Annotated in this window: 56 protein-coding genes and 1 rRNA gene (1 of these 57 running past the window's edge); 21 read left to right on the plus strand and 36 right to left on the minus strand. The window is 46.3% G+C overall.

From position 1 onward, the window contains the following. A 16S ribosomal RNA gene (locus G6R11_RS00005) occupies positions 1 to 143 on the minus strand; the annotation flags it as partial. A 630-nt stretch (positions 144 to 773) separates the two neighbouring features. Here G6R11_RS00005 and G6R11_RS00010 point away from each other — a divergent pair. Further along, a complete protein-coding gene (locus G6R11_RS00010) occupies positions 774 to 1310 on the plus strand; it encodes a gamma carbonic anhydrase family protein (RefSeq protein WP_163130086.1) in 537 nt (178 codons plus the stop codon). Here the strand turns inward: G6R11_RS00010 and G6R11_RS00015 are convergent. Further along, positions 1307 to 1567: a DUF1488 domain-containing protein gene (locus tag G6R11_RS00015; RefSeq protein ID WP_163130088.1), complete on the minus strand. Its 261-nt coding sequence runs from the start codon at positions 1565 to 1567 to the stop codon at positions 1307 to 1309. The two genes, G6R11_RS00010 and G6R11_RS00015, sit on opposite strands and share 4 nt — an antisense overlap. A gap of 93 nt (positions 1568 to 1660) precedes the next feature. On the opposite strand from G6R11_RS00015, the gene G6R11_RS00020 reads away from it, so the two are divergent. Next, positions 1661 to 2107 (plus strand): GNAT family N-acetyltransferase, encoded by a 447-nt coding sequence (locus G6R11_RS00020; protein ID WP_163130090.1) that lies wholly within the window; start codon positions 1661 to 1663, stop codon positions 2105 to 2107. On the opposite strand, the gene aroE is transcribed toward G6R11_RS00020, so the two are convergent. From aroE to znuC, 6 genes are all read right to left on the minus strand, one after another. Beyond that, on the minus strand, positions 2097 to 2915 hold the full coding sequence (gene aroE / locus G6R11_RS00025) for a shikimate dehydrogenase (RefSeq protein WP_163130091.1): 819 nt from the start codon (positions 2913 to 2915) through the stop codon (positions 2097 to 2099). The two genes, G6R11_RS00020 and aroE, sit on opposite strands and share 11 nt — an antisense overlap. A 101-nt stretch (positions 2916 to 3016) precedes the next feature. Beyond that, complete coding sequence (gene maoP, locus G6R11_RS00030; RefSeq protein WP_163130092.1) at positions 3017 to 3397, minus strand: DUF413 domain-containing protein; 381 nt, start codon at positions 3395 to 3397, stop codon at positions 3017 to 3019. A gap of 117 nt (positions 3398 to 3514) precedes the next feature. Continuing rightward, positions 3515 to 4453 (minus strand): oxygen-dependent coproporphyrinogen oxidase, encoded by a 939-nt coding sequence (hemF, locus tag G6R11_RS00035; protein WP_163130094.1) that lies wholly within the window; start codon positions 4451 to 4453, stop codon positions 3515 to 3517. 18 nt (positions 4454 to 4471) lie between these two features. Then, positions 4472 to 5047: a Sua5/YciO/YrdC/YwlC family protein gene (locus tag G6R11_RS00040; protein WP_163130096.1), complete on the minus strand. Its 576-nt coding sequence runs from the start codon at positions 5045 to 5047 to the stop codon at positions 4472 to 4474. Further along, complete coding sequence (gene znuB, locus G6R11_RS00045) at positions 5047 to 5835, minus strand: zinc ABC transporter permease subunit ZnuB (RefSeq protein WP_163130098.1); 789 nt, start codon at positions 5833 to 5835, stop codon at positions 5047 to 5049. Before znuB ends, G6R11_RS00040 begins: the two co-directional genes overlap by 1 nt. A 3-nt stretch (positions 5836 to 5838) precedes the next feature. Next, positions 5839 to 6588 carry a zinc ABC transporter ATP-binding protein ZnuC gene (gene znuC, locus G6R11_RS00050; RefSeq protein ID WP_163130100.1) on the minus strand — a complete coding sequence of 250 codons (750 nt, stop codon included), beginning with the start codon at positions 6586 to 6588 and terminating at the stop codon, positions 5839 to 5841. A gap of 117 nt (positions 6589 to 6705) precedes the next feature. Here znuC and znuA point away from each other — a divergent pair, with 117 nt between their 5' ends. Continuing rightward, complete coding sequence (gene znuA / locus G6R11_RS00055; protein WP_255494523.1) at positions 6706 to 7581, plus strand: zinc ABC transporter substrate-binding protein ZnuA; 876 nt, start codon at positions 6706 to 6708, stop codon at positions 7579 to 7581. Between the two features lie 29 nt (positions 7582 to 7610). Here the strand turns inward: znuA and hemN are convergent, their stop codons facing one another. The 5 genes from hemN to G6R11_RS00080 all read right to left on the minus strand — a co-directional run bounded on the left by hemN (position 7611) and on the right by G6R11_RS00080 (position 11346). Further along, entirely contained in the window at positions 7611 to 8984 is a 1374-nt protein-coding gene (gene hemN, locus G6R11_RS00060; RefSeq protein ID WP_163130104.1) for an oxygen-independent coproporphyrinogen III oxidase, read from the minus strand. Between the two features lie 12 nt (positions 8985 to 8996). Next, a complete protein-coding gene (locus G6R11_RS00065; RefSeq protein WP_163130106.1) occupies positions 8997 to 9443 on the minus strand; it encodes a DUF2489 domain-containing protein in 447 nt (148 codons plus the stop codon). A gap of 5 nt (positions 9444 to 9448) precedes the next feature. Beyond that, entirely contained in the window at positions 9449 to 9982 is a 534-nt protein-coding gene (yihI, locus tag G6R11_RS00070; protein WP_163130108.1) for a Der GTPase-activating protein YihI, read from the minus strand. Beyond that, positions 9975 to 10619 carry a class I SAM-dependent methyltransferase gene (locus G6R11_RS00075; RefSeq protein WP_163130110.1) on the minus strand — a complete coding sequence of 215 codons (645 nt, stop codon included), beginning with the start codon at positions 10617 to 10619 and terminating at the stop codon, positions 9975 to 9977. The genes yihI and G6R11_RS00075 overlap by 8 nt, the downstream gene beginning before the upstream one ends. A gap of 109 nt (positions 10620 to 10728) precedes the next feature. Beyond that, positions 10729 to 11346, minus strand: a complete 618-nt coding sequence (locus tag G6R11_RS00080; RefSeq protein WP_163130112.1) for a cytochrome c — start codon at positions 11344 to 11346, stop codon at positions 10729 to 10731. A gap of 137 nt (positions 11347 to 11483) precedes the next feature. Here G6R11_RS00080 and yihA point away from each other — a divergent pair, with 137 nt between their 5' ends. Further along, complete coding sequence (gene yihA, locus G6R11_RS00085) at positions 11484 to 12119, plus strand: ribosome biogenesis GTP-binding protein YihA/YsxC (protein ID WP_370525636.1); 636 nt, start codon at positions 11484 to 11486, stop codon at positions 12117 to 12119. A 256-nt stretch (positions 12120 to 12375) separates the two neighbouring features. Continuing rightward, positions 12376 to 13446 carry a glycoside hydrolase family 43 protein gene (locus G6R11_RS00090; protein ID WP_205472503.1) on the plus strand — a complete coding sequence of 357 codons (1071 nt, stop codon included), beginning with the start codon at positions 12376 to 12378 and terminating at the stop codon, positions 13444 to 13446. 756 nt (positions 13447 to 14202) lie between these two features. On the opposite strand, the gene polA is transcribed toward G6R11_RS00090, so the two are convergent. The 4 genes from polA to recQ all read right to left on the minus strand — a co-directional run bounded on the left by polA (position 14203) and on the right by recQ (position 20882). Further along, complete coding sequence (gene polA, locus G6R11_RS00095) at positions 14203 to 16962, minus strand: DNA polymerase I (protein WP_163130116.1); 2760 nt, start codon at positions 16960 to 16962, stop codon at positions 14203 to 14205. A gap of 387 nt (positions 16963 to 17349) precedes the next feature. Then, positions 17350 to 17658, minus strand: a complete 309-nt coding sequence (locus G6R11_RS00100) for a DUF3630 family protein (RefSeq protein WP_163130118.1) — start codon at positions 17656 to 17658, stop codon at positions 17350 to 17352. Beyond that, on the minus strand, positions 17646 to 19067 hold the full coding sequence (locus G6R11_RS00105; RefSeq protein WP_163130120.1) for a YdiU family protein: 1422 nt from the start codon (positions 19065 to 19067) through the stop codon (positions 17646 to 17648). The genes G6R11_RS00100 and G6R11_RS00105 overlap by 13 nt, the downstream gene beginning before the upstream one ends. A gap of 27 nt (positions 19068 to 19094) precedes the next feature. After that, positions 19095 to 20882: a DNA helicase RecQ gene (gene recQ, locus G6R11_RS00110; RefSeq protein WP_163130122.1), complete on the minus strand. Its 1788-nt coding sequence runs from the start codon at positions 20880 to 20882 to the stop codon at positions 19095 to 19097. Positions 20883 to 21022: 140 nt separating this feature from the next. On the opposite strand from recQ, the gene G6R11_RS00115 reads away from it, so the two are divergent. The 3 genes from G6R11_RS00115 (at position 21023) to rarD (ending at position 23195) form a co-directional block, all read left to right on the plus strand. Then, on the plus strand, positions 21023 to 21487 hold the full coding sequence (locus tag G6R11_RS00115; RefSeq protein WP_163130124.1) for a thioesterase family protein: 465 nt from the start codon (positions 21023 to 21025) through the stop codon (positions 21485 to 21487). 122 nt (positions 21488 to 21609) lie between these two features. After that, on the plus strand, positions 21610 to 22206 hold the full coding sequence (locus G6R11_RS00120; RefSeq protein ID WP_163130126.1) for a hypothetical protein: 597 nt from the start codon (positions 21610 to 21612) through the stop codon (positions 22204 to 22206). A gap of 89 nt (positions 22207 to 22295) precedes the next feature. Further along, positions 22296 to 23195 (plus strand): EamA family transporter RarD, encoded by a 900-nt coding sequence (gene rarD, locus G6R11_RS00125; protein WP_163130128.1) that lies wholly within the window; start codon positions 22296 to 22298, stop codon positions 23193 to 23195. Between the two features lie 35 nt (positions 23196 to 23230). Here the strand turns inward: rarD and uvrD are convergent, their stop codons facing one another. Genes uvrD through G6R11_RS00160 form a run of 7 tightly spaced genes read right to left on the minus strand, consistent with a single transcriptional unit; the run spans position 23231 to position 30005 of the window. Next, positions 23231 to 25405: a DNA helicase II gene (gene uvrD / locus G6R11_RS00130; protein WP_163130130.1), complete on the minus strand. Its 2175-nt coding sequence runs from the start codon at positions 25403 to 25405 to the stop codon at positions 23231 to 23233. A 33-nt stretch (positions 25406 to 25438) separates the two neighbouring features. After that, the gene (locus G6R11_RS00135) at positions 25439 to 26146 is read right to left on the minus strand and encodes an HAD-IA family hydrolase (RefSeq protein ID WP_163130132.1); all 708 of its coding nucleotides are present in this window, start codon (positions 26144 to 26146) and stop codon (positions 25439 to 25441) included. A 12-nt stretch (positions 26147 to 26158) separates the two neighbouring features. After that, a complete protein-coding gene (gene xerC, locus G6R11_RS00140; protein ID WP_163130134.1) occupies positions 26159 to 27055 on the minus strand; it encodes a tyrosine recombinase XerC in 897 nt (298 codons plus the stop codon). A 6-nt stretch (positions 27056 to 27061) separates the two neighbouring features. Then, complete coding sequence (locus G6R11_RS00145) at positions 27062 to 27763, minus strand: DUF484 family protein (RefSeq protein ID WP_163130136.1); 702 nt, start codon at positions 27761 to 27763, stop codon at positions 27062 to 27064. Next, positions 27760 to 28590 carry a diaminopimelate epimerase gene (dapF, locus tag G6R11_RS00150; RefSeq protein WP_163130138.1) on the minus strand — a complete coding sequence of 277 codons (831 nt, stop codon included), beginning with the start codon at positions 28588 to 28590 and terminating at the stop codon, positions 27760 to 27762. The genes G6R11_RS00145 and dapF overlap by 4 nt, the downstream gene beginning before the upstream one ends. A 4-nt stretch (positions 28591 to 28594) precedes the next feature. Beyond that, positions 28595 to 29848: a diaminopimelate decarboxylase gene (gene lysA, locus G6R11_RS00155; protein ID WP_163130140.1), complete on the minus strand. Its 1254-nt coding sequence runs from the start codon at positions 29846 to 29848 to the stop codon at positions 28595 to 28597. A gap of 28 nt (positions 29849 to 29876) precedes the next feature. Then, positions 29877 to 30005 carry a lipoprotein gene (locus G6R11_RS00160; protein WP_163130142.1) on the minus strand — a complete coding sequence of 43 codons (129 nt, stop codon included), beginning with the start codon at positions 30003 to 30005 and terminating at the stop codon, positions 29877 to 29879. Between the two features lie 74 nt (positions 30006 to 30079). Between G6R11_RS00160 and cyaY the strand changes: the two genes are divergently transcribed. Continuing rightward, on the plus strand, positions 30080 to 30403 hold the full coding sequence (gene cyaY, locus G6R11_RS00165) for an iron donor protein CyaY (RefSeq protein ID WP_370525637.1): 324 nt from the start codon (positions 30080 to 30082) through the stop codon (positions 30401 to 30403). 284 nt (positions 30404 to 30687) lie between these two features. Here cyaY and G6R11_RS00170 read toward each other — a convergent pair whose 3' ends face one another. Then, on the minus strand, positions 30688 to 33162 hold the full coding sequence (locus G6R11_RS00170; RefSeq protein WP_163130146.1) for a class I adenylate cyclase: 2475 nt from the start codon (positions 33160 to 33162) through the stop codon (positions 30688 to 30690). A 253-nt stretch (positions 33163 to 33415) separates the two neighbouring features. On the opposite strand from G6R11_RS00170, the gene hemC reads away from it, so the two are divergent. The 4 genes from hemC to G6R11_RS00190 are packed head-to-tail and all read left to right on the plus strand — an operon-like array spanning position 33416 to position 37450. Continuing rightward, on the plus strand, positions 33416 to 34342 hold the full coding sequence (gene hemC, locus G6R11_RS00175) for a hydroxymethylbilane synthase (protein ID WP_163130148.1): 927 nt from the start codon (positions 33416 to 33418) through the stop codon (positions 34340 to 34342). Between the two features lie 9 nt (positions 34343 to 34351). Beyond that, complete coding sequence (locus tag G6R11_RS00180) at positions 34352 to 35119, plus strand: uroporphyrinogen-III synthase (protein ID WP_163130150.1); 768 nt, start codon at positions 34352 to 34354, stop codon at positions 35117 to 35119. Next, complete coding sequence (locus G6R11_RS00185) at positions 35106 to 36281, plus strand: uroporphyrinogen-III C-methyltransferase (RefSeq protein WP_163130152.1); 1176 nt, start codon at positions 35106 to 35108, stop codon at positions 36279 to 36281. Before G6R11_RS00180 ends, G6R11_RS00185 begins: the two co-directional genes overlap by 14 nt. Continuing rightward, the gene (locus G6R11_RS00190; protein ID WP_163130154.1) at positions 36281 to 37450 is read left to right on the plus strand and encodes a heme biosynthesis HemY N-terminal domain-containing protein; all 1170 of its coding nucleotides are present in this window, start codon (positions 36281 to 36283) and stop codon (positions 37448 to 37450) included. The genes G6R11_RS00185 and G6R11_RS00190 overlap by 1 nt, the downstream gene beginning before the upstream one ends. Positions 37451 to 37508: 58 nt before the next feature. Here G6R11_RS00190 and fre read toward each other — a convergent pair whose 3' ends face one another. The 6 genes from fre to trxA all read right to left on the minus strand — a co-directional run bounded on the left by fre (position 37509) and on the right by trxA (position 42714). Then, positions 37509 to 38204, minus strand: coding sequence for an NAD(P)H-flavin reductase (gene fre / locus G6R11_RS00195; protein ID WP_163130156.1), 696 nt, complete (start codon positions 38202 to 38204; stop codon positions 37509 to 37511). 4 nt (positions 38205 to 38208) lie between these two features. Then, complete coding sequence (locus tag G6R11_RS00200; RefSeq protein ID WP_163130158.1) at positions 38209 to 38481, minus strand: 2Fe-2S iron-sulfur cluster binding domain-containing protein; 273 nt, start codon at positions 38479 to 38481, stop codon at positions 38209 to 38211. Continuing rightward, the gene (ubiD, locus tag G6R11_RS00205; protein ID WP_163130160.1) at positions 38481 to 39947 is read right to left on the minus strand and encodes a 4-hydroxy-3-polyprenylbenzoate decarboxylase; all 1467 of its coding nucleotides are present in this window, start codon (positions 39945 to 39947) and stop codon (positions 38481 to 38483) included. Before ubiD ends, G6R11_RS00200 begins: the two co-directional genes overlap by 1 nt. A 30-nt stretch (positions 39948 to 39977) precedes the next feature. Beyond that, a complete protein-coding gene (locus tag G6R11_RS00210) occupies positions 39978 to 40772 on the minus strand; it encodes a hypothetical protein (RefSeq protein ID WP_163130162.1) in 795 nt (264 codons plus the stop codon). Between the two features lie 147 nt (positions 40773 to 40919). Beyond that, complete coding sequence (gene rho / locus G6R11_RS00215) at positions 40920 to 42185, minus strand: transcription termination factor Rho (RefSeq protein ID WP_163130164.1); 1266 nt, start codon at positions 42183 to 42185, stop codon at positions 40920 to 40922. A gap of 202 nt (positions 42186 to 42387) precedes the next feature. Continuing rightward, the gene (trxA, locus tag G6R11_RS00220) at positions 42388 to 42714 is read right to left on the minus strand and encodes a thioredoxin TrxA (protein ID WP_163130166.1); all 327 of its coding nucleotides are present in this window, start codon (positions 42712 to 42714) and stop codon (positions 42388 to 42390) included. A gap of 333 nt (positions 42715 to 43047) precedes the next feature. Here trxA and rhlB point away from each other — a divergent pair, with 333 nt between their 5' ends. Both rhlB and gppA read left to right on the plus strand, forming a co-directional pair. Continuing rightward, positions 43048 to 44337, plus strand: a complete 1290-nt coding sequence (rhlB, locus tag G6R11_RS00225; RefSeq protein ID WP_163130168.1) for an ATP-dependent RNA helicase RhlB — start codon at positions 43048 to 43050, stop codon at positions 44335 to 44337. A gap of 21 nt (positions 44338 to 44358) precedes the next feature. Continuing rightward, on the plus strand, positions 44359 to 45846 hold the full coding sequence (gene gppA, locus G6R11_RS00230) for a guanosine-5'-triphosphate,3'-diphosphate diphosphatase (RefSeq protein WP_163130169.1): 1488 nt from the start codon (positions 44359 to 44361) through the stop codon (positions 45844 to 45846). Positions 45847 to 45943: 97 nt separating this feature from the next. Here the strand turns inward: gppA and G6R11_RS00235 are convergent, their stop codons facing one another. Next, entirely contained in the window at positions 45944 to 46738 is a 795-nt protein-coding gene (locus G6R11_RS00235; protein WP_163130171.1) for a hypothetical protein, read from the minus strand. Positions 46739 to 47045: 307 nt separating this feature from the next. Here G6R11_RS00235 and purE point away from each other — a divergent pair, with 307 nt between their 5' ends. The 4 genes from purE (at position 47046) to G6R11_RS00255 (ending at position 50792) form a co-directional block, all read left to right on the plus strand. Continuing rightward, positions 47046 to 47543 (plus strand): 5-(carboxyamino)imidazole ribonucleotide mutase, encoded by a 498-nt coding sequence (gene purE, locus G6R11_RS00240; RefSeq protein WP_163130173.1) that lies wholly within the window; start codon positions 47046 to 47048, stop codon positions 47541 to 47543. Between the two features lie 11 nt (positions 47544 to 47554). Continuing rightward, entirely contained in the window at positions 47555 to 48631 is a 1077-nt protein-coding gene (gene purK, locus G6R11_RS00245) for a 5-(carboxyamino)imidazole ribonucleotide synthase (RefSeq protein ID WP_240352365.1), read from the plus strand. Between the two features lie 135 nt (positions 48632 to 48766). Further along, positions 48767 to 49840 (plus strand): GGDEF domain-containing protein, encoded by a 1074-nt coding sequence (locus G6R11_RS00250; protein WP_163130177.1) that lies wholly within the window; start codon positions 48767 to 48769, stop codon positions 49838 to 49840. Between the two features lie 52 nt (positions 49841 to 49892). Continuing rightward, positions 49893 to 50792, plus strand: a complete 900-nt coding sequence (locus tag G6R11_RS00255; RefSeq protein WP_163130179.1) for a DMT family transporter — start codon at positions 49893 to 49895, stop codon at positions 50790 to 50792. Here G6R11_RS00255 and G6R11_RS00260 read toward each other — a convergent pair. Both G6R11_RS00260 and hemB read right to left on the minus strand, forming a co-directional pair. After that, positions 50778 to 52085 carry a hypothetical protein gene (locus G6R11_RS00260; RefSeq protein ID WP_163130181.1) on the minus strand — a complete coding sequence of 436 codons (1308 nt, stop codon included), beginning with the start codon at positions 52083 to 52085 and terminating at the stop codon, positions 50778 to 50780. The two genes, G6R11_RS00255 and G6R11_RS00260, sit on opposite strands and share 15 nt — an antisense overlap. A gap of 49 nt (positions 52086 to 52134) precedes the next feature. Beyond that, positions 52135 to 53127 (minus strand): porphobilinogen synthase, encoded by a 993-nt coding sequence (gene hemB / locus G6R11_RS00265; protein ID WP_163131848.1) that lies wholly within the window; start codon positions 53125 to 53127, stop codon positions 52135 to 52137. A gap of 324 nt (positions 53128 to 53451) precedes the next feature. Between hemB and G6R11_RS00270 the strand changes: the two genes are divergently transcribed. Continuing rightward, on the plus strand, positions 53452 to 54453 hold the full coding sequence (locus tag G6R11_RS00270) for a substrate-binding domain-containing protein (RefSeq protein ID WP_163130182.1): 1002 nt from the start codon (positions 53452 to 53454) through the stop codon (positions 54451 to 54453). Positions 54454 to 54459: 6 nt separating this feature from the next. Here G6R11_RS00270 and G6R11_RS00275 read toward each other — a convergent pair whose 3' ends face one another. Both G6R11_RS00275 and G6R11_RS00280 read right to left on the minus strand, forming a co-directional pair. After that, positions 54460 to 55737: an FAD-binding oxidoreductase gene (locus G6R11_RS00275; RefSeq protein ID WP_163130184.1), complete on the minus strand. Its 1278-nt coding sequence runs from the start codon at positions 55735 to 55737 to the stop codon at positions 54460 to 54462. A gap of 19 nt (positions 55738 to 55756) precedes the next feature. Then, complete coding sequence (locus tag G6R11_RS00280) at positions 55757 to 56494, minus strand: gamma-glutamyl-gamma-aminobutyrate hydrolase family protein (protein ID WP_163130187.1); 738 nt, start codon at positions 56492 to 56494, stop codon at positions 55757 to 55759. A gap of 335 nt (positions 56495 to 56829) precedes the next feature. Between G6R11_RS00280 and G6R11_RS00285 the strand changes: the two genes are divergently transcribed. After that, positions 56830 to 57671, plus strand: the 5' portion of a protein-coding gene (locus tag G6R11_RS00285) for a DUF2914 domain-containing protein (RefSeq protein ID WP_163130188.1). Its footprint extends 181 nt past the window's final position; 842 of the gene's 1023 nt are visible here — the first part of the coding sequence; its start codon is at positions 56830 to 56832; its stop codon lies off the right edge, out of view.

A 57671-nucleotide genomic window follows, 5' to 3' on the forward strand; every position in this document is an offset into this window, starting at 1 on the left:
ACGTAAAGGCATATTCCCAAGCATTACTCACCCGTCCGCCGCTCGTCAGCAAAGTAGCAAGCTACTTTCTGTTACCGCTCGACTTGCATGTGTTAAGCCTGCCGCCAGCGTTCAATCTGAGCCATGATCAAACTCTTCAATCAAAAGTTTTTTCGCTCAAAGTTAAAAACTGAAATTATTACTGTTGTTACAGTGCAAGACTCCAGTTCACTTAAGCTTAATTTTTTCGCTTAAGGCCCTGTGAGTGCTCACACAGATTGCTTGATAAATTGTTAAAGAGCGTTGCTTCTTGCCGAAGCGAGGTGCGCATTCTACGCTTTCCTCTGTGGCTGTCAACCGCTTTTTAAAAGATTTTAAAAAGAAGTTTTTGAGCCGCTAATAAAGCCCTAGGCCTTACCAACCCTGACTTAGCCTTGCTGCGCTTTAGTGCGCTGCGTGCCGTGTCAGTGGAGGTGCATTATAGGGATCAGAATGTGTAGCGCAAGCTTTTATTACAGAAAAATTAAAATATCTGCCTTTATGGTTATTAATCGCTCCAAACGCTCATTAATCACACTTTACTCCAATAAACTGCGCTATTCTCGGGAAGATAAAGCCTTAAAACGGCCATTTCAATTTCCAACATTTCGAGTCTAGCGCTAACCAAATGGCAAGTAATCTTACAATTAGCTAATTAGTCGTATTGCACTAAGTAAAGCTTAACCAACTATTTGTATTAGTGGTGGGATGTCGTAAGCTGGCTTTATCTATAAGAACCTACAACGGAGTAGACAATGAGCGTAAAGTCATTTTCTGGTTTTAGCCCTATTTTAGGTAAAGAGGTATGGGTAGACCCAAGCGCAGTATTGTACGGTGAGATCAAACTTGGCGATGACGTGAGCATTTGGCCTTTGGTTGCTGCTCGAGGCGATGTTAACCACATTCAAATTGGTGCGCGCTCAAACGTACAAGATGGCAGTGTGCTACACGTAACCCGCAAAACCGAGAATCCGCCCCATGGCTACCCTCTAATAATCGGCGAAGACGTTACGGTTGGTCACAAAGCAATGTTGCATGGTTGCACTATTGGCAACAGAGTGTTGGTAGGCATGGGCGCAATAGTATTAGACGGCGTAGTGGTTGAAGATGATGTGATGATTGGAGCGGGCAGTTTAGTGCCTCCACATAAACGCTTGGAGTCTGGCTATTTGTATTTGGGGAGCCCAGTCAAACAAGCGCGCCCTTTAAACGACAAAGAAAAAGCATTCTTGAGTGAGTCGGCAGATAACTATGTGCGCTTAAAACAAAAGTACTTGGACGAGAACGTTTAAACGATTATCTCGCCGTTAGTGTCAAAGTCCTCTTGTTGTAGCTTCTGCTCAAGCAGCTCTTCAATGTCGAACTGCACACTGTGGTAAGCCTCGAGCATTTTGTCATCGTTAGTTAAAGGTAAACCGACGAGATGTTCGAGAGTAGACTTACGCACAGCGCACTGCACTCGCGCTCCCATGACCTGGGCACTAAACGCAACACACTGATTGACCGCTTGCCACTGCTGATCATCGCTAATAATAATGGCTTGATTCATGATTTACTGACTCCAGCTACGGACTAGTTGTTTTTTCTGCACGCTGTTCTTAAAGTGTTGCCATGGAACCGACAAACTGCAAGTGAAAATTAGATGATAACTTGGCAATGCTTACCCTTTAGTCAACTCAATACCCTTCAGCTCTACCAAATAATGGCATTACGCGAAGCGGTATTTGTGGTCGAGCAAGACTGCCCCTATCAAGATGCCGATGGGCAAGATCTTAATGCCGAACATCTATTTGCCTACCAAAACAATGAGTTGGTTGCTTACGCTCGCTTGTATACTAGCAAACCACTTAGCGCTCACATTGGTAGAGTAGTGACTAAAGCCAGCGTCCGAGGGCATGGCCTAGGCCAAGCTCTAATGCAACAGGCCATTGAACACTGCCAACAACAGTGGCCAAACGCCACTATCCATATTTCTGCACAGCGTTACTTAGAGCGTTTCTACCAATCGCTAGGCTTTAGCATTTGCAGTGAGCCTTACTTAGAAGACAACATTCCACATATTGCCATGCAGATTAAGGCTAACGACTAAGATTACGGCGAAGCTCTCGTAATACTTGGCGAGAGCCTGGGCGAATACCGCGCCATACCGCAAAACTTTCTGCGGCTTGGCCCACCAACATGCCTAAACCATCAACAACCTTGGCAGCGCCTTGCTCACTCGCCCAAGCATTAAAAGCAGTGACATCAGCTGAATAGGTCATATCGTAGCAGCAGGTATTGGCTTGAATCAGCTCTGCTTTTAATGGCGGAAGCTGCCCTTTTAGCCCAGCAGAGGTTGAGTTAATGACAATATCAAACAGACCAGACAAGTCTTCAAAACTACTACTGGATATCTTACCAAACTCACTAAAACGCTCGGCAAGCGCTTCGGCTTTAGCAACGGTGCGATTAACAATTACCAGCTCACTCACTTGCTCATCAAGCAAGGGGCGAATTACTCCGCGCGCTGCACCGCCAGCACCTAACAACAATACGCGCAAGTCTTTTAGCTCGCCAAAGTTAGCAATTAAATCTGCCACCAAACCTGCGCCATCGGTATTGTCGCCAAGAATCAGCCCGTCATCGGTAAGCTTTAAAGTATTCACTGCGCCAGCTAATAAGGCACGTTCGGTATGTTGCTGAGCGGCTTTAAATGCTTGTTCTTTAAAAGGCGCGGTAACATTGCAGCCTTTACCACCTTGTTGCCAAAAATTTGCCAGCGCTTCCACAAAACCATCATCTGCCGGCTCTTTGGCCGTATAGCTGAGCTCTTGCTGGGTTTGCCGAGCAAACAAAGTGTGAATGAAAGGAGACTTTGATTGACTAATTGGGTTGCCAAAAACTGCGTATAAATCCATTAGGTGCGCTACCGAAATAAATAATAACGCACCTTAACAAGGCTTTAGTGAAAAGCCAAAGTGCTAGAGGCAAAAATTAACCAATAGATGTTCCCGCTAGCTTAATCTTCGTCGTCTAGCTCTGGACTGTCGACATCATCCACATCGTCGTCATCACTATTAGCGGCGGTTTCGTTAGCGCTAGACTTAGGCGGATTACTCACCAAACCATGAAAAGCTCTGCGACCGGTGAGCTTTTTGTACTTAAGCCAGACCTTTTGCTCAGCCGTCTCCGGCTCGGCATCACCACGGCATACCGATACAAAGAGCGACTCGATGTCATCCACTGGCTCGCGGCTTGATTCGTCGAGTTCTTTAAACGCGCTACCGCAACGCTCAAGCAACTCGGCTTCTTTAATGGTAAAGGCGCCGCTGCGAGAAAAGCCTCGGCGAAAGTGTTTATCATCTGCAAATCGGCGTTTGGCCGAAAACGATCCATTCATAGCTCGGACTCAACTAAAAAGAAATCATCAAATGTAGGGGTGAAAAACCCAACAGTTAAAATAATTAATCCATAGTCGACATTCTTGCAAGAAAATAAGTCGCTTTTTTTACAGTGGCTACTGGCCGATTTGCAGCCAGTCTTGCGGTACTAAATAACGTTGATATAAACGCTCTTCTAAACTACCGGCTTCTGGTTGCCAGTTGTAGCGCCATTTAACCAACGGCGGCAAAGACATAAGGATTGACTCGGTACGTCCGCCCGACTGCAAACCAAACAAGGTGCCACGGTCGAAAACCAAATTAAATTCAACATAACGGCCACGTCGATACAGCTGAAAATCTTTTTGTTGCTCGGTGAAGGGGCTTTTTTTGCGGCGTTCCACAATGGGTAAATAAGCGTTTAAAAAGCCTTCTCCCACAGCTTGTGTAAAAGCGAAGCTTTGCTCAAAACCAGGCTGATTAAGATCGTCAAAGAACAAACCGCCAACACCACGTGTTTCGTTGCGATGTTTTAAGAAGAAATAACGGTCGCACCAAGCTTTGTATTTTGGATAGACATCCTCACCAAAGGGGGCGCATAAATCAGCCGCGGTTTGGTGCCAGGCAATGCAATCTTCATCAAAGCCGTAGTATGGGGTTAAGTCAAAGCCGCCACCAAACCACCAAATGGCCTCCTCGCCTTCTTTTTCGGCCACAAAAAAACGTACATTGGCGTGAGACGTAGGCACCATCGGGTTATTGGGGTGAATAACTAAAGATACACCCATTGCTTCAAAACGACGGCCTGCTAATTCTGGTCGCTGAGCGGTTGCCGAAGCTGGCATTTGTTCACCACAAACATGGGAGAAGTTAACCCCCGCTTGCTCAAACACCTGGCCATTAGTTAATACTCTAGTGCGTCCTTCTCCGGTTAAGCCTTTGTGCTCTGCCGGGTCTCGCTGCCAGTCATCATGCAAGAACCTTGCGCCACCATCTTGTTGCTCCAGCTGCTGGCAAATGCTTTGTTGCAGCTGCAGAAAAAACTGACGTACCGCTTCAATATTAATCTCTTGCATGAGCTTCCTCTTATCGAACTAGGCGCGAATCACTTCGCCGGTGAAAATGTCTTTAATCTGGCTGGTTTGCTTAGCGGCCCCTAAGGGGCCATCTAATACCCAATCAACGCCTTGCAATTGCATGGTTTGTTCGGCAGTTTCAGCTGGCGTTTCACCACTGTAATTGGCAGAAGTGGAGACTATCGGTTTTCCCCACTCGGCACATAGCTTGGTCACTAAAGGGTGCTGGGTTAAACGCACCGCCACTGAATCAAACTTGCCACTGATCCAGCTTGGCGTTGCAGCGGATACCGGCACCAGCCAAGTAGTTGGGCGCTCTGGAATACTAACCAATAGCTGCTGTTGCTCTACAGATAAGGCAGCGTAATCAATATAAGGCAATAGTTGCTCGAGCGTAGCAGCCAGCAAGATAAGTCCTTTCTCAACCGGACGGCGTTTAATCCTTAAGATTTGTTCTACCGCGGCTTGTTGGTCGGGATCACAGCCTAAGCCAAATACCGCTTCGGTTGGATAGGCCAATACTAAGCCTTGCTTGAGCGCAGCAGCGGCTTGATGAATAGATTGAGTAAGCGAAGCGTTTGAAGAGGTCGTCATTATTTCTGCACTTTAACTAAACTATGGATTAACACAAACTGCAGCGCGGCACACACCACCACCGATGGTCCTGCAGGGGTATCTTTATACCAAGATAAACACAAACCTAATACTACCGCTATTGCACCCAATAAAATGGCAAAGATAGCCATTTGTTCTGGTGAGCGGCTCAAGCGCCGAGCCGTAGCAGCTGGAATGAGTAACAAGGAGCTAATAATTAAGGCGCCAACTATCTTCATCGCAATAGCAATCACCACAGCTAGCAGCAGCAACAGTAATGCCCGCATCATGCCAACGTTGACACCTTCCACCTCGGCGATTTGTTCGTTAACGGTGGCCGACAATAACTTATTCCACTGGCTGAATAGCAGCGCAAGTACTACTGCGCCGCCGCCCCATATCCACAGCAAGTCTTGCTGAGTAACGGCCAGTAAGTCGCCAAACAAATAAGCCATTAGATCAATTCGTACATTGTCCATTAGTGCCACCACCACTAAGCCTAAAGACAAGGCTGAGTGGGCCATAATACCCAGCAAAGTATCGCTGGCGAGTTGTTTATAGCGCTCCAGTGACAATAAAATAATGGCTAACATTACGCCGCTAAATACCACGGCAATTACCGGATTTATTTGCAGCCATAGGCCTAAGGCCACACCTAACAAAGAGGCGTGCGCTAAGGTGTCGCCAAAATAGGCTAAACGACGCCACACCATAAACGAGCCCAAGGGCCCAGCCAATACCGCAATGCCTAAACCTGCCAATAAGGCATTTACTAAAAAGTCATCCATGCTTTAGTGTTTCTCTTCTAGGCTTGGCGGGTGGTTGTGGTCATGCTCATCGCAAACATGATGGTGGGTATAAACGGCTAACTGCTGGCGTTCGTTTTGCGCAAACAGGCGGGCAAACTCTGGGTGCTGCGCCACGCTCTCGGGTTCTCCGTGACAACAAACATGGTGATTTAAGCAAATTACGTGGTCTGTCCCGGCCATCACTAAATGCAAATCATGAGAAACCAGCAGCACACCACAGCCAATTTGCTGGGCGATATCGGCGATGAGCTGGTAAAGCTCAATTTGCCCAGAGATGTCAACTCCTTGCACCGGCTCATCAAGTACTAACAATTGTGGCTCACCTAATAATGCCCTGGCTAATAATACGCGCTGCATTTCACCGCCCGATAAGCGCACTATTTGTCGCGACAATAAGCTATCGATACTAAGCTGACGAATCACTTCTTTTAAACCCCGCTTAGTAGAATGGCGAGCCAACTTAAGAAAGCGCTCTACGGTAAGTGGAAGAGATTCATCTAAACTGATTTTTTGAGGCACATAACCAATGCGCAACTTAGAGGCGCGGGTAATGTCGCCAGAGTCGGCAGAAACTAAGCCTAAAATCACTTTAATCAGGGTGCTTTTACCAGCACCATTAGGGCCAATTAATGTAGTAATTTGACCACGATTAAGCTCCAACGAGACATGGTCAAGAACCAAACGCTGGTCGAAGCTAACACAAATATTGTTAAGCGAAAGTAAAGTGCTCAATCTTGTATCCTATCGATTTATAGCTGATTTACCCAAGCGAGCTTAGCTGGGGCGCGCTATTCTACACTAGATGTTACACTATCGTATTATTTTACCAAATCACTCATAAAATCTTGTATGCGTAACCTGCTTTTTGTTCTAACTTTGATAGCTATGCCAAGCTGGGCCACTAGCTCAAACATTCAAGTAAGTATTAAACCTTTGCAGCTGATTATTAGCAGCCTTAGCGAGGGTGAGATCGAAGTTGATTACTTAGTAAGCCCCAATGTATCGCCGCACGACTATGCTTTGCGTCCCTCTGACGTGCGAGCGCTGCGCAGTGCTGAGCTGGTATTTTGGGTAGGCGATGAATTAGAGCCTTTCCTTAACAAACCACTTAGCCAAACCACTGCGACGCAATTAGCCTTATTAGACATACCGGGGCTTGATTTGATCGATGGTGACAAAGGCCACGACCATGATCATGACCATCATCACGACGTTGACCCGCACGTTTGGTTAGGTCCCAATGAAGCCAAGTTAATTGCTAACGCGATGACTGAGCAGTTAATCAAACTGATGCCAGAAAACAAAGCCAAGTTAGAACAACAGTTGGTAGCGTTTAAACAGCGCCTAGAGCAAACAGTAAGTGAGATTAGTCAGCAGCTTAAGCCTGTGCAAACTAAGGGCTACTTTGTATTTCATGATGGCTATAGCTATTTTGAACGTGAGTTTGGCTTAAACCGTTTAGGTGAATTTACTATTAACCCACAACGCCGCCCGGGCGCAAAGAGCTTGCTTCATATTCGCCAACAACTAGAGCAAGGAAAAGCCAAGTGTATCTTCGCCGAGCCGCAGTTTGATGGCGCCTTGTTAGACAGTATTAGCCAGCATAGCGGTGCTAAAATTAGCATGCTAGACCCTCTTGGCATCAATATTAGCAACGACAAAAATGGCTACTTCGAGCTCTTACATGAACTGGCAGATTCATACTACGAGTGTTTAAGTCACTAACAAAAAAGCGGAGCCTAAGCTCCGCTTTTTTATATCACTCGTGAAAACTGCTGACGCCGCGCTTGGTTTCTAAAGTACACGTCAAAACACATGCAAATGTTGCGAATCAGCAAGCGCCCTTTATTGGTTACTTGCAAGTCACTGTCACTCAAGCTCACTAGACGATCTTCCACAAAAGGCTTAAGCAATTGCAGATCTTCGGCAAAGTAGTCTTGAAAATCTAGTTCAAACTGCTGCTCGATGTCTTTAAAGCTTAATTGGAAATTACAGATCAGGGTTTTAATCAACTCTCGGCGAATCAAATCATCTTGATTAAGTGCAATGCCCTTCCATTGAGCGTGACCCAACTGGTCTATTTGCCCATAGTAGGTTTTCAAATCTTTCTGATTTTGGCTGTAAGCATCACCTAGCATAGAAATAGAAGAAACCCCCAAACCTAACAAATCGGCTTCGCCTTGGGTGGTATAACCCTGGAAGTTACGGTGCAACTCGCCTTTGCTTTGCGCAATCGCCAGTTCATCATCAGGCTTGGCAAAATGGTCCATGCCAATAAACTGATAACCATGGGTGGTTAGAAACTCGATACTGTCACGCAAAATACCTAAGCGCTCATCGCTAGTCGGCATGGCTGATTCGTCAATTTTACGCTGAGCAGCAAAACGACTCGGTAGGTGAGCATAATTAAATACCGATAAACGATCAGGGTCTAAGTCAAGCACCCGACTTAAGGTTTGCTTAAAGCTGGCACGGCTTTGATGAGGTAAACCATAAATCAAATCGATGTTTACCGAGTTAAAGCCAACCTGTTTAGCGCGTTCTACCAAGGCAAAGATAAAGTCTTCGTCTTGCTCGCGATTCACCGCTTGTTGTACTTGTTTGTTAAAGTCTTGCACCCCAAGGCTTAAACGATTAAAGCCCAACTCGGCTAATAAGTTAATCGTAGAAAGCTCGATTTCTCGCGGGTCCACCTCAATGCTTACTTCGGCATTGTCGGCAAACTCAAATTGGCTAAACAGCTTACTGGTTAAGCGCTTAAGCTGCTCTGGCTCTAGGTAAGTAGGCGTTCCGCCACCCCAATGCATTTGGCTTACTTTGCGCTGTTTAAAGCGCGGCGCTTGCAGCTGAATTTCTTGCTCTAAGTAATCGAGGTAAATATCGGCTTTATGCTGATGGCGGGTAATCACCTTATTACAGCCGCAGTAATAACAAAGTTTATGGCAAAACGGGATGTGTACATACAGCGATAAATCTCGCTCAGGAAATTTAGTGCTGGCCTCAGTAAACTGAGGCTCGCCGAAGTCTTCATTGAACTCTAGTGCCGTAGGATAGGAGGTGTAGCGAGGGCCCGAGTAGCTATACTTCTCGATAAGTTGCTGATCCCAATCCACCATTGATACTGACATTTGAGTTTTCTCCTAGAGCACGCTAGCACTGAGCTGTGCCAGTGCTTCGGCTTCTTCTAATATTTGTTTCTCTAAGGCTTTTTCTTCTGTTTCACGCTGCAGATCTTGGCGCATCCGCTGCTGCAAAGGCAGTTTGTTGCGCGCCTCATGAGTGGGTAGTTCTTTTACCGCATTATATAACTGAAAAATCGACGGATAGCGCTGTGCCCAATCAATTAGCTGTGGAGTTTGTAAAGCAATCAGCAAATTGCTGATACGGATCACACCTTCCGACAAGCCACAACGATCTTCCTGCATGGCTTTGGCTATATAACGAATGTCGGTCACCAAGTTTTCATTTCGCTTGGCCACCGCATTTTTAATCACTTTACGTTGTCCCATTAAGCGACCAACTAATAAGGCCGCATAAATGGCTAAGGCGGAAACAATAACAACGGCGGCAAGGGCTAACCAAAACATCTCGATTAATCCTTATATTGGTCCAATGAAGAGCTGTTTAGTGAACGCCATAATTGCTCATCGTCATCTAAGGCTTCTGCTTCTTCGGCTTCTTCCGACAAACCTAATTCGGCCAGTAGCTCTGCGTGACGCGCAAGTTGCTTATCCACCCACTGTTGCTCTTGCTTGCTGATGTCTCCGCCCTCATCTAAAACATCGATAAGACTTTCCAGGCGAGTATCCGCTTCTAACATGGCCAGTTCTTTCTCTGGAGTCAGTTCTACTTTGGCTTTCTCTTTAGCTTTAGCCGGCTTAGCCGCTGGTTTAGCTGCAGGCTTGGCAACACCAAGTACTACTGGTTCTTTACTGCCGTGACGCGGGTCTTTTTGCTGGGCATTAGCGGCTTGCTGCTGCACCAGTTCAGCTTCTTGCTGACGACTGCCAGAGGCTTTTCCCTTACCAATTTTTTTACGGTCAGGCGCAGTAACACGTTTAGCTTTAAAGTCAGGGTCTTTACGTACCCCAATCAGTCCGCCTTTACGATTCTTTTTTCTAGACATCTTGTTTACCTCTGTGAAATAGCGCCACGTCGGGGCCAACTATCTCCAATCTCATCTGATAATGATTGGCTAACCAAGCAAAGGTTTTATCGCTGTAAAACGCTACATGGGTAGGATCATTCTTATAATGCCATTGCGGAAACACCTCGGTTCCCCAATGGCGCTTAGTCATTACGGCCAATAAACCCTGCTCGGCCACTAAAGCGATTAACTGCTGCCAAGCCTGAGCAGGATGGTTAAAATGTTCCACCACTTCGCTGCTGGTTACCAAGCGATAAGTCTCATTTAAGAGCTGCTTATCAGGGTGGTATATTGGATCATAGTTCAGTAACTGATGCCCTGCTTGCGCCAACAAATTGCATAGCGCGGGGCCTGGACCACAACCAAAATCTAAACCAATAACCGGCTCTGCAAGTTTGCCAATAACTGGCTCACTTAGCCTTGTTAAAAAGTCTAAATAGCCTTGGTCTTGCGGGTCATTATTGTGCAAGTCATATTGAGCTTTTTCAGCTTCAGCACTAAGCACATCCTTAGGGTCAACAAAGATCAAATCACATTCTGAACAATGCCAATACTGACAACGTTTATTGCGATAAAAATCACTGGATGATGTGGCACTACAGAGTGGACATTTCACCAATCAACACCTTGCCGTATTTTTTAGGGGCGCAAGTGTAACACTTAGAACTAAGATGGCGAATAATAAATCAAAAACAGCTGGGCAGCGGGCGCTGCCCAGATAAATCTTAGTGTAAGCCACCTAAGTACTGCGATAATATCTCGATATCTTTGTCGCTTAGTTTGGCAGCAACATCTTGCATCATGCCGTTTAAGTCGTTAGCACGCTCACCACTACGGAACATTTCTAACTGCGACTTAATGTAACCCGCATACTGCGAAGAAACTCGCGGGAAGCCAGCTAAACTTTGGCCAACACCACGTGGGCCATGACAAGCAGTACAAGCCGCAATACCGCGCTCTAAATCACCACCCATATAAAGCTTTTGACCAGCTTCAACATATTCTGGGGCAGTTGTATTTGGGCTCATTGCTTGGCCAGAATAATAGGCAGCCAAATCTTCCATGTCTTGCTCAGACAATGGCATAGCCATACCACCCATTACGGCGTTGTTGCGCCCTTCTTTACCGCCGCTAGTAGCACCGGCTTTAAATTCTTTTAACTGTTTAACCAAGTAGCCTGCGTGTTGGCCTTCTAATTTAGGATAACCAGCAGCTTCACCTTGGTCATTGTGACAAGCTTTACAAGTTGCAGCTTTTTGCTCTCCAGCAGCAGCATCTCCCTTTGCCCAAACCGGACTGGCAACACCCGCCATTAACATTAAAACTAAGGTAAGTTTTTTCATGACATTCCATTTATTAGTATTATTCCAAACCACACACTGGTGCCCGTGATACACTTAGCGAGTCCAGTAACGGCATTATTTTACACAATTTTGCCAAAAACGTAATGTATTACCCTAATTTCCTTGTGGAGCTCAACATAACCATGGCGCAATATCATTTTCAAAATACCCACTTCATTACCAGCGCGCCTAATATTCAGGCGATGCCAGAGGATAGCGGGATTGAAATCGCCTTTGCCGGACGCTCAAATGCAGGTAAATCTAGCGCCTTAAATACGCTTACTCGGCAAAAAAGTTTAGCTCGCACCAGTAAAACACCCGGGCGCACCCAGTTAATTAACGTTTTTGAAATATCGGAAGGTTTTCGCCTGATCGACTTACCTGGCTACGGCTTTGCTCAAGTGCCAGAAGAAGTGAAAAAACAATGGCAAAAATCACTGTCTGAATACCTACAAGATAGACAAAGCCTAAAGGGTATTGTGGTATTAATGGATATTCGCCACCCTTTTAAAGATACCGACGTAGGTTTAATTCAATGGGCAGTAGATTGCGAACTGCCCGTTCTCGCCTTATTAACGAAATCAGACAAGTTAAAACAAGGCGCGCGTAAAACCGCCATTTTAAAAGGCCGCGAAACCGCCAAAGCCCTTGGTGGCAACGTTCGAGTTGAAGCCTTTTCCTCTTTGAAAAAGCAAGGTTTAGATTTGCTGCAAAATACCCTTGTGGGATGGTTTGACCAACATTTAGAAAACTCACCAAGCGACGCTGAGTAATAGCGTGAAGCTCGCCACTGAGGCGAGCTCTCTCCTCATTACGCCCCCCAAACTCTGCCACTGCCCACCAGCATAAAATCAGGCCAATCATTTATTTCATAAGGTTTCATGAAATATCACACTACTTGTGCAGTCGATCATAGATTTATAACAAATTGTGCTTGCGGGGTAGATTTTACAATTGGGCTACCGAAGAACGTAAAACTTATCAAGTTTGAGATCGTTATACTGGCGAAAAACTTAATGAGGAAACACCATGAGCGTGAATGACGCAACCAAGGCTAGAGTAGAAGAGCCTAGCGAGATCAGTGATGCAGAAGCAGTAACCTCCGCAGATAAAGCGCGTGCCAGTGAACTAAAACCGATTAGCGGCCCTTTAGTCACTCACATGTATACGGCGGATCCATCAGCTCATGTTTTCAATGGCAAAATCTACGTTTACCCATCACACGACGTAGACAATGGGCAGCCACTAAATGACAACGGCGACCACTTTGACATGCGTGATTACCACGTATTCTCTTTAGACCGCCCGCACGGTTTAGTTTCCGACCATGGTAATGCTTTAGATGTAAAAGATGTGGCATGGGCCGAGAAGCAAATGTGGGCCCCTGACGCAGCAGAAAAAGACGGCAAGTACTACTTATATTTCCCTGCGCGTAACTATGACGGCATTTTCCAAATTGGTGTCGCTGTGGGTGACCGCCCAGAAGGGCCATTTATCCCGCAACCAGAAGCGATTAAAGGCAGCTTTAGTATCGACCCAGCGGTATTTAAAGACGAAGATGGTAGTCACTACATGTACTTTGGCGGACTATGGGGCGGCCAATTACAAAACTGGCGTAACGGCGAGTTTGGTGATGAGCAATTCCCAGCCGACGACCAACCAGCACTAAAACCCTTAGTGGCTAAAATGACCGACGACATGCTGGAGTTTGCTGAAACGCCGAAAGAAATTGAAATTGTCGATGAAAATGGCGATGTGCTGCTTGCTGGCGACAACGAGCGCCGTTATTTTGAGGGCCCGTGGATGCATAAGCACAACGGTCGCTACTACTTCTCATACTCTACTGGCGATACCCACAAGATTGCTTACGCAAGCAGTGACTCGCCTTATGGGCCTTTCCGCTACGAAGGCGTAATCTTAGAGCCTGTATTGGGTTGGACCACTCACCATTCAATTGTGAAGTACCAAGATAAGTGGTTCTTGTTCTACCACGACAGCACTTTGTCGGCCGGCCAAACCCACTTACGCAGTATTAAGATGGCTGAGCTAAACATTGACGATAACGGCAAGATTGAACTGATTAAGCCTTACTACGAGTAAGCAGGCAATTAACTAAATCCAAGCGCCACTTTAAAGTGGCGTTTTTTATAGCTAGAGCTTCAGCAAACACCTTTCAAGCACTAAACAACAGGCAAAAAAAAGCCCCATCGTCCGATGAGGCATGTAAGAAAAGAAATTCTTAAAAACTGAAAGCACTATTCCAATTGCACTAATTATGACTCGCTGAAAATCGATTAGTTCACAAAATTTTCTAAAAATGTGCAATTTTCTTTCATAGAGCCCTTCATTTGCCAGCTGATTGTTAGCCAAATAACCGTCAAATACCCATAACCAGTGCCATTTTGAATGCTAAATTCCCAAATATCGTAATTTAACAACCAAATATCAGAAAATAACAAACAAGAGCTAAAGCGCCCTCTTTGACAAGGAGCATGAATAAAATAAAGAAGAGAGGAAGAAGCGATAGGAACTAGGAAATCACTGGCGTTAAGACAAAAAAACGCCCCGATGGAAACCCATCGGGGCGGCAAAATAGCCTTTTTCAACTACGTGAAATAAAGGTCTGAAAGATAGAACATCTTACCTCTGTACCCTACAAGAGTTACTCTAGAGCATCACCGATGAAAAATAAAGCACTTTTTGTAAGGAAATTTCACTTTAGAGGTATAAATTAGTTTTTAAATTACGCGAAAAGGTTTTCATAATTACCAAAATTCGCAAAACCTTGAAGCACAAAAAAAGGAGGCCATCGCCTCCTTTACTATCATCCACTGTTTTCTACTAGCGAGTTGAGTGCTAGTGGGCTTCGTCCCAGTTGTTACCAATTCCAGATTCAGCCACTAAGGGTAAATCTAATGTTACTGCCTGCTCCATCAGCTCGGTAAGTTTCGGGACAATCTTATCCAATTCACTTTCTAATACTTCAAAGACCAGTTCATCGTGAACCTGCATCAACATCTTGCAATTCTCGCTAGCTTGAGTATCAAGCCATTGAGCAACCGCGATCATCGCCTTTTTAATAATGTCGGCGGCAGTGCCTTGCATTGGCGCGTTCACCGCAGCACGTTCGGCCGCTTTTTTACGCATACCGTTACGCGAATTAATCTCCGGTAAATACAAACGGCGGCCAAACAGGGTTTCTACATAGCCATGTTCCTGACAATAATCACGAGTACTGTCCATGTAGTCTAATACCGCAGGGTAGCGCTCAAAGTAGCGGTTCATGTAGTTTTGCGCATCGGCGCGAGCAATGCCCAGCTGCTTGGCTAAACCAAAGGCGCTCATGCCATAAATGAGGCCAAAGTTAATCGCCTTGGCGCTGCGGCGCTCGTCACCACTTACCGCTTCAAGCTCTTTACCAAATACCTCAGCAGCGGTAGCTTTATGGATATCTTCTCCCGCAGCGAACGCTTTAAGCAAACCTGCATCTTGAGAAAGATGCGCCATGATACGCAGCTCAATTTGTGAATAATCTATCGCGACTAACTTATAACCATCGGCTGGTACAAATGCTTGGCGAACCTTGCGGCCTTCTTCGTGACGAATCGGAATATTCTGTAAGTTAGGATCGGTTGACGAGAAACGACCGGTGGCGGTAACCGCTTGGTGATAAGAGGTATGCACTCTGCCAGTGCTTGGCTCAACCATTTTAGGCAGTTTGTCGGTGTAGGTGGACTTAAGTTTAGACAGACTACGATACTCTAGAATCACCTTTGGCAAACTGTAATCTAAGGCCAGCTCTTGCAGCACTTCTTCGGCTGTAGATGGCGCACCTTTAGGCGTTTTCTTAATCACCGGCAGTTCCATTTTTTCAAATAGAATGGTTTGCAATTGCTTAGGCGAGCCTAGGTTAAACGGTTCGCCCGCTAGCTCATGCGCTTGCTTCTCTAAACCGTCGATACGTTCGCCCAAAGACAAGCTGTGTTTTGCGAGGCGTTGGCTGTCGATACGCACACCTTGGCGCTCGGTTTGCGACAAAATACCTACTAAAGGCAGTTCTACCTCTTCAAATAAGCTTTTTAATTTAGGCTCTTTTTCTAACTTGGCCCAAAGGGTTTGATGCAGACGTAAAGTAACATCGGCATCTTCTGCAGCATAAGGCGCCGCGGTTTCTAGCTCAATTTGATTAAACGTAAGCTGTTTGGCACCTTTACCGGCAATGTCTTCAAACTTAATAGTTTTGTGCTGTAAGTATTGCAGCGACAAAGAGTCCATGTCGTGACGAGTAATGGTGCTGTTTAATACGTAAGACTCAAGCATGGTGTCATACTTAATGCCTTTTAGCGCAATGTCGTAACGCGCTAATACACTGGCATCGTACTTAAGGTTTTGACCTACTTTGGCCTTGTTGGGATCTTCCAACAAAGGCTTAAGCTGTGCTAGTACCCAGTCACGATCCAGCTGTTCTGGTGCATCTAAGTAATCGTGAGCCACTGGCAAGTAGGCTGCTTTACCGGCTTCAACCGCAAAAGATAATCCCACTAACTCAGCTTGCATGTAATTAAGCGACGTAGTTTCGGTATCGATGGCGATTAGCTCGGCATCAACTAGGCGTTTAAACCATTCTTCAAACTGCTGTTTGCTTAAAATGGTTTCATACTCACCTTTAAGCTCTGCGACAGGAGCGGCAAGCTCGGCCTCAGCGCTTGCTGATGCCGCCGCATTGTTAGTTGATGGGCTAAGTGCTTCACTCAACCAGCGCTTAAATTCCAATTCACCAAATAGCTTAATCAGCGCATCTTTATCTTCTTCGGTTCGTAACATGTCATCCATGCTAAAGCCGACTTCAACATCGCATTTAATAGTGGCCAACAAATAAGATAAACGGGCATCTTCAGCGTGTTCACGTAGTTTCTTAGGCATGGTTTTAGAACCACGAAAGCCCAGCGGTGCCACTGCGTCTGGATCAGCCAGTAAGTCATCCACGCCGCCAATGCCTTGTAACATGGCCAAGGCCGTTTTCTCGCCCACCCCTGGCAAGCCAGGAATGTTATCCACTTTGTCGCCCATTAGCGCTAAGTAATCGATAATCAGCTCTGGTGGTACACCAAACTTATCGATCACGCCAGCGCGATCCATCACCGTGTCGGTCATGGTATTGATCAAGGTGATGTTTTCATCCACCAGCTGCGCCATGTCTTTATCGCCAGTGCTAATCACTACTGCTTTATTTTCTGCCGAAGCTTGCTTGGCTAAGGTGCCAATAACATCATCAGCTTCAACACCTTCAATAGCGACTAAAGGCAATCCCATGGCTTTAATCACCGCATGCAAAGGTGCTATTTGGCTGCGCAAATCATCGGGCATGGAAGGGCGGTTGGCTTTATATTCTTTATAAATGTCATCCCGGAAGGTTTTACCTTTGGCGTCAAACACCACCACAATATGCTCTGGCTTAAATTGCTTAAGTAAGCTGCGCAGCATGTTCACAACGCCATAAACAGCACCTGTGGCTTCGCCTTTTGAGTTAGTTAGATGTGGAGGAGCGTAGTAAGCGCGATATAGATAAGAAGAGCCGTCAACAAGCACTAAGGGTTGGTCGGGAAGGGTTGCCATTACCGTGATCCATCGTTCAGATTTTCATTGCGCTCGATGATGCCACAGCCACCCTAAATGCACCAGAGTTAAGCGTTATCGGCCGCAACAAATTGTGGATAACTCTGTTGACAAACAGCAGAAATTCTCTCGCGAAAAAATCACAAGCTAAATAGAAAGCAACAAATAAGTTTTAATTCAGTAACTTATAGATAAAGAAAGGCAAGAAATTGGAGCAGCAAATAGTTCCCTTATTGTGGAAAACATCATTCCATGACATTGCTTTTCGCGACCTAGCGGTGAATTAATAAACAACTCAACGCTGGCAGGTGGATTAATATAGAAGATAAGCCTGCCGGAAACCTTGTAATGGATCACATTTTAACCAGCCTAAAAATATAATTTTGTTTATTCAAAATTGGCATGATTTAAGGCGGCCAATAATAGGGCAGAACTGGCCTGAAAATGCTCACTATTGGCGCACTCAAACCAAGCGCCTTGGCTCAGCGCATCATAGCGAAACCACCACAGTTGCTGTTCGATATAAAAGCCTAATACCTGCCAATCGGCGCCCTGTTCAATAAAGGCCTGTTGCCATTGTTGCTGTTTTACAAATAGCTCGGCGCTGACTAAAAACTGCGATTCAGTAAAGGACTTGCTAATAGTGATCACGGCGTGCTCTGCAAGCACCTCGATCCCGCCGGCTAGCTGCTGCATGAGATCTCCAAACACTTACCCCAAGCTGGCGGTGGCTCAGCAAAATGCTGGGCATCGGCTTGCTCAGTAAAGGGATTATTGAGTACTTGATGCAATTGGCGAAGCTGTGCATAACTGCCGTCTTCAGCTTGTTCTATCACTTGCTGGGCCAAGTAATTACGTAGTACATACAAGGGCACATGTTGCTTAACAGTCAAAATACGCTGTTGTTCATCCAAACCATTTTGTTGACTGCGCTCTGCATAGAGTTTTAACCAGGCTTGCCAAGGCTCTGCTAGCTGTTTAGTTAAGCGGTCAATCGGTTGCGCTAAAGCGCGCAAACTTTGATGGTAATCGGCCTTTTGCTCAGCCATCACTTTAAGCAGTAAACCCACCAGCTGTTCGTCACTGTCTTGCCACTGCGAGAAGCCAAGTTTGTTCAACATTAAGCTTTGATAATGCTCATTGATTTTTTGCTGATAACGCAGCCACAAAGGTTCTGACTTGGCACTTGGAACATAATCAGACAATGCTTGGGCTAGTCGCTGTAAATTCCACAATCCCACAGCAGGCTGCTGGTTAAAAGCATAACGTCCGTAATGATCGCTGTGGTTACAAATATGACTAGGATTATAATCATCCAAAAAGCCATAGGGGCCATAGTCGATGGTTAAGCCCAAAATCGACATGTTATCGGTATTCATCACCCCATGGCAGAAGCCCTCGGCTTGCCACTTAGCAATCATGAATGCGGTGCTGTCGACCACCTGCTCTAGCATCGCTAACACAGGGTTTTCGGCACTTAAACAATCACTAAAATAATGGGCTAGACAAAAATCGACTAAGCGCTTTAACGGCTGAGTTTGCTGTTGGTAATACAGATATTCAAAATGGCCAAAGCGAATATGGCTGGGCGCCATGCGTAGCAGCATGGCTTCTTTTTCAAAGCGCTCACGCTGCACCAACCCACTACCAACACTTAAACTTAAGGCACGGGTTGTGGCAATGCCCAAGGTGGCCATGGCTTCGCTGGCTAAAAACTCTCGAATGCTGGAACGAAGTACTGCTTTACCATCGCCTTGGCGAGAAAAAGGAGTTAAGCCGGAACCTTTTAATTGCAGTTCCCAATAGTCCCCCTGCGCGGTTTGTACTTCGCCAAGCAACAATGCTCGTCCATCGCCCAATTGCGGGCTATAACCACCAAACTGATGCCCAGCATACACCGTTGAGGCTGGTTGCATGCCATCTATCAACAGGCTGCCAGCACTTAAGCCAAGGGCTTGCTCACCGGTCATAAACTCACTGTCTAAGTCAATTAGCTCAGCGGCGGCATGGCTATGCACCACTAACTCAGGATCTTTTAGCGGGGTTGGCTGCTGGTGATGGCACAGCTCGGGTAGCTCATTAGAAAAACGATTCACAAATTCCATCTGCGATCCTTAGTGTAAGGCGGTTGCTTAACTCGCCTGGTATTGGTCGATTAAGCCTAAAAACTGATAGCCGTAGCGCTCAAGTTTTTTCAAACCAACGCCACTTATCGCCAACATCTCGTGTTGAGTCTGCGGCACTTGCTGAGCCATTTCAATTAATGTGGCGTCGTTAAACACCACAAAAGGCGGCACTGATTCTTCGTCGGCTAAACGCTTTCTTAAATTACGTAGCAAGGCAAACAATCGTTTATCGTAAACCCCATAGCTAGTGGCTTTTTTACTTTGCTTGGTGGTGTTTAAGCGCGGCACCGCTAGCGATAAGGGCTGTTCACCTTTTAAAAATGGCCGTGCAGCCTCAGTTAACTGCAATACCGAGCTACGGGCAATGTTTTGCTGTAATAAGCCTAGGTGAATAAGCTGGCGTAATACACTCATCCAATGCTCATGACTGGCACTTTTACCAATTCCATGGGTCGACAGCTTATCATGGCCTTGTTCTAAAATGCGCTGGCCCATGCTGCCTCGCAGCACTTCAATAACATAACCTATGCCAAAGCGCTGACCTAAGCGATAAACACAAGACAAGGCTTTTTGGGCATCTTGCAAGCCGTCATACTGCTTGGGTGGGTCTAAACACACATCACAGTTGCCGCAAGGCTTGGATAGGTATTCGCCAAAATAGTTAAGCAATACCTGACGACGACAAGTTTGCGCCTCGGCAAAGGCCACAATGGCATTAAACTTATGGCTCTCTACTTGGCGCTGTTGTTCATTTTCGTTTTCATCGATCATTCGCCTCACCCAGTTGGCATCGGCGGGATCATACAAAAACACTGCTTCTGCCTCGGTACCATCGCGGCCAGCACGACCGGTTTCTTGGTAATAGGCTTCGATATTGCGAGGGATATCGTAGTGAAACACATAGCGTACATTGGGTTTATCAATGCCCATCCCAAAGGCAACCGTGGCAACCACCACTTCTACTTCATCGCGCTGAAACTGTTCTTGCACTAATTGGCGCTGTTCGATGGGTAAACCAGCATGATAAGCAGCACTGCGAATACCTTCGGCGCTGAGTTTTAGGGCTAGCTCCTCTACCCGCTTACGGCTGCTGCAATAAACAATGCCGCTATCTTCCTTACGCCGTTTTACATAATCGCTAAGCTGTTGCCAGGGGCGATATTTTTCCTGCAAGGTGTAGCGAATATTCGGTCGGTCAAAACTTGATACTAGGGTGAAGGCATCAGGCAAACCAAGCCGCTGTAATATATCTTGTCGGGTGGTGTCGTCAGCGGTAGCAGTTAGGGCCACCAAAGGCACCGAAGGGAAGTTCTGTTTTAAGCAGCCAAGGGCATTATATTCTGGTCGAAAATCGTGCCCCCACTGGGAAATACAATGGGCTTCATCAATCGCAAACATCGCCAAAGGCATGGCTTGCAGGCGTTCAATTAAATCGCCATTAATTAAACGCTCTGGAGAAATGTATAACAGTTTAAGCTCGCCCTGCTGCAAGCTTCGATAGATTTGAAACTGCTGCTCTCGCTCAAGGCTAGAATTTAAATATGCTGCATTTACACCATTGTGTTGCAGGCTATCTACTTGGTCTTTCATCAAGGAGATAAGCGGAGATACCACTACCGTTAAGCCCGGCTTGACCAAAGCGGGGATTTGATAACACAGCGACTTGCCGCCACCGGTTGGCATAATTGCTAAACAGTCTTTGTTGTCTAATAGCCGCTCAATCACCGCCGCTTGCCCAGTTCTAAACTCGGCAAAACCAAATACATCTTGTAAAACTTGCTGGGCGCGTTGCATTAAGACTCGAGATCCAAAAACAGAGAGTGGCTAATCGGTCGCACATTGTAATCAAGCTGCAGCGGCTTGTCTTGGTTTGCCTTTATTCTTTTCTAGCTATACAGTATTTAAACAAGCGTTTAATTTTGTATGGATACAGCATGACGAGCCCAAGACAACAAAAATGGCGCCAAGCCATTGCCGACACCTTCATTAATCAAATGCCGTTTAATCAATTACTTGGCATTGAGTTAGTGGATTACAGCGCAACTGGGGTTAAGTTAAAGCTGCCAATGGATCCCAAATTAGTGGGTAATCCCATTCATGGCATATTGCACGGCGGTGCTACCGCAACTATTTTAGATGTCGCAGGGGGCATGACCGCCGCCGCAGCGGCAGTAAAGCGTTTAGAAGATCTATCCAGTAAAGAGCTGTCTGCTCGGATTTCTAAAACCGGCACCATCGACCTGCGCATTGACTACCTGCGGCCGGGCATTGGTGAAGTGTTTTACGCCTCTGCCGAGATAATCCGATCCGGCAATAAAGTTACCGTCGCGCGCATGGAATTGCATAATCAGGAAGGCACCCATATTGCCTTTGGCACCGGCACTTACTTGGTCGGTTAGTGCAGCAAACTTGCCATCGAAAAATCAATTTTTGTCGAAATATCAATTCAGTGTTGATAGTTTTCTCTCAGTTAGGGCTATACTGAACTTGGAAATAGACTGCGGCATAGGCAAGTAAAATAATGAGCACAACTTACAGCTCTTCTTTGTTAATCAATACCTTAAATAGCGTGTTGCTAGAAGTAAAAGAGATTAATGCCGACTTACAGCTAGAAGACTTAGGCCAATGGCTAGAGCACGAACTAGACGGCTATGGCGACTTTGCCCACTTCCCCGACTACCGCATTGTTGAATGCAAACAACTAGGGATATTTGAAAAACCCGATCAAGACTTACAGCATTTTGAGCAAATCCATGACGATTGCCTAAACGAGCGCGATCGTTGCCTATTGCGTTACCTACATATTCAGCAACCCCTAGTAGAATGCTTAAATACTCAAGATGAGATTCAACGGCCTTGGCCAATGCGCATTTTGTCTAGCTACGCTAAAGACATTATTCCCGGTTACAGCTGTGTTCGCGCTTGGCAAAGCTATCACGAGCCTTTAAACGAACGTTTTGTGCATGGCGTATTAGGACACCTCCTTCACCTTTTGCTAGAAGCCCAGAATAGTCAAAGCAAGGCCATTATTCAGAAAATCGACAGATTGTGCCAAGCCGAAACGCAGCTGCATAAAGTATGGAGTAAACTCTACTGCGAAGCCGCCTCGGCGGTGTAACTCACTGACACAACTTACACTGTGAATATATGGCTGCATAGCCACCTGCCTGCTACACTACGCTGACTTTCCTTCTTTTTTCATCTTTTATGCCTAATCAAGCCACTAAACACGGCGTTATATTTGCTCTCGCCGCGTACACCATGTGGGGAATCGCCCCCATTTATTTTAAGAGTTTAAGTGCAGTACCTGCTTATGAGATCTTGGCGCATCGGGTGTTATGGTCCTGCATTTTTGTAGCGGTGATGCTCGCCGTAGGCAAGCAGTGGTCGGCGGTTAGCGCAGTACTAAAACACCCTAAGCAACTGGCGACGCTAGCCTTAACCTCATTGTTTATTGGCATTAACTGGCTGATTTTTATTTGGTCGGTAAACAATGACCGAATGTTAGATGCCAGCTTGGGTTATTACATCAACCCCTTATTTAATGTGGTGCTGGGAATGTTGTTCTTGGGCGAGCGCTTTCGCCGTGCTCAGTGGGCTGCCATTGGTTTGGCCTTAATTGGCGTATTGATTCAAGTGATTAGCTACGGCTCGCTGCCGTGGATTGCAATCAGCCTAGCTGTAAGTTTCGGCTTATATGGCTTATTACGTAAAAAAGTTAATTTGGGTGCCTTGCCTGGTTTGTTTGTTGAAACCCTATGGTTATTGCCTCTCGCCATTGGCTATTTATGGCTTTTTGCTGATTCAGCCAGCAGCCAAATGGTCAATAACGATACTCAGTTAAACCTACTATTATTGAGCGCGGGTATCGTCACCACTGTGCCGCTATTGTGCTTTGCCGCCGCTGCCACCCGCTTGCGCTTATCAACCATTGGCTTTTTCCAATACATTGGCCCATCGCTAATGTTTATTCTGGCCACCAGCGTTTATGACGAACCACTAGAACCGATGAAATTACTCACCTTTGCCTTTATTTGGTTAGGCTTGGCAGTATTTACTTGGGATGCCATTGGTAACCAACGCAAACAAAAAAAGCAGCCTAATTAGGCTGCTTTTTTATTATTCATAGAGAAGCTCTAATTTTATAGGGCTTCTAGCCGTGCATACGCCAATACCAGCCACTTGGCACCAGCTTCCTCAAACTGCACTTGTACGCGGCTTTGCTGACCAGAGCCTTCATAATTAAGTACAATCCCAGCGCCAAATTTAGGATGAGATACCCGTTGGCCTAAGTTAAAACCGCTGTCGTCAAAGGCCGCTTGTTGTACCTGTGAAGAAAAGCGCCCTTGTTGCACCGGTCGGCTAACTGCAGTATTCAAACGCACTTCATCCAAACATTCACTAGGTAATTCACGTAAAAAGCGCGACGGAGGATGGAATACTTCTTTGCCCCACAAACGGCGACTCTCTGCATGGCAGAGGTAGAGTTTTTCCATAGCGCGAGTCATACCTACATAACAAAGGCGGCGCTCTTCTTCCAAGCGACCCGACTCTTCTGCCGACTGCTGACTTGGGAACATGCCTTCTTCAACGCCTACTAAAAACACCACTGGGAATTCCAAGCCCTTAGCGCTGTGCAAGGTCATTAGCTGTACTGCAGCTTCGTCGGCTTCTGCTTGGTTATCACCAGCCTCTAAGGCGGCATGCGACAAAAAGGCCACCAAAGGAGAAAGATCTTGGTCTTCTTCCATTTGAGTAAATTGCTGAGTAGCGGTAACTAATTCATCCAAGTTTTCTACCCGCGCTTGGGCTTTCTCACCTTTTTCAGCTTGATACATCGCCAACAAGCCCGAGCCTTTAATCACATAATCGGTTTGCTCACCTAAGACCATTTCCTGAGTTTGCAGCTTTAACTGCCCAAGCAATTCAACAAACTGTTTTACTGCATTGGCTGCTCGACCAGACAGGGCATTGTGCTGCAAGCAATAGTCTACAGCTTGCCACAAACTTAGCTGTTGCTCGCGAGCCGCTTGGCGCAATAGCTCGATAGTGCGTTGGCCAATACCGCGAGTTGGCGTGTTTACCACTCGCTCAAAAGAAGCATCATCATGAGGATTACTAATTAAGCGCAAATAGGCCAATGCATCTTTAATCTCTTGACGCTCGAAGAAGCGTAAGCCGCCATAAATCCGATAGGCTAAGCGCTCTTGCATCAGCGCTTCTTCTAAAACCCGCGACTGAGCATTGTTACGGTACAAAATGGCACAATCGGCCAAACTGGCACCGTGTTGCTCCACCCGCTGTTGAATACGCGCCACCACAAAACGGGCTTCATCAATATCATTAAAGGCGGTATAAATAGAGATTAACTCGCCTTCTTTATCGTCGGTCCACAGGCTTTTACCCATTCGCCCTTGGTTATTTTCAATCAGCTGATTAGAGGCTTTAAGAATGTTGGCGCTGCTTCGGTAGTTTTGCTCTAGGCGAATCGTGTTCACCTTGGGCACATCTAACTCAAAGCTTTGAATATTTTCAATTTTTGCACCACGCCAACCATAAATTGACTGGTCATCATCACCCACAATAGTGATGTTGTTTTTGTCGGTAACCAACATCCGCAACCAGGCATATTGAATGGTGTTGGTATCTTGAAACTCGTCCACCAGAATATGACGGAAACGTTGTTGGTAGTGCTGCAAAATATGTGGCTGCTTCAACCATAACTCGTGAGCGCGTAACAGCAGCTCGGCAAAATCAACCAAACCGGAACGATCACAAGCCTGCTGGTAGGCTTTATAAATTTCTAACTGCTGACGCTCAATTGGGTTATTACTGTAATCAACATGTTCGGCGCGCTGCCCCTCGTCTTTACGCGCGTTGATGTACCATTGCACTTGTTTGGCTGGCCACTGCTTTTCATCTAAGTTCATGGCTTTAATTAAGCGGCGCAATAAGCGGTATTGATCGTCGGAATCAATGATCTGAAAGTCTTCTGGCAAACCGGCATCACGGTAGTGAGCTCGCAATAAACGGTGAGCTAAGGAGTGAAAGGTGCCCATCCACATACCTTGGAAGCGGCTACCCACCAGCTTTTCTACTCGCGAGCGCATTTCAGCAGCGGCTTTGTTGGTAAAGGTTACCGACAAAATCGATAAGGGCGATACATTCTCAACCTGCATTAGCCATGCAATGCGATGCACCAATACCCGTGTTTTGCCACTGCCCGCACCGGCCAGAAGTAACATATTGCTTGGCGCGGCAGCGACGGCTTCGCGCTGCTTTTCATTAAGGCCGTCTAACAGCTCGGAAATATCCATGGAATTCTCTTGAGGGGTAAAAACACCTGTATATTATAACAGGTGTTGCAGTTGTGCCAGCTGGCTTATTTCAATATCAGGAAGAGCTTGCAGTTTTCGTGCTTGCTGGCTGTTTTGGTTAAGCCAAATGGAGCGATAACCGGCCTTAGTCGCACCCGCCACATCAGTAATGCAATGGTCGCCAACATGGGCAATTTGCTGCGGAGCCAGTTGTAATTGCTGGCAGGCATACAAATACATATCTGCTGCCGGTTTTGCCTTAAACTCGCCTCCCGCTTTAAGCTCTAACTCAAACAAACCGCCTAAACCAATTTTAGCGATATCCACATTGCCATTAGTAATCGCTACGAGTCGATAACGTTTCGCCAAGTTTTGCAGCAAAGTAAGACTCTCTGCCGGTACTACAAAATCACTGCGTACCGCTAAAAACTCTTGGAAGATATTCTCGGCTAAGTTACTGGCTTCAGCTTCCGCCATGCCATGCTCAGTAAAGGCCAAACTTAACCAAGCAACGCGGCAGGCACTAACATCACCTTTCAACTCGGGCTTACGCTTAATGACTTGGCGTTTATAGCCCTGCCATTGGCTTGCAGTGAGATGAGCAGTTACATGCACTTGGTCTTTGAGGTAGTCGATTAACCATTGTTCGGCACGCATGATATAGGGCCAGTTGTCATAGAGGGTATCGTCTAAATCAAAGGATAGTGCCTGTACCGGTGACCAACTTCGATAGAAAATCATGGAATCACTCACTTAAGATTTACGTTTTGCGCGCGGGTGGGCGGCGTCGTAACTGGTGGCTAGATGGGTAAAATCAAGATGGGTATAAACTTGAGTGGTGGCCAAATTAGCATGGCCCAATAACTCTTGAACCACCCGCAAATCACCACTACTTTCAAGCAAATGAGTAGCAAAAGAATGGCGTAATTTGTGAGGATGCAAAGTACCCGACAACTGCATTTGTTGCGCCCAGTGCTGCAACCGCTTTTGCACTGTGCGATGACTAATACGCTGCTGCCTTACACTCACAAACAGGGCTGGTTCTTCTTCATCCATCACCAATAATCGACGCTGTTTCAGCCAATGCTTAAGCGCTTGTTCGGCTTTGCTGCCAAAGGGCACCCAGCGTTGTTTATTGCCTTTACCGGTAACAATAACCTGCCGCTGCTTAAAGTCGATATCTTGAACGTTTAAGCCAACCAGTTCGGCTAATCGCATACCGCTGGCATAAAACAATTCCATCATGGCTAAATCACGACTACTTACCAAATCATCCCCCTCCATAGAGAGCAACTGATTCAATGAGTCTACATCGAGGTTTTTGGGTAGGGGTTTACTTTGCTTGGGTGCGGATACACCAACTACCGGATTAAAGCTGACCTTTTGTTGTTGCAATAAGTACTTAAAAAAACTGCGTAAGGCCGACAGTTTATTAGCCATTGAACGCGCCGATAAACCACTGGTTTTAAGCTTGAGCAACACACTGCGCACATTGGCGCTGGTTACTTGTGACCAGGTTTCACAACCAAGGTTTTCGAGGAGTTTAGCTTGTTGCAATAAACTACGTTGATAGGAGCTAATGGTAGCAGGACTATAGCGACGCTCTACTTCGAGATGGTGAAGGAAGTGTTCTATATCATCCTGCATCATCGGCCGTTACTGCTCAGATTGAAGAGGAACTAAGCGTAATAACAAACTGCTGATAACCTGACATAGTTGAGTGAGCAATAAACTGTCCATACCGGCAACGTAGTGGTCGGCGTCACGGCTCGCGGCCACAAAGAAACCCAGCTCGGCATTGAGACCCAGAGGCATTAATGCCACCGAGGCAATGTCATCGGTATTATCAAAGAGTAGTTCCAGCTCGCCCTTGGTCATACGGCCAAAATAGTGTGGCTGCTGACTTAAACGGGTGACTCTTACTCGTTCAATCTGATCTTGCTCTAGGCCATATTCTGGCGACAAGTCATCAAGATTAAACTGTTGGCTTAAGCGCAGCGATACGCGCTCTACCCCAAGATCATCCACTAAGGCGCGGCTTAAACGATGTTGTAACTCAGCAAATGAATCACAGGCCATTAAGTCGGGCAATAAATCCACATAAACATGGTAAATGCGCTCGTTAAGGCTGGCGACACTCATCAAGTCGGTAATCTCTTGCTCTAAGCTCAGCACCTTGTCTCGCAAACGCTGAACTTGCAGCTCAACCAAGGACACCGCCCCCTTTTCTTTGTGCGGTAAACGCAGCTGCTTTATAAGATTAGGATGGCGCGCAAAGAAGTCTGGGTTATCGAGCAAGAACTCGACCACCAAAGTTTCATCGATTAGCAGTGGCTGGGATAGGTCGAACTCACTCATATATGCACCTGGCCGTCAAAAACCATCGTTGCTGGTCCGGTCATTTTCACCGGTTTTCCTTCACCAGCCCATTGGATACGTAAGCGTCCGCCGGGCAGGTCGACATTAACTGTTTCTGCCAATTTACCTTGCTGACGTCCAACCACCATAGCCGCACAAGCACCAGTGCCACAAGCGAGCGTTTCGCCTACGCCACGTTCAAACACCCGCAGCTTAATGTTTTTATCGTCGATAATTTGGCTAAAACCTACATTCACTTTTTGCGGGAAACGCTCGTGCTTTTCTAAACGCATGCCCAAGGTTTCTAATGGTGCCTGAGCAACGTCATCCACTTCCAATACACAATGGGGGTTACCCATAGATACTGCACCGGCGAACACGGTTTGCTCTTCATCGCGCAAGATATAGGTTTTCTCGGCCTTTTTGGCTTTGAACGGAATTTTACTTGGCTCAAACTCCGGCACGCCCATGTTTACGGTGACTTGGCCATCGTTCTCAACGTGCAAGACTATCTTGCCAGATTTGGTACTAACCCCAATACTGCGCTTGTTGGTTAGCCCTTTGTTAACCACAAAACGGGCGAAACAGCGGGCGCCATTGCCACACTGCTCTACTTCACTGCCATCGGCATTAAAAATGCGGTAGTGAAAGTCTAATTCTGGATCGTAAGGTGGCTCAACCACCAAAAACTGGTCGAAGCCAATACCAAAGTTGCGATCAGCCAAACGGCTAATCACTTCTTGGTTAAAAAACACGTTTTGAGTGACATTGTCGATAACCACAAAGTCATTTCCCAAACCGTGCATTTTAGTAAAGTTTACTAGCATTGGCTTATCCTTCAGGCAACAGCGTTTCGCCGGCCCAAAGTGATGCTAATACTTCTCGCTCACGCACTAGGTGAGCCTTATCGCCGTCTACCATTATCTCGGCAGCTCGACAACGAGAGTTGTAATTAGAGCTCATGGTAAAACCGTAGGCTCCAGCGGAGCGCACCGCAATATAATCATTCGGTTCAATGGCCAACTCACGGTCTTTACCTAAGAAGTCGCCGGTCTCACATACCGGGCCCACCACATCGTAGCTTGCTGTAGCGAGCGCTGGCTTGTTAATGACTGGCACAATGCGTTGCCACGCACTGTATAAAGCAGGACGAAGTAAGTCGTTCATGGCTGCATCTACAATGGCGAAGTTTTTACTCTCCGACATTTTTAAGAACTCTACTTTAGACACCAAGATCCCCGCATTTGCCATAATCGCGCGGCCTGGCTCAAACAATAACTTGAGTTTACGATCGCCTAAACGCTCAGCAAGAGCACTGGCGTAATCGGCTGGCTCTGGTGGCACTTCGTCATCGTAATTAACGCCTAAACCGCCACCTACGTCGAGATGCTCAATCACAATGCCTTGCTCAGCCAATTGATCGATAAGCGCAAGTAGTTTGTCGATAGCTTCAACAAACGGGGCAATCTCGGTGAGCTGAGAACCAATATGGCAATCTACGCCAACCAGCATTAAGCCAGGTAAACTTGCAGCATAAGCGTAAGCTTCTTGGGCGCGCTCAATAGCAATACCAAATTTGTTTTCTTTTAAGCCAGTAGAAATATAAGGGTGAGTACCAGCATCAATATCGGGATTAATGCGCAAAGAAATAGGGGCTACTTTGCCAAGGCTTTGGGCAACCTTGCTAATGCGGTCTAGCTCAGGCTCTGACTCAACGTTAAAACAGTGAATTCCGTGGTTAAGTGCATCGGTGATTTCTGCTTCGGTTTTGGCTACACCAGAGAACACCACTTTACTTGGGTCACCGCCCGCTTCAATCACTCGGGCTAATTCGCCACCAGAAACAATATCAAAACCCGAGCCCATGCGAGCCATAATGTTTAATACTGCAAGATTAGAGTTGGCTTTTACTGCATAACAGATCAAATGTGGGCGATCGCCCGCCGCTTTATCAAAAGCTTGCCAATGACGCTCAATAGTTGCGCGTGAATATACGTATAGAGGCGTACCATAGGTACTTGCTAAATCAGCTACCGAGCATTGTTCAGCGTGTAATTGCTCGTTTTGATAACTAAAAAAATCCAATGATCTGTCCTTAATTGTGTTGCGTTGCTTACTCGCTTGGCGTTACTTGCTCGGGAGCGCTCTGTGGCTCGGCTGGCGGGTGGGTTAAAGGTCCTTTTTGACCACATCCACTTAGGCCTATGCTTAGCAAAATAACGGCAATTGCTTGTTTGTTCATGATTAAGCCATGATTCTTTTTTGAATGCCCTCTATAATCCGCATTCGAAGCAAGAAAAGCAATAGGACAGGATGATTGTGATGAATGATAGCCAATATCACCAGCTAGTAGATGATGCCTTTGAACGTATCGAGCAAACCATGGACAGTGACGACTTCGATATTGAGTGTGACATCAATGGTGGCGTGCTAACACTTGAGTTTGAAAACCGCAGTAAAATGGTGATTAACAAACAAGAGCCTTTGCATCAGCTTTGGTTGGCCACTAAGTTTGGCGGCTACCACTTTGAGTGGCACGAAACCGAACAACAGTGGATATGTAATAGAAGTGGCAACGAGTTTTGGACTTTGTTGGTAGAGTCAATCACCAAGCAAAGCGGTGAGCAACTTAGCTTCTAATACCAATCACACTAGGTAAGTGACCAGAAATAGCGCAGGAAAAATACTCGAGAATAAGGCAGGATTTTTCGATAAGTAGTTATTCTACAATCAAAAATTCTAAGGCAATTATCGAGTATTGTAACCAGATAGAATGAACAGTTACTTAGTACGATTGGTATGATAGCAAGCGCTACAGCAATAAGATCAACTTGCCACTAGCCATAAACGACAGCGGTGTTGTTATGTTTAGGGGTAGCGGCAAGTTAGTATTAGGTTTGTTATAACAGAAGGAAGTAAAACGTTTAGCTACTGCGGTAAGATTCAACCTGCCACTGGCCGTCTACAGCAACAATGTCGTAAAACTGCGGCAAATTGAAATTAATCACCTCATGACGGGTACCATATTGCTCGCGCGAAGAGGTGTAAAAACGGTTAATGCCCTGCACCAACTCTTCTTTGCTACCCTCAAAATCTTGATACATTTCGATGCGATTGTGCTCATCCACAATGTAAATATTGAAACCTGTAGTGAGGTTTTCAAAGAAGTATTGAACCAAACCTTCACTGGCATGGGCCTCTACTACATTCGGCACTTTCTTGGTATTGCCAGCATTTAGCTGCAAAGGTAAACGCTGCAATTTGTTATTGGAGAGCTGACGATAAAACTCGACGCCGTTTTCTAGTTTCTTCACCGACACGCCGCGATCTTCAATAAAAAGCCCGTATTTTTCACTGCCCAGAACAATGGTTTTAACAATCCGCTTATCCAAGGGCTGTAAACGGCTTTTAATGCTTTCTACCAGCAACTGCTTAAAGTTGGCGCCAATTTGTTCTTGTAAGTTCTCGCTATAACAAAATACATCGATATGCTCTGGGATATTGGCGTCACGATGCATCTTACCCAAAATGGTGGTGAGCGCATCAACCACTGCACTGTCGCCAGAAAAATGCAGAGTTCTAATCTCATTCCAAGTATTGCGGTAGACCAGATCAACCGAGCCTACCAAGCAGTCAGAATCACGACCAAAGCTAAATACATCGGTAGAAATTGCATCAAACTCAATCACCTTGCCACCCCAGTTAGCGGTAGGGTCTTTTTCAAGGTTGATAAACACCCCAAGGTGGCGAATTTCACAGGGTCGAGTTAGAGCTAGGTTACTAGCCGCATCTACGTTTACCGGAAAGGCGCGGCGTAGGTCTTCGGCAAATTGATTCAGCGTATCAAGATTTAGGTCGCCCGGGTGAGTATGCAAGCTAAGCTGAGTTTGATCAGTTTTAAGTTGATTGAAATAACTCCAGGCCAGTAACTTAGAAATATAGGTGGCGTGCTCCAAAGGAGGCTGGCCTACTATCTCTAAGCCAGTTAAAGGCTGCTTATATATATACCAACCTTCGGCGCAACTTCGACCTTTACCCACATGAATAAAACTAAGGTTAGCTTCTGATAAATCGGGAGAAATTTGTGGGTTAATTAAGGTCACTTTTCCCGGCAAGCTTTCAAAGGCAGCGTAGAGCTTGCGCGACAAAATGCCAATGTCTTCCGGGTTAATCGACTCACTAATGTCATTGCGTCGAGCGAAGCGAATTAAGTTACGGTAGCTAAGCATCAAAGCATCAAGCAACTCACTGTGAGCGAGGCGCACGTCTTGCACTTTCCAAGCTCGGCGTAAATTTAGGTGCTCAATTTTTTGCTGCGGCCATTTCCACTGCTTCACCAGTTTAGCCATAAAGCGCTGCTGCCAAGTTAAGGAGCGCACATCTAACAAGTCGCTAGGCAGCGGGCTACATTCGCAGTTCTTCAAGTAAAAACAGCGACGCACTAAATCGAGGCGCGCGTAATCTTCGATTGACTCAAGGTATTGAGTTACCTTGTTGAGCATCAAGTAATAAGCATCTTGCTCGAGGCCAAACTCTTCACCTTGCTGCATTAAACGCTTGGCTTCTACCGCCAATAGGCTAGGTCTTGGATAGTCAGCCGAGTAAGCTTCCATTAACATGGTTTTAAGCACGGCTTTGTAAGGAGAGTCGATGCCTTTATAAAGCTGCCATAAACCTGAGCCAAAATACTCTTCGGCAGGAATGGTGTCTAAGCCACCTAGGTCTAGCCATTCTTGATGATTGAATACGCCTAGTTCAAATTGCTGCTGTACAAAGCTGTCGTAGCTTTGTTCTAAGTCACTAGGTACCGCAAACCAGACTAACTGCTTACCCGCTAAGGGCAGGGCGGTGCGGTAAAACTCATCCAGCAATAACAGGTGCTGAGCACTGCCGCAGTTATCTTTAGACAATTCGCTAATAGAACCGGTTTTAAACTGGTTCTCTTGCACCATGAAGAAGTTAAGTTCAACTCCCTGGTGGGCAGCCCAAGATGAGATTTGCTCACATTTTTCAGCCAACAAAGCCACACGCTCTGCGGCTAAATCGGTGTTATGACATACCCAAATATCTAAATCGCTAGATTCGGTTTGACCAACCGTGGCAGTACTGCCCATGGAATACAAACCAAGAATCTCACATTGCTTGGGTTCTTCAGGGCTACATAAAAAGTGTTGCTGCAAATAAATGCCGTGGCGCGCGCTTGGGGCAAATTGGCATACGCCGCTAGGCACTTCGCCTTCAATAAAGCCAGGTATGCAGGGGTGCGAGTAATGCAACATCGAAGGCAGCAGTTCAAATACCTGCTGCACAGCGGCTGGCATTGTTTGCAATGCTAGCTGCTTCCGGTGTTGATTAAATTGGGTAGCCTTCTCTAATAGAGTGGCAATCGTATCTCGCAAGTTTAAGTTACCTAGCTTTATCGCGTTTGTATTTAATGTAATTTAGACATCACTAAAGTGTGATCATCTTAACAGTTAGTATAATAGTGGTAAACAGATACGCACACTTTTAGTGGGTATATTTTAAGCAACTTGCTAATACAAATACCTAAGCTAAAACAAACTTTTGGCTATTTTTAAGCCAACAATGCTTACTTGGGCTATAAACTAACTGGTGATACTATCTCTGGATAAATAAAAGAGGTAAGTGTTTGTGAATAAAGTCAGAATTGCCACGCGCAAAAGTCCATTAGCCATGTGGCAAGCCTATTTTGTGAAAACCGAATTAGAGCGCCACCACCCGAGCATTGAGGTAGAACTGGTACCAATGAGTACTAAAGGCGACAAAATACTCGACACTCCTCTGGCCAAAATTGGTGGTAAAGGGCTGTTCATTAAAGAACTTGAAGTGGCGATGTTAGAAGACCGAGCTGATATTGCGGTGCACTCGATGAAAGATGTGCCGATGGAGTTCCCCGAGGGCCTAGGGCTGCATTGTATTTGCCAACGCGAAGACCCTCGCGACGCCTTTGTCAGTAACCAATTCCAAAGCCTCGCCGACTTACCTCAAGGCGCAGTGGTGGGCACCTCTAGTTTACGCCGCCAGTGCCAGCTTAAGGCGCAACGCCCAGATATTAAAATCAAAGATTTACGCGGCAATGTAAATACTCGCTTAGCCAAACTAGACGCTGGTGAATACGATGCGATTATTCTCGCCAGTGCTGGTTTATTACGCCTAGAAATGCAAGCACGCATTAAAGCCTATATTGAGCCAGAGCAAATATTGCCTGCCGGTGGCCAAGGCGCTGTAGGCATAGAATGCCGCAGCAACGACCTACAACTATTGAAGTTACTAGCTCCCCTCAATCACCCTGAAACAGTAGCACGCGTTACTGCTGAGCGCGCCATGAACCGCCACCTAGAAGGTGGTTGTCAGGTGCCAATTGGTTGTTATGCTGAACTGGAAGGTGAACAGCTTTTTGTACGAGGTTTAGTGGGTGCGGTAGACGGCTCGACAGTGATAGAAAAACAAATCACCGGCAGCAGTCAACAAGCAGAGCAACTTGGTCTGCAGCTAGCTGAGCAGCTGCTAGAAGCAGGTGCAGAGCCAATTCTTAAGGCGGTTTACCAGCAACAATAAGAGGTAGCGGTGCAGGTACTTGTTACGCGGCCTGAGCCGCATAATCAACGTTGCGTAAGCATGTTACACGCCAATGGCCATCATGCCATTGCTGCGCCGATGGTTAAGATTACTGCCAGTGAGCAAATCGCCGAGTTACCTTCAATTATTCAAAGCGTTGATGGCAACAACCTCATTATCGCTGTTAGCCAATATGCCGTTGAGGCTTGCCAAACTTACCTCAGCCAACAAGGCTTAAGTTGGCCCCCAAATTGTCAGTACTTAGCAGTGGGTAAAGCCACTGCCGAGTGTTGGCGGCAATATGGCGTAAACGCCAAGGTGCCCGCCCGCCAAGACAGTGAAGGCATGCTTGAGCTCATCGAAACCCAACTGCAAGGTATTCAGCAGGCGCATATATTGCGCGGCCAACAAGGCCGGGAATGGTTGGCCCAGCAACTAGAAAAACAAGCTATTCAGGTGAATTACCTCACCTGCTACCAACGCCAACTACTGAACTATTCTTCGCAACAACTTGAACAATGGCGGTCACAGATCAACACTATTGTGGCTACCAGTGGTGAAATTTTGAAACACCTTACTACCCTTATGAGTGAGCCTAAGCAGCTAACTTGGCTAAAAAATACCAACTTACTGGTACCAAGTCAGCGTTTGCTAGAATACGCAGACAGTTTGGGTTTTATGCATACAGTATTGTGCGACGGCGCATCAGATAAGGCTTGCATCGACGCGTTAGCGCGAATGCAGTCATCTGCAAGGAATGAAAATGACCAAAAATAAACAATCAGATAGTCAATCAAAGGCTACCGAGCTTAGCGATTCTAGCAGTGCTAAAGAAGCAACAACGGCTAGCGCCGCCGCTACACCTCCGCCTAGCAAACCAACACCCGCTCCAGCCAAGGGCGACAAACTGGCAAAAATATTGGCAATTGTGGCGATTATTCTCAGTATCAGCATTGCAGCCGGCCTGTATTGGCATGGCCACCAATTTAGAGAACATGCAGATACTCAACTGCAACTACTAAAGACCAGTTTACAAGCTAAAGAGCAAAACCTATTAAGCGCTCAAACCAACAGTAAAAGCGAGCTAGACAAACTTGCTCAAACGGTGGCTGGGCAAAATCAGGCAATGAGCGCTTTGCAGGCTCAACTCGAACTCACTGAGCAAAACCGCAAAACCATTGAACGGCAGCTGGCCTTATTAAATATTAAAGATGCCAATCACTGGCGCTTAAACGAAGCCAACTTCCTACTGCAATTAGCCGCCTACAAGTTGTGGCTAGAGCAAGATCCAGTTACCGCTATCGCCCTACTCACCGAGGCGGACAACAGCATTAACAACGCCGATGACCCACATTTATTGTCATTACGCCGCGCCATTAATGCCGATGTGCAGTTGCTTAAAAGCATCCCTCTGGTTGACAAGGAAGGCATCGCCTTTCGTTTAGAAGGTATTTTACAGCAAGCAGAAAGCCTGCAACTGGCCGAGATTGAATTGCCCGAAGTGGTTGCCGCCAAAGATAATCAACTCAGCGCCGATAGCGCCGATTGGCAAGACAACTTAGCTAAAAGCTGGCGTAAGTTTAGCGAAAATTTTGTTACCGTGCGCCGCCGTGATGGACAGGTTGAAGCGCTGATAGAACCGCAACACGCTTGGTACTTAAAAGAAAACCTAAAACTGCAGTTACAACAAGCCGAGCAAGCCTTATTCCGTTCTCAAGGAGAGCTGTTTAAAGCCAAATTACAACGTGCTGAGCAATGGGTAGGCGAGTTCTTTATTCAAAACTCGCAAGCTCAAGCCATGATTGAAGACTTAAAGCAGCTACAGCAACTAGACATTGTTGATAAACTGCCAGAACAATTAAGCAGCCTAGGCGCAGCCGAGCAAGCGATTAAAGAACGCCAACAACGCTTACTCCCTTCCTTTGAAGGAGTTGAATAATGGTTAAGATTATCGTTCTACTGGTGTGCATTGCGCTGGGTCTGGCGCTTGGCCCGCAGCTGGCTGGTAACAAAGGCTATGTGCTAATTGCCTTTGATAACTACACCATCGAAATGTCGGTAACCAGTGCAATATTCCTAAGCTTTATTTGCTTTTGTGTCTTGTTACTCAGCCTATGGTTAGCCCGCTGGTTATGGTTAAGTTTCTCACGCAGTGGCGCTTGGTGGGGCCACCGCCGTAAACAAAAAGCCAATGTTCATACTCAACAAGGCATGTTGGCGATGATGCGGGGCGACTACCAAAATGCAGAGAAATTAGTGAGCAAAGCCGCCAATCTTAGTGATGCCCCAGCGCTTAACTATTTGACCGCTGCAGAGGCAGCTCAAGAGCAAGGCCAAGATAAAAAGCGCGATAAGTACTTAGAGCAAGCCACTCGCATTACTAATAACGATGCGGCGGTATTGGTTACTCAAGCTCGTTTGCAGCTCAAGCAACAAAACTACAGCGCAGCGTTAAGCAGTATTGAGCAACTGCCACACGAAAACCTCAAGCAAGATGCAGTGAAGCGCATGCTGCTTACTATCCTGCCCGCGCTTAGCCTGTGGCAACGCTATATCGATTTACTGCCGCTAGCATTAAAGGCCGGTTTAATCGACGATGCCCACTATCAACTTCAGTTATCTAGTGCCTACAAAAACTTATTTTTGGAATTGGCCAATAGCCAAGGTTCTGATGCGGTAGCTAAACACTGGAATGGCATGCCGCGTAAGCAAAAGAAACAAATGACTATTGCCGCTGCAGCTTGCCGCGCGCTAATTAGCTCTGGCGACAATGCGGCGGCATATCAGCTACTCGGTGACCTTATCAACCGCCACCTAGATAGTGAATTACTCGACGTGGCAGCAGAGCTGCATTTAAACGATCCTCATCCATTATTGCAGCAGCTTTCTAGCTTGCGCCGCAAGCACCCAGAAAATGCAGTATTAATGCGCTTAATTGGCCAGTTACATTTGCAACAGCAACAATGGCCCGAAGCCAAAGAGTTATTTGAGCAAAGCATGAAGCTGGCCCCAAGTGCCGAGTGCTATCAAGGTTTGGCCGAAGTTCACCGCCAACTGGATGAACCCGAGCAGGCGATTCATTACTATCGCCAAGCGCTAGCTATTTAGCTTTGTAGCAAACACAAAAAAGGCGAGCTAAGCTCGCCTTTTTTACGCTTTAAATACCTTAGATAAATTCGTAAGCATCACCATGTAATTGCTCTATCGGCAGGCCCTGCTTGGTAAAAGCAGTACGCGCGACATCGGCCATTTCAAAACGGCCAGCAATGTATACCTCTAGGCCGCTCATATCGGCGAAGTCTTCAAGCACGGCTTCGTGCACTAGGCCTTTCTTACCGGTCCACTGCGGCATAGCTTGCTCAAGTACTGGCACAAATTTAACTTGGTCTAGTTCTTCCCATTGGTAAGCCAACTCATGCAAATACAAACCACCTAGATTGCGACCACCCCAATACAAATAAATCTCGCGATCTTGCTCGGTATCAACAATATGTTCGATGATCGATTTAGCATAAGAAAAGCCGGTGCCGCCTACCATAATCAAAATAGGTCGTTGGCTGGTTTCATCAAAGCCGGCATTACCAAACGGCATTTCAACTTCAATCTCACCACTTTTCTTCAGTTTATCAATGACCTGCCTGGCATAAGGATTACCTTCTGGCGCACCAATATGAAGCTCTAACACATCACCTTGCTCGGGTGAACTGGCTAATGAAAACGGTCGTTTATCGTCTTCAGCCATAACAATTTGTAGGTACTGGCCAGCCACAAAGCTCTGGCTCTCTTGTGGTTGTAATTCAACATTAAAAATATCATCTAAAATCGGCGAGACCGATGCAACCTTACAACTAATGCGCTTCATACTTTCACCCTTCTAAACTTATATTCAAATCTGATTTTGCACTGGCTAAGCAAGCCAAGAACCAACCTTTGGCTTGTTCTGCTTCACTTAGCATTGGCGCCATTCCATGGTAAATAATCTCGCCGGATGTACACCGGGCCAAACAACTGCAGCAGCCACCTTGGCGACAACGATGTGGCCAATCAATACCCTGTGCTAAGGCTGCTTCAAGCACTGTTTGCTGGGGCTCTACACTAAACTCTTGTTGTGCAAGCCTTACTCGAAAATTGCTGGCCATTAGTCTATGCCTAATTGCGCCCAAATACTATCAACACGCTGTTTCACTTCGGGAGCCATTTCAATCACTTCGCCCCATTCTCGATTAGTTTCACCGGGCCATTTATTGGTCGCATCCATACCCATTTTGGAGCCTAAACCAGAGACTGGTGAAGCAAAATCCAAGTAATCGATAGGCGTATGGTCGATTAAGGTGGTATCGCGCGATGGATCCATTCGCGTAGTAATAGCCCATATTACATCCTGCCAAGAGCGCGCGTTGATATCATCATCACAAACGATGACAAACTTAGTGTACATAAACTGGCGTAAGAACGACCACACTCCCAACATCACCCGTTTTGCATGACCAGGATATTGCTTTTTAATGGTAACCACGGCCATGCGGTAAGAACAGCCTTCTGGCGGCAAGTAAAAATCCACAATTTCTGGAAACTGCTTTTGTAAAATAGGTACAAAGACCTCGTTTAAGGCAACGCCTAATACAGCAGGTTCATCGGGTGGACGTCCGGTGTAGGTGCTGTGGTAAATGGGATCTTTACGCATCGTGATATGCGTGATGGTGAATACTGGAAACTCGTCCACTTCGTTGTAATAGCCGGTGTGGTCACCATAAGGTCCTTCTGGTGCCGTTTCATTGGGTTCTAGATAACCTTCTAAGACTATTTCGGCGCTAGCAGGGACTTCCAAATCATTGCTAATACAATTAACCGTTTCAGTTCTACCGCCCCTTAGCAGGCCAGCAAAAGCATATTCAGATAGGGTATCTGGTACCGGCGTTACTGCACCCAAAATGGTCGCAGGGTCGGCGCCCAAAGCCACTGATACTGGATAAGGTTTCCCAGGATTAAGCTCTTGGAATTCACGAAAGTCTATCGCGCCACCACGATGCGATAGCCAGCGCATAATCAATTTGTTTTTGGCGAGTTTTTGCTGGCGATAAATGCCCAGGTTTTGGCGTTTTTTATAGGGGCCGCGGGTAATGGTGAGCCCCCACGTAACCAAAGGCGCTACATCGCCAGGCCAGCAATGCTGAATAGGCAGTTTATCTAAATCGACCTCATCGCCACTCCATACAACTTCTTGGCAAGGAGCGGAGCGGAGCTTTTTAGTTGGCATATTAAGCACTTGCTTAAATATTGGCAGCTTTTCCCAAAGCTCTTTTAAACCCTTGGGTGGTTCAGGTTCTTTAAGGTAAGACAGCCAAGTGCCTACTTCACGCAAGGCCGACACCGACTCCTGACCCATGCCCAGTGCCACTCGCTCTGGCGTGCCAAATAAGTTACCTAGCACTGGCATAGAATGGCCTTTAACATTCTCGAACAGTAATGCTGGACCGCCCGCCTTTAGGGTGCGGTCGCATATTTCGGTCATTTCCAGTTCGGTAGATACTTCTACACTGATTCGCTTAAGCTCTCCACGCTGCTCTAACAAATCAATGAAATCTCTCAAGTCTTTATATTTCATTGTTATAACCTGGTTTTTTAACTGCGTAAGCTACTGAGATTGCATCTCAATCATTACCATCGCAGCCAACTCTTGATGTTCTGATTCTCTAAACTGCGCCAAAATAAACTGAGCAGCGGGAGGATACACTCTACCTAAACGAGCAATGGCACTATAAGAAAAATACAACAGTTCTGGATTTTCTGCCGCGCCAAGCAACAGTTTGTATGCCCGCTCTGGGGGTAACCGCTGAATGAGCCACTCTAACAATGACACACTGTATTGATCCATAGGCAAGCTTAATACCTCGGCTAGCGCTTGATCGCTACCAATACCAACGGCTAAGGCAACCCGTACATTATTATCTGGGAAATACAAACGATCAGGCATATGCAGTTTTACATATTCAAGCTGCTCGGAATTTAACTGGCTAAAAGCACGCATTACATCCAGCTGCTGCGCCAATAATAAGGGATTGTTTTTTCGAAAGATCAGCGACCAATGAAATTCGTCACGGAGTAATTCACTAAGATAAAGTTGCGAGCGCTCGGCTGATAGCTTGTTCAAAATTAAACTGCGCGCCAAGGCTGGGTAATCATAACTAGGGCGTATGACTTCGTAGCCATCAATCACTGCCGCTTCACGCACCGTTGGTCGCTCAGACGCTAGCTCAAGTAGCCAGTTCTTTAAGGTTTGATCGGGAATATGTTTGTTTTGATGCAAATAACGCAAGCTTTGGAAAAGCAACGCTTCGCGGTCTTCTGGTCGCAGATAAGGCAGTAAATCAATCACCCAAGCTGGCTGGTTTTGCATTAGGGCGTCAACACTACGCTGCAAAATCATCAATGGGACATCTTGATAAAGCGGTTGGGAAAGAGGATTAGGACCTTGCTGCTCAGCCTGAACAGATAATTGAAAAAAGAGCCCTAGAACTACAAGAAAGCGTTTCATCATCCAAAATAAAACTGGCCGAATTAACGGCCAGTTTTTGGTTTATTTCTTCTGTGCTTTCATCGCGTTAAAGAATTCGTCATTGGTTTTGGTCATTGCCAATTTATCAATTAAGAATTCCATTGCGCCAGTCTCGTCCATTGGATGAACAATCTTGCGTAAGATCCACATTTTCTGTAGTTCTTCTGCACTGGTAAGTAACTCTTCACGACGAGTACCTGAACGGTTAATGTCGATGGCAGGGTAAACACGCTTTTCTGCAATTTTACGGCTTAAGTGCAGTTCCATGTTACCGGTACCTTTAAACTCTTCGTAAATTACTTCGTCCATTTTCGAACCGGTATCTACTAGAGCGGTAGCAATAATAGTTAAGCTGCCACCTTCTTCAACGTTACGTGCCGCCCCAAAGAAACGCTTAGGGCGATGCAATGCATTGGCGTCTACACCACCGGTTAATACCTTACCAGATGAAGGAATTACCGTGTTGTAGGCACGTGCTAAACGAGTAATTGAGTCAAGCAAGATGATCACATCTTTTTTGTGCTCTACTAAGCGCTTAGCTTTTTCAATTACCATTTCAGCTACTTGAACGTGACGGCTAGCTGGCTCATCAAAGGTAGAAGCGATTACTTCACCACGAACCAAACGTTGCATCTCGGTCACTTCTTCTGGGCGCTCATCGATAAGTAAAACAATCAATTCACACTCTGGATGGTTAAACGCTACGTTTTGTGCAATGTTTTGCAGCAACATGGTTTTACCCGCTTTTGGCGGAGCAACAATCAAACCACGTTGGCCTTTACCGATAGGTGAGGCTAAATCCAATACACGTGCAGTGATGTCTTCGGTTGCACCATTACCACGCTCCATGCGCAAACGGTCGTTGGCATGCAGCGGTGTTAAGTTTTCGAATAAGATTTTGTTACGCGAGTTTTCTGGCTTGTCGTGGTTAACTTGGCCAATTTTCAACAATGCAAAGTAACGTTCACCTTCTTTAGGTGGACGAATCTTGCCTTCTACCGTGTCACCGGTACGCAAGTTAAATCGACGGATTTGACTTGGCGAAACATAAATATCGTCAGGACCAGCTAAGTAAGAGCTGTCGGCGCTACGTAAAAAGCCGAAGCCATCTTGCAAAATCTCCAGCACACCATGACCAAAAATCGCTTCGCCGCTTTTTGCGTGAGCTTTTAAGATCGAGAAGATAATGTCTTGCTTACGTAAACGGGCTAGGTTTTCTAAACCCATGGACTCGCCTAACGTAATCAGTTCATGGACGGGGGTATTTTTTAGCTCAGTTAAATTCATAATGGTGAGTTTTCAATTTTTATCGAAATAGGCTGACGGCAGCATGAGTTAGGTATAGTAGAGAAGCTTACTCGACTGTTTAGTCGGCCAAGAGGTAGCCTTTAATAACGGGCGTAGGAAAAATTCGAAAATAAAATTAGCACTAATGTGGGGAAAGATCCAGCAAAAGCAGGCAACGAATGTCGACCTGCTCACATTGTTACTACAGGTTTTCGTCTAAAAACGCTGTTAATTGGGCTTTAGACAGTGCGCCAACCTTAGTAGCAGCTACTTTACCGTCTTTAAACAGCAGTAAAGTTGGAATTCCGCGAATACCAAACTTTGGCGGCGTGCCAGCGTTTTGGTCGATGTTTAGCTTACCTATCACTACTTTGCCGTCGTACTCGTCAGCAACTTCGTCAAGGATAGGGGCAATCATTTTACAAGGTCCACACCACTCAGCCCAGAAATCAACTAGTACTGGTGTGCTTGAGTTTAGTACGTCTGCGTCGAAGCTGTCATCGCTCAGCTGAACCAATTTATCGCTCATTTAATACTCCAAAATTCTATGTTATCTGTCTCGATAATTTCATGACTATTTGAAATGATCCGACCAATGAATGCAAGCCTAAGCTCATTCCAAGGGAATCTAAGCTACTACCAATTAACATAAGTGCTTCTTTGATTGCCCATTTTGTTTTGATCGAAAGATCTCGCTGATAAATAAAGAAAGGGGAACTGCCGAAATAATTACAAGTAACTAGGGTCTATTAAAAGGAATAAACCACAAATTCTCAGCGCTTAGATCACAGCCCCTAACAACTCAACACATTTACTAAGAATGGGTGCTGGTAGTGCCACTTAGCTGTGATATGCTTACGCAATGAGCAAAACACATTTAACAGAACTCCGATTTGCCGAGTTAGGACTGCAAGATAAGGTATTAACCGCCTTAGAGCAGCACGGCTATCACAATTGCACCCCTATCCAAGCGCAAAGCCTACCCATCTTAACCAAAGGTAAAGATATTGCAGGCCAAGCTCAGACAGGTACGGGAAAAACTCTAGCCTTTTTAGTGGCTACGTTTAATCACTTGCTAACCACAGCAGTGCCTGAAACGCGCCAACAAAATCAACCGCGTGCGATAATTCTCGCACCAACCCGCGAATTAGCCATTCAAATTCATAACGATGCACGTTTGCTTGCTAAAGCAACCGGCCTCAAGTTGGGTTTAGTTTATGGCGGTGAAGGGTATGCCAGTCAACGCGCCACATTAGATGAAGGTGTAGACATTCTTATCGGTACCACCGGGCGAATGATCGATTACTTCAAGCAAGGTGCATTTAGCCTAAACGCCGTGCAAGCGATGGTATTGGACGAAGCTGACCGCATGTTCGACCTTGGCTTCATTAAAGACATTCGCTATTTAATGCGTCGCATGCCAGAGCCAAAAGCGCGCTTAAACATGCTGTTCTCTGCCACGCTATCTTTCAAAGTGAAAGAATTGGCCTTTGAGCACATGAACGACCCAGAACACGTTATTGTAGAGCCCGAACAAATGACCGGCGCTCGCATTCAAGAAGAACTATTTTACCCGTCGAATGACGACAAAATGGCCTTGTTGCAAACCCTAATAGAAGAAGAGTGGCCAGAACGCGCCATTATTTTTGCTAATACCAAGCACCGTTGTGAAGATATTTGGGGACACTTAAGTGCCGACAAACATCGCGTTGGTTTGCTAACCGGTGATATTCCACAGCGCAAACGGGTGCAAATACTTGAACAGTTTACCGAGGGTAAACTTGACGTATTAGTGGCTACCGATGTTGCAGCACGTGGCTTGCACATTCCTTCGGTAACCCATGTTTTCAACTATGACCTACCAGACGACGCTGAAGATTATGTTCACCGTATTGGTCGAACAGGTCGTGCCGGCGCCAGTGGCCACGCCATTAGTCTTGCCTGTGAAGAATACGTATTTAACCTACCCGCCATTGAAGAGTACATTAAGCACCCAGTGCCGGTAAGCCAATATGATACCGAAGCGCTACTGCGTGATTTACCTAAGGCAACCCGAGTACATCGCGCCAAAGGTAATAACAGCCGTGGTGGGAACCGCAACAATAGTCGTGGTAATAGCGGTCATTCTAATCAGCGACGTCAGCGTCACTAAGCAGTAGATTCAAGGAACAGCGTGTCTAAAGTTTCACCCCTATATGCAGCCATTGATTTAGGTTCCAACAGCTTCCACATGTTAATTGTGCGGGAGCTAAGTGGAAGTGTGCAAACCATTGCCAAGGTGAAAAGAAAAGTGCGCTTAGCCGCTGGCTTAGATGCTAACGATAAGCTCGACCACGCATCTATGGTGCGTGGCTGGCAATGCTTAAGTTTGTTTGCTGAGCAGCTAAGAGACATTCCAGAAGCGCAAATCAAAATAGTTGCCACCGCAACCTTGCGTCGTGCGACAAACGCTGATGAGTTTTTGCAGCAAGCCGAAAAAATCCTCAACCACAAAATCCACATTATTAGTGGCGAAACCGAAGCTAAAATAATTTACCGCGGCGTGGCACATACCAGCAGCGGCAGTGGCAAGCGTTTAGTTATTGATATTGGCGGTGCCAGTACCGAGCTAGTGGTGGGAGAGCAAAGCGAAGCCTTGCTACTTAATAGCCTAGACATGGGCTGTGTTACTTGGCTAAAACGTTTCTTTCAACAAGAACTCAGCGAAGCCAATTTTGAGCTCGCCATTAATGCGGCTAAAGACGTCATTAGCCCAGTGCTCAGTGATTACCGTCGACTAGGCTGGCAAAGCAGTGTTGGCGCCTCTGGCACCATTCAAGCATTGTTAGAAATTGTTACCGCTCAAGGTCTCGATGAACGCATCACCTATTCAAAACTAAAAGCTATTCAACAACAAGTTGTGGCTTGTGGTTCACTTGAAAAGCTTGAAATTCAAGGCCTGTTAGAAGAACGCAAGCCAGTATTCGCCTCAGGTTTAGCGATATTAATTGCCCTGTTCGAAAGCCTGCAAATAGAGTCACTTTCTTTAGCGGGAGGTGCCTTACGTGAAGGCTTGGTATATGGCTTACTTAGCCAAAAAGAGACCAGCAGTGTTAGAGCTCGCACCGTAGAAAGCTTCGTAAAACGCCACCGCATCGACAAGCAACACGCCGAGCGCGTGGCAAACTGCGCATTAACTATGGCGCAACAAGTAACACCTCAGCTTAGTAATCGCGCCTTAAGCCTATTGAAGTGGGCAGCCATGTTCCACGAAGTCGGTTTGAATATTGAGTTTAAAAAAGCGCCACAACACGCCGCTTACATCATTGATCACTCAGATTTACCCGGCTTCACCAGTGCACAAAAACACTTTGTATCCTGTTTGTTGTTAAACCAACGGGGGGATTGGCAAAGCGAACTGCTTGCCCAGCAAAATGCTTTAGAAAAACCCGAAGCCCAAGTGCTCGCAAGGTTGCTACGCATTGCCATTATTGTGTGTATGCGTCGCACCGAAGGTAGTGTGCCTAAGATTAGCTTGTTTCAAGCTGAAGAGGATTGGCGGCTGTGTTTCCCTCCCACCTGGAATGAACAACATCCTTTACGCGCAGCTGAACTAGACCTAGAGGCAAAAGTACAAAGCCAAGCGGGTTACCCCTTAGAGATAATTGAAGCGCTTTGCTAGGGAGAATCTCCCTAGAATAACTAAACACTCTTTAGCGCGCCTAAAGCGATTTTGTCTCAAACAAAACTCAACCACAAAAGAGCCAACGGGCTTAAGCCTATTGAGGCGTTTCCAGCTCAATTTTTACCCGTCGGCGATAATTAAGTAAGTCAAAATCTTCACGCCAATATTCCTCAATCAGTTTATCCAGTAGCCCACTGTCTTCGGCTTTTTTTAAGGCGTCTTCAATAATAGCGGCCAGCTCCGGCTGAGAGTTACTCACGTAAAACTGAAAGTCGCGCTCATATTGCAAAATAAGGTAGGGTTCTATCGCCAGATAGGGATGATGTAAGGAGTCGTTAATAATCTCGGTAAACCCACGCGAGAAATAATCGATGCCACGTTTGTGATTAGCTACCATCTTATATAAACGACGCCACTCGCCATCCACTTCAACGGTTTTTAGCTGATTAGCTTGCCATACATCTACATCAAACCAGTTCTTCCCAAACCCCCCGGTTTTATTGAGCTTCTGAAAATCCTCTAAGGTATTTACAAAGCGATAGGCATCCACTTCTGAGCGCGGCACTAGCAATAATCGATGGCCAATTAAGCCATTGGTTAAACCAATTTTAACCGGAGTAAAGTTGGGGTCATTATCGCGTTCGGCAGAGGCCAGTAACCACACCAAACTTAACTGGCCGTTGCGTAGCATCGACTCAGCTCGCTTTTGCGGTAAGTTGGCCGAGGGAATATCAATCACCGGTTGATGCCCCGCTTCAAGAAGGGCTTGCTCTAGCAGTTCATGGTAATAAATGTGTGAATCATCGGAATAAGCAGGTAAACGCAGTTCTACGTTTGCTGCCATAAGCTGGGTACTGAGTAGAGATAAACATACTACAAGTTTCCACATTGCTTCTCTCCTTAGAGGCGAATGAATTTGATCGGAAGCGGAAGGCTACAGCGCTATTTTAACAGTAGTCCAAATCTCAGCAATTCGTATTGAGAAACAGCTAAACATCATAAAATTAGCAAACACCTCAAGGTTTACCCAAACAAAGTACTATATCGCTAGTACATAATTCGATTTTACTGGCTAACACTGCGCTAATATTGACCTTGGCGGGCAAGGCTGGCAAACTGCGCGCGCAAATAGACAACAATTTTGTTGTCGCGTAGAAACGTGTTACCACTGTGCTATTTAAGTCGAGGAGAATACAATGCCACAACCACAAGTTGCCATTATCATGGGGTCAAAAAGTGATTGGCCAACTATGGAAAACGCCGCCGAAGTACTACAACAATTAGGCGTTGAATTTGAGGTTGAAGTGGTTAGTGCTCACCGCACTCCCGACAAACTAATGGAATTTTCAGCCAATGCTGCCGAACGCGGTATTAAGGTAATTATTGGTGGTGCTGGCGGTGCTGCTCACCTACCTGGCATGGTGGCGTCTAAGACCCGTTTACCGGTACTTGGCGTACCGGTTCAAAGCAAAGCATTAAATGGCATGGACAGTTTGTTGTCGATTGCTCAAATGCCAAAAGGCGTAGCCGTAGGCACACTTGCCATTGGTACTGCTGGTGCATACAACGCAGGTTTATTTGCCGCGCAAATCCTAGCAACCACGAATCCAGAACTGGCTGAGCGTATTGAGTCTTTCCGCACAGCGCAAACTGAATCTGTACTGGCTCACCCTGATCCTCGCGTAGCTGAGTAGTGGTAAGCAAGATGAACAAGATTTGGATTTTAGGCGCAGGCCAATTAGGTGCCATGCTAAAACATGCCGCACAACCCTTAAACATTGAAGTGCGCCCAGTAGAAACTGACGAAACGGCTACCTTTGATATTGCTGCCAACGACATTATTACCGTTGAACGCGAGCATTGGCCAGTGACGCCAGCAACCGAGCAGCTTACTCAACATTCAAGCTTTCTTAATGGCCCAGCACTAGCTGAGCTGGCAGACCGCGCCAGCCAAAAGAAACTACTCGATCGCTTAGGCTTAGCCACAGCGCCTTGGGTAGACGTAAAACAAGGTCACAGCGCAGAGCAGTTATTTGCCGAGTTAGGTGAACGGGTATTGCTAAAGCAACGCTCTGGCGGCTACGACGGCAAGGGTCAGCACTGGTTAAAACTAAGTGGTAGCGCTGAACAACGAGCCATTCCTCAAGATTGGTTAGATCATTGTATTGCGGAACAAGCGATTGCTTTTGATGAAGAAGTTTCACTGATTGGTATGCGCCACGCCAACGGTGACACTGCGTTCTACCCGCTAGCGATTAACCAGCATCATGAAGGCATTTTGTTAGCCACGGTGTCACCGGTTGCCAGTAAAGCGAGCCTGCAAGGCCAAGCTGAAAATATGCTTGGAAAGCTGATGGACTCGCTCGACTACGTGGGCGTAATGACTATGGAGTGCTTCCAGGTTGGCGATAAATTGCTGATTAATGAGATAGCTCCTCGAGTACATAACAGTGGCCACTGGACCCAAGCAGGCTCAAGCCTTAGTCAGTTTGAAGCGCATATTCGTGCGGTGGCAGACTTACCTCTAGTACAACCTTTAGTTAAAACCCAAAGCGTGATGCTTAACTTGATTGGTGTTGAATACAATCAGCAATGGCTAAGCGTGCCAGGGGTGGAAGTATTTTGGTATGGCAAAGAGGTTCGTGCGGGGCGCAAAGTGGGTCATATCAACATCAGCATTGCGGAGCGCTCGCAGCTGTTGGCTAGCTTAGCGCAATTAGAGCCGCTAATGACGCCAGTATATGCCGACGCAATAGCATGGTTAATTAAGCACCTAGACTAAGTAAGCTGGCAATGTAACCATGGTTACATTGCCAAACTTTCGATAAAACGGTCGCGATCTAAGCTAATTCACAGTAGTTTTAGTTTTTCAGGTATACAATCGTTTTTATTTGAGTATTAACTGTAAGGAACACGGTTGCTCAACAATATACTTAACATAGGCACCCGCAAAGGAAAGCGCCACGCCGTTCGTATGACCAATCTATTTGTGGTTATAGGCCTGCCTTTACTTGCCCTAAACGTTATTGTTCAAGCTCTTGAGCACAACATTACGGCTGTTGAGTTCTGGTTAGTCAACGGCTTAGTGGTGTTTGCTTACACCCTTACACTGCTGTTTAACTGGTTAAATCAAAATGACCTAGCCAGAGCCTGGCTTTTAACGGTATTTATCCTCGATATTACCTTGGCCTCTACCCGCTGGTTTGGTATCGAGTCCTTCATCTTTTTCCATCTAATCGTTATTTATCCGGTGGCTTTTTTGCTATGGCAAGAAAAGCCGTCCATTCGCAATGCCATTTTAGCCTTAATCAGCGTGGCCTTTTTTGCAGTATTTTACTGGCCGAGCGATCCCATGTTCCCCAGCGATATCGAGCAAAAGCGTAGCTCAATGGCCTTGGTATTTGTTAATTGCGCCATTTTATTGAGCATTATAGCCAAGCTGTTTTCTATCGACACACAGCGCGCCCATCGCCACCTTGCCGAGCAAGCGCGCATCGATCCTCTAACCAATATCTTGAATCGCCGAGAATTAGAGCGCCAACTGGATACTCAATGTGAGTCGGTATTCAGCATGGCGGTAATGCTGTTTGATATTGATCGTTTTAAACAAATTAATGACCAATACGGCCACCACACCGGTGATGACGCGCTAAAACATGTTGTGGCTTGTGTGAAACAACAACTTCCTGAAGAGACAATGTTTGCCCGTTTTGGTGGTGATGAATTCTGCATTCTATGGCCCAATTGCCAACGCCAACATGCACAAGACCTAGCCAATATTATTGTTAAAAAGATTGCCGAAAAACCTTGCTCGGTTAACAACCAAAACCTTGCCATTAGCATTAGCATGGGCATTGCTTTTGAGACCCAAAGAAAAGATTTGTCACGCTTGTTGATCGACGCCGACAATGCCATGTATGCTGCCAAACGCAAAGGTCGCAATACCTTTGTCACCACTTGGGCACAACCAAGCCAAGCGGTACCCGCCTAAGTTAACTCCCCGTTTCACTTAGCCCCTCCATATTGCGTTTTAGGAGCACACATTGAGCTACGAATGGTTAGCCCTGCTGGCCGCCGCGCTGTGGGCATGTACCAGTTTAATCTCGGTAACACCTAGCAGAGTGATGGGTGCTTTTGCCTACAGCCGCTGGCGTATGGGCTTAGTTAGCCTAATGTTGCTTTGTGCCGCGCTATACAATAACCAATGGCAAATGATTAGCATGTCTCAGGCTGCCCTGTTTGCTTTGTCTGGGTTTATTGGTGTATTTGTTGGCGACACAGCATTGTTTGCTTGCATGAATCGCCTGGGCCCTCGTCGTGCTAGCCTGCTGTTTGCCTGCCATGCTGCCTTTTCTGCTTTTTTAGGGGTGTGGTTATTTAATGAAGATTTAATAGGATGGCCGCTACTAGGCGCAGCCTGTTTATTCCTAGGAGTGATTCTCGCAGTAAGCTTTGGCCGTAGGAGCGAACAACATAGCTGGGAAAAGATTACCGGTTCAGTTGGTGTAGCAGTGGCCTTGGGCTTAACCGCCGCATTGTGTCAAAGCCTCGGCACGGTGATGTTAAAACCCCTGATGAGTGCGCCAGAATACAGTGCAATAGACCCGGTAGCTGGCTCGGCGTTACGCATGCTCAGCGCCTTTATAGCTCACTGGCTATTATGGCTAAGCGGTTACAAGTTGGCGCGCAGCCTACACTCGATTAACCCAAAACTGTTTTTGATGATTGCCGCCAATGGCTTTTTAGCCATGGCGGTGGGCATGACATTAATGCTGTTTGCCCTGCGCTATGGCGATGTATCAGTGGTTGCGCTGTTGTCATCTACCTCTCCAGTGTTGGTGCTACCACTGTTATGGATAGTCACCAAACAAGCGCCCACACGCTCGGCATGGGCTAGTGCAGGCTTATGTGTATTGGGCAGTGCATTGTTAATCTTTGGCTAGGGCTGGTGAGAAAGCCGGTAAATGGGCAATCCGTTGATCGATAAAAAATACCTTTTGCTGATACAGCTCGGAATCCGTTGAACCATAGACCTGAGCAAAGTTTTGCTCACTAATGCCTTCTGCTAAATCATCTATTCGTGGGAAAAAAGCCTGCTCCGAGCGGGCGGCTCGCATCGCGGTTAAAAACAGCTCCGTTTTGTTTACGTCTTTAGCCGACTCGGCAAATTCGATACCGGTTCGATCAGCTGCTAAATCAGCAAAACTAAAGCCACTGCCGCCCTCTAAAGAGTCGAACAATTCTTTAAATTCGCCAATAGAAGCACTAAAACCTTGTTCGCCCGCCATGCTTAAACCAGCGGAATAAACAAAGTGCAGCAGTAAGTCTCTGCGCCCCGCTAAGGTAACATTGCTTGGTGCTGCTTCTAAGGTCAAATCATTCGCAAAGCCTTGCGCCATCACTTTTTGAAACGCGCCTTGGCTGAAAAATATCGCCATTGCCCACACCAAAGCCTGCTGCTCTTGGAGAACATCGCCTTGCTCACCACGCATTGCCACATCAAAGCTCAGCGGATATAGATAGTCATATAAAGAAATAGCTTGTTGTTCACCATACTGCTTTCTTAGTTGGCTAAGTTTTTGATAGTAAACCGCCACCGGCAAGCTAGCTGCCTGCGGGTCTTTCAATTGATTGAGGTTCTTATAGGCACCAGCGACTTTTAATCCCAAATCCTCGACAGGCTCAATCTCAAATGCCACTTGCTGTTGGCCAAGCTCAACCGTTTTGATACTGGCTAGTAGCTCATCGGCTTGTAACTCAGGGAATAAACGCTCCGCCACCTTCTCCGCTATATATAGCGCCATGCTGCCAGGCAAACTTAATTGGCCTATTTTCCATTGACCAAACTGCAAGCCTTGAGTAGAGGAATGCATACTAATTTCGCTATTTATATAGCCATGGTAAATACTCGCTGGCAAAGCAATGCTACCGCGAAGGTTTAAGCTTGAATCGGTAAAAGCGGCATCTGCATCTAAGCCTTTAAATGCGGTGGACGACAAAGCTAACAAGCCATCTAACTGCTGCTGGCTAAGCTGAACATTAATAGATTGTTGCGAGCTGCGAAATTGCTGTAGGTTTTGTTTAAGCCAATCTTTGGCATCGGCAACTTGTTGAGCACTCACCGAAGGGGGAGTATGCACGGTGGCTTGCTTAGAAACCATTAACGCAAAGGCAATTAACACCGCCATCGCGAGCAATAAACTAAGGCTGAGTAGGGCAAACAGTATTTTCTTCATATTACGATAAAGCCCCTCTACGGGGGCTTAACAAGTACCTAATTAGGGTTTATTTTGATTCGGCTAGCCACTGCGCTACGTCTTTAGCGAAGTAAGTTAAAATGCCATCGGCACCGGCGCGTTTAAAGGCTAGTAAAGATTCAAGCACAACCGGGCGTTCGGCTAACCAGCCATTCTCAATAGCTGCTTTATGCATGGCATATTCGCCGCTCACTTGGTAAGCAAAGGTAGGTACGGCAAAGGCATCTTTTACTTGGCGCACCACATCTAAGTAAGGCATGCCAGGTTTTACCATGACCATGTCGGCACCTTCTTCGATATCTAAGGCCACTTCGTGCAAGGCCTCTTGGCCATTAGCTGGGTCCATTTGATAAGTCTTTTTATTGCCGCCCTTTAAGTTACCAGAGCTACCCACTGCATCGCGAAACGGCCCGTAGTAACTAGAAGCGTATTTGGCTGAATAAGCCATTATCATGGTGTTGTGATAACCGGCTTCTTCTAAGGCTTCACGAATTGCTGCAATTCTGCCATCCATCATATCCGAAGGCGCCACCACATCCGCGCCAGCGGCAGCGTGTGATAAAGCCTGTTTTACTAAAATCTCAGTGGTAATATCGTTTTGCACATAACCGTCATCATCAATAATGCCGTCTTGGCCATGAGTGGTAAACGGATCCAAAGCCACATCGGTCATAATGCCAAGCTCAGGAAAAGCTTGTTTAAGGGCTCGAACAGCGCGTTGCGCCAAGGCATCATCAGCATAAGCTTGCTCAGCCAACAATGATTTTTGCTCTAGGGGCGTCACCGGGAACAAGGCAATCATTGGTACACCCAAGGCCACCAACTGTTCTGCTTCTTTTAACAACAAATCGATACTAAAGCGCTTTACACCGGGCATAGATGCAACGGTTTCGATTTGATTTTCCCCTTCAATCACAAACATCGGGTAAATCAAATCATCAACGCTTAGCTGGTTTTCGCAGGCTAGGCGGCGAGAGAAATCATGACGGCGAATTCGACGCATGCGGGTGGCAGGGAACATTCTTGATACGCTCACTCAGCGCTCCTTAATTTTGTTGCTGTTAGCATCTAGCGCTACTTTAAGCGGCTAAAGCGTGGCGGGCAAGTGTATGTAACAGTTTTTCTTAACAGTTTCAAAACAGCTCGAACCAGGCTGCTACGCCGATAAAAAAAGCATAGATAATATGTGATTACACTCGCGAACAAAGGAAAACGTTTCCACATTTGATTTACATTTGTTAAATTGTAGATACAACATCACCTAGTCACTGGTCGTGATGCCAGCTCATCTTAAGCTAGTGTTTTCAACTTAGTCACACGAAAGAATCTTTTTCTCGGAGTATAAATGGCCACAATTAAAGACGTAGCAGCTGCCGCCGGTGTTTCCGTCGCCACCGTATCTCGGGTGGTCAACAATGGCCCCAAAGTAAGTGCTAAAAACCGCGACCTAGTAAAGAAAGTGATGTTAGAACTAGGCTATCGTCCCAATGCGAATGCGCGCGCTTTAGTAACCCAAACTAACCCTACTTTGGGTTTGGTATTTAGTGAGCTCACTGACCCGTTTTTTGCCACCTTGGCAGGAGGGGTAGAAAAGGTGACTCGCAACAACAACATTCAGTTATTGATCAGTAACGGTTTGGTCAGTGCCGAGAGTGAAAAACGCGCCATTGAAACGCTCTTAGAGCAGCGCTGCCAAGCCTTGGTAGTGCACTCTAAAGCCTTGAGCAATCAAGCCTTAATCGACTACGCCGAAGCCGTACCAGCCTTGGTACTTATTAACCGTTATATTCCAGAAATTGCTCACCGCTGCGTATGGTTAGACAACCAAGCCGGTGGCGAAGCAGCAGCCCGCCACTTATTGTCTTTAGGCCATAAGAACATTGCATGCATTACCAGTAGCTACGACATTGAAGATCCGCGCTTGCGCTTGGAAGGAGTGAAATCAGTACTTAGCGAACAGGGCATGCCTTTAGCTGAGCACGCCATTGCTTCGTCTGATCCGAATGAAATTGGTGGCGAGATTGCAGCACAGAATTTACTAGCTCGCGGTTTAGATTTTACCGCCTTAATTGTTTACAACGATTCTATGGCATCAGGCGCTATCACAGTGCTTTGCGACAACGGCTATCGTGTGCCAGAAGACGTTTCGGTAATTGGTTTTGATGACGTGCTACTGTCGCGCTATCTACGACCTAAGCTCACCACCATGCGTTACCCTATCGAGATGATGGCGATGGAAGCTGCTGAAATGTCCCTAGCTTTAGCCAGTGGCGAGAGCGTTGCACCTATTCATAAATACGTACCAACTTTGGTTAAACGTGACTCGGTAAGCCAACCAAAAGACTAAGCGAGCTTAAATACCTAGCTTATCGCGCAGGTTGTAATACACCGCACCTAAAGCGGTAAACGGCACTTGTAGGTGTCTCCCTCCCGGAAAGCGATAGTGATTAAGTGAAGCAAATACGTCAAAGCGCTTTGCTTGGTCGCTAAGCACTTCGGCTAACAATTTTCCCGCTAAATGGGTACAGGTTAAACCGTGGCCACTGTAGCCTTGCAGATAATAGATATTGCTATCTAACCTGCCAAACTGGGGCATTCGCGAGTAGGTCAGTAAAAAGTTTCCGGTCCAAGCATAATCCACAGCGGTCACTTTTAGTTGAGGGAATAAGGCTTCGAACTTAGGCCTAATTTGCTTTTCTATTGAGGCCAAAGGCTTAGCACCATAAGCCACCCCGCCGCCAAACAACAAGCGCTTGTCTGCGGTTAAACGATAGTAATTAAGCAGGTAGTTACAATCTTCCACACAGTAGTTTTTTGGAATTAGTTGCTGACACAGTTCATCACTTAAAGGCTCGGTAGCAATCACTTGCGTGCCGCAGCGTATCGCCTTATCACTAAGCTTTGGTTCAAGCTCACCCAAGTAGGCATTTCCGGCAAACAGCAAGTAGTTGGCAGTAACACTGCCATGTTCGGTTGTTACCTTGGCTAGCTCACCTGCTTGATAGTCTAGCACTGCAGATTGCTCGTAGATTTCACCACCTAAACTAAGTACCGCTTCGGCTTCACCTAGAGCAAGATTAAGCGGGTGAATATGACCACCTTGCATGTCCAACAGACCACCTTGATAGGCAGTGGTGCCTACTATTTGCTCTAGCTCTGCTTTATCCAATAATTGCAGTTGGTGATTACCAAAGCGCTCCCAATTGGCTTTTTGCTCTTGTAGGCCTTTAAACTGTTTAGCGTTGTTGGCCGCAAACACACCGCCGGCCTGATAGTCGCAATCAATATTATACTGTGCGATACGAGAGCGGATAATTTCACCGCCTTCAAAGATCATCTCATTTAAGGCTTGAGCAGTATTTTTGTCATAACGCTGCTCTATTACGTCCACATCGCGGCTATAACTATTAACCACTTGTCCGCCATTGCGGCCGGTTGCGCCAAACCCCACCTTGGCGCTCTCTAATACCACTACGTTGAAACCTTTCTCAGCCAGATGCAAAGCCGAAGACAAACCACTAAAGCCAGCCCCAATAATGCAAACATCACAACGAATATCTCGATTTAGCTGAGGAAAATCACGTTGGTTATTTGCACTTGCCGCGTAATAGGATGAAGTGTGTTGTTGCATGGTTCTCTCCTAGTGACGGCTAGGCAGCATGGCGATTTGCTGCTGCCACAAACTGACTAAAAATGGCTTGTGAGACCTTGTTTTCGCTGGCTTGCCACTCGGGATGCCATTGCACAGCATAGAAAAACGGGTGCTCAGCAAGCCGAAAAGCTTCCACCAAACCATCTTCAGCTTGGGCTTCAACAAACAGCGACTCTGCCAGCTGATTAATGCCTTGGTTGTGTAAGGAGTTAACATTGATAACCTCACTATCTAGCCACTCACCTAACCAACTGCCTCGGCTAAGTTGCAGCGGATGTTGCTCGGCATATTTTTTGGAGAAATCTTCGGTGTTGGGTTCACGGTGCTCAACACTACCACTCAACTGATAGACTTTATGGTGCAGGCTTCCGCCGAGAGCCACGTTCATCTCTTGAAAGCCGCGGCAAATACCCAAAATAGGTAGGCCATGCTGTTTAGAATATTCAACAATGGCAAAAGCTAAACTATCTCGACCTCGGTCTAAACGGGGTTCCAAATGACTGGCACCATATAGCTCTGGGTGCACGTTAGAATGGCTACCGGTATACAATACGCCGTCCAGCCCATCCAATACCCGATGTAAACTACTGCCTTTAAGCTGGTGTGTCAGTAATACTGGGGCTGCGCCATAACTTTCCAAAGCGTTTAGGTAAAACTCATTGACGCTTTGCACTTGGTATAAACCCTGCGGTTTGTGGCAGGTGATCACACCGATAAGGGCTTGCTTCTGCTTCATATTCTCTACCAAACTCCATCTTAAATGCGCTAGTTTCAATAAAACTAAATTGGCACAGAAACTTTAAAATGTAAAATATATTTAACACTCGTTGTTTTTGCATATCAGATAAGGCTGAGATAATTTCAATAAATAGCGAATAATGGTGATTAAATGCTAAACCTTGTACCTAAACCCAAGCTGCCGTGATTGCTTTTACTAAACAGTAAGTCGATAACAGCAAACCGTACTCATGCAATCGCCAAGAGATTTTGGGTAAATCAATAGCCGCTAGGGGAGTAAATCGGTAAAATCGCCATGCAGTTTCAATTGGAGTATGGGGAAAATCCTCAGTCATGGCAGAACAAGTAAGCATCAAAATACATCTCAATGCATCCGCAAGCCAAACGGCGGCTATAGATAAAGTTCCCGCACCCAAGCCTCCCTTTGACCTACGCAAAATTTTTGCCGCTGTGTTAGTGCTTATCTTACTTATTGCCGGCTTACTGCATTTTATCTGGCCCGCTCAAGCTGAACCTACTGCCGATACAAATGCCACTACTCAACAAGCAAGCAGCCAAATAGAGAGCGCTGTAGATAAGGCACAATTGCCAAAGGCTGAAGTTTCAGCTGAGCACTCTCCAATAGGTCAAGCTCAAGTAGAACAGGCTCAAATAGAACAAGCTCAAGTTGAGCCTACTCAAGCGCTTAGCGCTCAAAGTTCAGCTGCAATGGCTACAGAAGAACAACCAAAGCCCTCAGAAGTTGAAGCACGTGAAGAGCCAAAGGCCACTGTTGCGGACACCGCTGCGGAATCAATGCTAGTTCAAGCAGAAACTCACACTAAGCTGCCTAAGCAACAAGCAGAAGAATTAGCGGATAACACTAAGGCTGCCACTGCAGAGGAGGCAGAGGAGGCCAGCGAGCAAAGTAGCCAGCCAGTCGCTCACGTTGATGCGGCGACAGCAGAGCTGGAGCCCTCGGCGTTTGAAACAAGCGCATCGACCGGTGATGCTGACACTGATGTCGGCGCTGGCCTGGAGCAAACCAGCACCGTATCGCCCCACGTCACACGCGCCCAATTAAGTTCTGCCATTAGCCAGCGTGAGCCTATAGATAACTTAACTTACGTCGCACTAAGTGAGATTCAGCAGGTTTACTTGTTTATGGAGCTGCGTGAAATGCAGGGCCAAAGCAT

The sequence above is a fragment of the Agarivorans sp. Alg241-V36 genome, assembly GCF_900537085.1.
GTDB lineage: Bacteria > Pseudomonadota > Gammaproteobacteria > Enterobacterales > Celerinatantimonadaceae > Agarivorans.

Excerpts from the sequence above, each read along its gene's own strand:
- G6R11_RS00010 (WP_163130086.1), top strand. The coding sequence starts at position 774 with ATGAGCGTAAAGTCATTTTCTGGTTTTAGCCCTATTTTAGGTAAAGAG.
- G6R11_RS00015 (WP_163130088.1), bottom strand. The coding sequence starts at position 1,567 with ATGAATCAAGCCATTATTATTAGCGATGATCAGCAGTGGCAAGCGGTC.
- G6R11_RS00020 (WP_163130090.1), top strand. The coding sequence starts at position 1,661 with ATGATAACTTGGCAATGCTTACCCTTTAGTCAACTCAATACCCTTCAG.
- aroE (WP_163130091.1), bottom strand. The coding sequence starts at position 2,915 with ATGGATTTATACGCAGTTTTTGGCAACCCAATTAGTCAATCAAAGTCT.
- maoP (WP_163130092.1), bottom strand. The coding sequence starts at position 3,397 with ATGAATGGATCGTTTTCGGCCAAACGCCGATTTGCAGATGATAAACAC.
- hemF (WP_163130094.1), bottom strand. The coding sequence starts at position 4,453 with ATGCAAGAGATTAATATTGAAGCGGTACGTCAGTTTTTTCTGCAGCTG.
- G6R11_RS00040 (WP_163130096.1), bottom strand. The coding sequence starts at position 5,047 with ATGACGACCTCTTCAAACGCTTCGCTTACTCAATCTATTCATCAAGCC.
- znuB (WP_163130098.1), bottom strand. The coding sequence starts at position 5,835 with ATGGATGACTTTTTAGTAAATGCCTTATTGGCAGGTTTAGGCATTGCG.
- znuA (WP_255494523.1), top strand. The coding sequence starts at position 6,706 with ATGCGTAACCTGCTTTTTGTTCTAACTTTGATAGCTATGCCAAGCTGG.
- hemN (WP_163130104.1), bottom strand. The coding sequence starts at position 8,984 with ATGTCAGTATCAATGGTGGATTGGGATCAGCAACTTATCGAGAAGTAT.
- G6R11_RS00065 (WP_163130106.1), bottom strand. The coding sequence starts at position 9,443 with ATGTTTTGGTTAGCCCTTGCCGCCGTTGTTATTGTTTCCGCCTTAGCC.
- yihI (WP_163130108.1), bottom strand. The coding sequence starts at position 9,982 with ATGTCTAGAAAAAAGAATCGTAAAGGCGGACTGATTGGGGTACGTAAA.
- G6R11_RS00080 (WP_163130112.1), bottom strand. The coding sequence starts at position 11,346 with ATGAAAAAACTTACCTTAGTTTTAATGTTAATGGCGGGTGTTGCCAGT.
- G6R11_RS00090 (WP_205472503.1), top strand. The coding sequence starts at position 12,376 with ATGAGCGTGAATGACGCAACCAAGGCTAGAGTAGAAGAGCCTAGCGAG.
- polA (WP_163130116.1), bottom strand. The coding sequence starts at position 16,962 with ATGGCAACCCTTCCCGACCAACCCTTAGTGCTTGTTGACGGCTCTTCT.
- G6R11_RS00100 (WP_163130118.1), bottom strand. The coding sequence starts at position 17,658 with ATGCAGCAGCTAGCCGGCGGGATCGAGGTGCTTGCAGAGCACGCCGTG.
- G6R11_RS00105 (WP_163130120.1), bottom strand. The coding sequence starts at position 19,067 with ATGGAATTTGTGAATCGTTTTTCTAATGAGCTACCCGAGCTGTGCCAT.
- recQ (WP_163130122.1), bottom strand. The coding sequence starts at position 20,882 with ATGCAACGCGCCCAGCAAGTTTTACAAGATGTATTTGGTTTTGCCGAG.
- G6R11_RS00115 (WP_163130124.1), top strand. The coding sequence starts at position 21,023 with ATGACGAGCCCAAGACAACAAAAATGGCGCCAAGCCATTGCCGACACC.
- G6R11_RS00120 (WP_163130126.1), top strand. The coding sequence starts at position 21,610 with ATGAGCACAACTTACAGCTCTTCTTTGTTAATCAATACCTTAAATAGC.
- rarD (WP_163130128.1), top strand. The coding sequence starts at position 22,296 with ATGCCTAATCAAGCCACTAAACACGGCGTTATATTTGCTCTCGCCGCG.
- uvrD (WP_163130130.1), bottom strand. The coding sequence starts at position 25,405 with ATGGATATTTCCGAGCTGTTAGACGGCCTTAATGAAAAGCAGCGCGAA.
- G6R11_RS00135 (WP_163130132.1), bottom strand. The coding sequence starts at position 26,146 with ATGATTTTCTATCGAAGTTGGTCACCGGTACAGGCACTATCCTTTGAT.
- xerC (WP_163130134.1), bottom strand. The coding sequence starts at position 27,055 with ATGATGCAGGATGATATAGAACACTTCCTTCACCATCTCGAAGTAGAG.
- G6R11_RS00145 (WP_163130136.1), bottom strand. The coding sequence starts at position 27,763 with ATGAGTGAGTTCGACCTATCCCAGCCACTGCTAATCGATGAAACTTTG.
- dapF (WP_163130138.1), bottom strand. The coding sequence starts at position 28,590 with ATGCTAGTAAACTTTACTAAAATGCACGGTTTGGGAAATGACTTTGTG.
- G6R11_RS00160 (WP_163130142.1), bottom strand. The coding sequence starts at position 30,005 with ATGAACAAACAAGCAATTGCCGTTATTTTGCTAAGCATAGGCCTAAGT.
- G6R11_RS00185 (WP_163130152.1), top strand. The coding sequence starts at position 35,106 with ATGACCAAAAATAAACAATCAGATAGTCAATCAAAGGCTACCGAGCTT.
- G6R11_RS00190 (WP_163130154.1), top strand. The coding sequence starts at position 36,281 with ATGGTTAAGATTATCGTTCTACTGGTGTGCATTGCGCTGGGTCTGGCG.
- fre (WP_163130156.1), bottom strand. The coding sequence starts at position 38,204 with ATGAAGCGCATTAGTTGTAAGGTTGCATCGGTCTCGCCGATTTTAGAT.
- G6R11_RS00200 (WP_163130158.1), bottom strand. The coding sequence starts at position 38,481 with ATGGCCAGCAATTTTCGAGTAAGGCTTGCACAACAAGAGTTTAGTGTA.
- ubiD (WP_163130160.1), bottom strand. The coding sequence starts at position 39,947 with ATGAAATATAAAGACTTGAGAGATTTCATTGATTTGTTAGAGCAGCGT.
- rho (WP_163130164.1), bottom strand. The coding sequence starts at position 42,185 with ATGAATTTAACTGAGCTAAAAAATACCCCCGTCCATGAACTGATTACG.
- trxA (WP_163130166.1), bottom strand. The coding sequence starts at position 42,714 with ATGAGCGATAAATTGGTTCAGCTGAGCGATGACAGCTTCGACGCAGAC.
- rhlB (WP_163130168.1), top strand. The coding sequence starts at position 43,048 with ATGAGCAAAACACATTTAACAGAACTCCGATTTGCCGAGTTAGGACTG.
- G6R11_RS00235 (WP_163130171.1), bottom strand. The coding sequence starts at position 46,738 with ATGTGGAAACTTGTAGTATGTTTATCTCTACTCAGTACCCAGCTTATG.
- purE (WP_163130173.1), top strand. The coding sequence starts at position 47,046 with ATGCCACAACCACAAGTTGCCATTATCATGGGGTCAAAAAGTGATTGG.
- purK (WP_240352365.1), top strand. The coding sequence starts at position 47,555 with ATGAACAAGATTTGGATTTTAGGCGCAGGCCAATTAGGTGCCATGCTA.
- G6R11_RS00260 (WP_163130181.1), bottom strand. The coding sequence starts at position 52,085 with ATGAAGAAAATACTGTTTGCCCTACTCAGCCTTAGTTTATTGCTCGCG.
- hemB (WP_163131848.1), bottom strand. The coding sequence starts at position 53,127 with ATGTTCCCTGCCACCCGCATGCGTCGAATTCGCCGTCATGATTTCTCT.
- G6R11_RS00270 (WP_163130182.1), top strand. The coding sequence starts at position 53,452 with ATGGCCACAATTAAAGACGTAGCAGCTGCCGCCGGTGTTTCCGTCGCC.
- G6R11_RS00275 (WP_163130184.1), bottom strand. The coding sequence starts at position 55,737 with ATGCAACAACACACTTCATCCTATTACGCGGCAAGTGCAAATAACCAA.
- G6R11_RS00280 (WP_163130187.1), bottom strand. The coding sequence starts at position 56,494 with ATGAAGCAGAAGCAAGCCCTTATCGGTGTGATCACCTGCCACAAACCG.